We start from the raw sequence: 44,170 nt of genomic DNA, 5'->3' as shown, positions 1-44,170 counted from the left end.
GCTAGTTCGTCCTTTCATTAGTTCATGTCTTTCTAAATTCAGTTAAAAAGAGATGCAATAAGATTCATTTATATGGTCATTCAACAGAACGTTAAAAATATGCATTTTTCGATAAGAAATATAAAGTCATACACATAACTATACGCTGTGGATAACTGTTATTCAATACAGGTGTAAAAAATTGTCCACAGATTATCAACAGTTGTGGATAAAATATTTCCCGAGAAAGTATTCCACAAAGTAAAACACAGTTATCGTAACAAATAAATGCAGGCATTTCAATACTTAAACAATCTTATCCACATAAAAATAGATTATCAACGTTCGAGTTGTCCACAGGTATAGAATTTGTGAAAAAGTTGTAGATAAGGGGTGTGGATAAAAAAAGTAGATTAAAAAATTACTCACAACTTACAAGGGCCTTTTTTGTGGATTTGTGGATAACTCAGGAAGAGGAGAAACTAGCTTAAATATCTTCGAACTGAGTAGCTATTTAACTTATTTCAGCGGAAGTCCCTTACTTCTATAAGGGGGAGTCTGAGTGACTAACATCCCTAGTAGGCGAGTTCAAAAAAGTCCGGAAGCAATTACGTCGGGGTGTAAATGATGAGGAGTTTTAAACAAAATAATGTTCAAGCTAGATTTGAAGTGTTTTGAAGAAAGTACAATGATAGAGTGTTTGATCAATCCATCTTTAATTAACTAATTTTCAGTTGTGTATGTATGAATATAAATAAGTAGCCCAAAATGAAGAGGGGATTTTTGCAGGCATTAAAGAGGTGGATTAAATAAATTAGGACCAATCCAGGTGATAATGACTAACTAAATTGCATAGTGCATGTTATAATGTTTGAAGTAGTCCATGAACAAAATACGAAAAAAACGAATAGGCATTGACAAACAGTCAAAATTATTTATATAATGTCATGGTCTGTATGTAGAAATAGATATAGGAACATCGAATGCAGGAGGTGTATACAAATGAAACGTACGTACCAACCTAAGAAACGTAAGCACTCTAAAGTTCACGGTTTCCGCGCTCGCATGAGCACAAAAAACGGCCGTAATATTTTAGCTGCTCGTCGTCGTAAAGGAAGAAAAGTATTATCAGCATAAGTCCACTGAGCCACATCAGTGGTCTTTTTTTCTTTTATTTTCGATTGAAGCAAAAAAAGAACCAATGATTAGATGGGACAGGTGAATGGATCAATGAATAAACGCCAACGTATTAAGAAAAATGAAGACTTTCAAAAGGTGTTTAGAAAAGGTAAGTCATTCGCGAATCGCCAATTTGTTGTTTATTGCTTAAAAGGTGAACAACAAGAGGCGTTTCGCATCGGCTTATCAGTAAGTAAAAAAGTTGGGAACGCGGTTACACGTGTTCAAGTTAAACGCTATATTCGCCAAGCTTTTCTTGAGTTAAAAGATGAAGTAAGAAAAGATATGGATTATGTTATTATCGCCAGAACGCAGGCGGCCACATTAAATTTTCATGAAACAAAAAGTAGTTTAGAACATGTATTAAAGGTTGCACGTGTTCTAAAAAAATAATATTAATAAATTATTGGAACAATTAGTAGTATGAAGACGTATTCACATGGTAAAATATCGACATAAAATTGAATAGGTTTGCTTTAGGAGGAAGAAGATTGAAGAAAAATCTTTGGGTAATGCTGTCACTTGTATCAGTAGTTTTACTTCTTTCAGGTTGTACAGAATTTGACCAGCCAATTTCATCTAAAAGTGAAGGCTTTTGGAATGAATTTATCGTTTGGCCACTCGTATCATTTATTAAACTTTTTGCTGACATGTTTTCAAGCTACGCATTGGGGATTATTGTTGTAACAATTATTATCCGATTAGTTATTTTACCGTTAACAATTAAGCAAATTAAAAGCTCTAAAAAAATGCAAGAAATTCAGCCGAAGTTAAAAGAGTTACAAGCAAAATATAGCTCTAAAGATGCGGCGACACAACAAAAATATCAGCAAGAAATGATGCAATTAATGTCGACTTCTGGGGTAAACCCACTTGCTGGATGTTTACCAATCTTTATTCAAATGCCGATTTTAATTGGTTTCTATCATGCGATTAGCCGTATGAATGCGACACCAGCATTTGAATTAGGTACATTTTTAACGCTGCCATTAGCAGAACCAAGTATATTATTAGCAATTATTGCGGGTCTTATCCAATACGTTGTATTAATGACAGGTCCAGCTGTGGACAATCCACAAATGAAAATTATGATGTATATCATGCCATTAATGATCATCGGTTTTGGTATTATTTTACCAGCTGCTTTATCATTATATTGGGTAGTCGGAAATATTGTTTCTGTATTACAAAACCTTGCAATTTACAAACCTTGGAATAAAAATAAACCGGAAGCTGCCGACACAGGAGGAGCGAAATAGTGAAACAAACTACGCAAATAGGCGCAACAGTAGAAAAAGCGATCTCATTAGCGTTACAAAAGCTTGGCCATTCACGTGAACAAGTTGATGTGGAAGTTTTACAAGAAGGTAAAAAAGGATTTTTAGGTTTTGGGGCGCGTCCTGCTGAAGTACGCGTCACTGTAAAAGAAGTTGTTCAATTAAAAGTGAATGAGGAAATTGCCGAACAGCCAGTTATTGTTGAAAAACAACAACAAACGGCTATGGAAATTTCTGAGGAAGAGCCAACTCATGTAAATGAGATACAATCAATTCACCAAGAACTACAAGTTGAGGTAGACCCGATTGAAGAAGCAAAAAAGTATTTAACAAGTATTGCAGAACCAATGGGCATTACAGATTTATCAATCGAACATACATCGGATGGTAAAAATGTTTCGTTTAAATTATCAAGTGAGAAAGCAGCTTTATTAATTGGTAAGCGTGGCTATACATTAAATGCGTTGCAGCAAGTAACACAGCTGATGTTAAACAAAACAGCAAAATCGTTCATGATTTTACAAATGGATGTAGAGGATTATCGAGAACGTCGTCAAGTAGCACTGGAACAATTAGCAGAGCGTATGGCAGATAAAGCAACGCATACACGTAAGCCTGTAGCATTTGAACCAATGGCATCATATGAACGGAAGATTATCCACAATGCATTAGCAAATCGCCTAGATATCGAAACATATTCCGAAGGCGTTGAACCAAATCGCTATTTAGTTATTGAACCGATTCAATAACAAGAGAGCAAATCACTTTTATTTATACAGACAATAAAAACGGCCTATTCCATTGGATAGGCCGTTTTTATATTGTTATTAATCATATTCCGAATTTGGATACAAAATGCTATGCAAAATTGATTAAAATAGAGTTAAACGACATTACTTTAGATTTTACTTAAAATATGCTAATCTAAATTGTTAGAGAGTACAGTTCGGTAACGACTTATCCACATGTGGATAATGCTGAATTAGGAGGATACAAATGGAATTCGATACGATTGCTGCAATATCCACACCTATGGGAGAAGGAGCTATTGCGATTGTTCGTTTAAGTGGCGATGAAGCAGTAGAAATTGCAGATAAACTATTTAAATCACCAAACGGGAAACATTTAACAGAAGTACCGTCACATACAATTCATTATGGACATTTAATTGATCCAAAAACGAATGAAGTAGTAGAAGAAGTAATGCTATCATTAATGCGCGGCCCAAAAACTTTTACGCGTGAGGATGTTGTTGAAATAAACTGTCACGGCGGAATTGTTTCAGTAAATCGTGTATTACAATTAGTATTACGTTCAGGTGCTCGCTTAGCAGAACCAGGAGAGTTTACAAAACGTGCCTTTTTAAATGGGCGAATTGATTTATCTCAAGCTGAGGCGGTAATGGACTTAATTCGTGCAAAAACAGATCGTGCAATGAATGTGGCACTTGGTCAAATGGATGGAAAATTATCAAGATTGATTACTTCTTTACGCCAAGCGTTACTTGAGACATTGGCACAAGTAGAGGTTAATATAGATTATCCAGAGTATGATGATGTAGAAGAAATGACGATTCCAGTGTTGCTAGAAAAATGTAGCTGGGTACGTGAAGAAATCATTCAATTATTACAAACATCATCTCAGGGAAAAATTTTACGTGAAGGACTTTCTACTGTTATTTTGGGACGACCAAATGTAGGGAAATCCTCGCTTTTAAATAGTTTAGTACAGGAAAATAAAGCGATTGTGACAGACATTGCAGGGACAACGCGTGATATTATAGAAGAATACGTCAATGTGCGTGGTGTACCATTACGTTTAGTAGATACAGCAGGAATTCGAGAGACAGAGGATATTGTAGAAAGAATTGGTGTGGAGCGTTCGCGTGAGGCGTTAAAGGATGCTGATTTAATATTACTCGTTCTTAATTACGGGGAAGAATTATCCATTGAAGATGAGCGTTTATTCGAAACAATTCAAGCGATGGATTATATCGTTGTGGTAAATAAAACGGATATTGAGCGTAAAATTGATTTAAATCGTGTGCATGAATTAGCTGGTAAGCATCGTGTTGTAACGACTTCATTATTAAAAGAAGAAGGCGTAATCGAGCTTGAAGAAGCCATTTCTTCCTTATTCTTTGAAGGTCAAATTGAGGCAAATGATTTAACATATGTTTCAAATGCGCGTCATATTGCATTACTTCACCAAGCACAAGCGACAATTGAAGATGCATTAATGGCAGCAGAATCAGGTGTTCCAGTAGATATGATTCAAATTGATGTAACACGTACATGGGAAATTCTTGGTGAAATTATTGGAGATACAGTGCAAGAAAGTTTGATTAATCAACTATTCTCACAATTCTGTTTAGGGAAGTAAACTCTATTTAAGTAAAGAAAGGAAGAACAGCATGCCAACAAAATATGAGGCAGGCACATTTGATGTGATAGTTGTCGGAGCAGGACATGCCGGCGCCGAAGCAGCTTATGCAGCAGCGAAAATGGGTGCAAAAACACTCATGTTAACAATAAATTTAGATATGATTGCATTTATGCCATGTAATCCTTCAATCGGCGGACCAGCAAAGGGAATCGTCGTGCGTGAAATTGATGCATTAGGCGGTTTAATGGGGAAAATTATAGATAAAACCCATATCCAAATGCGTATGTTAAATACAGGTAAGGGACCTGCTGTACGTGCTTTACGTGCACAAGCAGATAAATTCCAATACCAAAATGAAATGAAACGCGTATTAGAAGAAGAACCAAACTTACAAATTCATCAAGCAATGGTCGATGAATTAATTATTGAAGAAGGCGAAGTTAAAGGGATTATCACACAGATTGGTGCGATTTATCGAGCGGCAGCTGTTATTATTACAACAGGTACGTTTTTACGTGGCGAGATTATTATTGGTAATTTAAAATATTCATCAGGACCAAATAATCAGCAACCATCCATTAAGTTGGCAGATAACTTAAAAGACCTTGGCTTTGATTTAATTCGCTTTAAAACAGGTACGCCACCTCGTGTGAATAACCGAACAATTGATTATTCAAAAACGGAGATTCAACCGGGTGATGATGTACCCCGAGCATTTAGCCATGAAACGACGGAATTTATTATGGATCAGCTTCCTTGCTGGTTAACTTATACAAGTGAGCAAACACATAAAATCATTGAAGATAATTTACATTTGTCTCCGATGTTCTCAGGCATGATTAAAGGGACAGGTCCGCGTTATTGCCCATCTATTGAGGATAAAGTAACACGCTTTAGCGATAAACCGCGCCATCAAATTTTCTTAGAGCCAGAGGGACGTAATACACGTGAAGTTTATGTACAAGGGCTTTCAACAAGCTTACCAGAACATGTGCAAAAGAAATTAATTGCTAGTGTCCCAGGTTTAGAAAATGCAGAAATGATGCGTGCTGGATATGCAATTGAGTATGATTCAGTCATTCCAACGCAACTATGGCCAACACTCGAAACGAAAAAAATTATCGGTTTATATACAGCAGGTCAAATTAACGGTACGTCAGGTTATGAAGAAGCCGCTGCCCAAGGATTATTAGCAGGAATGAACGCAGCAGCGAAAATTTTAGGTCGCGAAGAAATCATTTTAAGCCGCTCAGATGCATATATGGGTGTACTTATTGATGATTTAGTAACAAAAGGAACAAATGAACCGTATCGATTATTAACATCACGCGCGGAATACCGTTTACTTTTACGTCATGATAACGCTGACTTACGTTTAACAGAGACAGGCTATAAAGCTGGTTTAATTTCAGAAGAACGCCATGCACAATTCCAGTTGAAAAAGCAACGAATTGAAGGAGAAATTACACGCCTTCGTGAAGTGATTATTAAACCAAATGAAACGACACAAGCTGTTATTCGTTCTGTTGGTGGAACTGAATTAAAAGACGGAATTCGTGGAGCGGATTTATTAAAACGTACAGAAATGCATTATGAGCATATCGCGTCATTAATCCCGCCAGAAGTAGCATTGTCTGAAGATGAGCAAGAGCAAATTGAAATTCAATTAAAGTATGAAGGCTATATTCAAAAGGCGATGCAGCAAGTAGAAAAAATGAAAAAGTTAGAGAATAAAAAAATTCCGGAAAATATCGATTATGATGCGATTTCAGGAATTGCAACAGAGGCACGGATTAAATTAAAAGATGTACGTCCATTATCCATTGCACAGGCATCTCGTATTGCAGGTGTAAATCCAGCAGATATTTCAATTTTACTTGTGTACATTGAGCAAGGGAAGATTGCTCGGATCAATATGAACTAATTATAAGAGTGCCCTTTAAGAGCAAAGACTGATTTGCTAAAAAGAGACGTAGTGAAAAGCTTGCTACGTCTTCTAAAGGTGCTTTTTCATAAAGGAGAATGGCCATGAACGAGCAACAATTTATCGAGGCGTTAAGAAGCAAAGGTATTGAATTAACACAACAACAAATAGCACAATTTAAAACATATTTCGAACTGCTTGTTGAGTGGAATGAAAAAATGAATTTAACGGCGATTACAGACTTAGAAGGTGTTTATTTAAAGCATTTTTATGATTCCATTAGCGCATCTTTCTATTTTGATTTTACAAAAGTAACAACTGTATGTGATGTAGGAGCAGGTGCAGGCTTCCCAAGTATTCCAATTAAAATTTGTTTCCCCCATTTGGAAATTACCATTGTTGATTCATTAAATAAGCGCATTACATTTTTAAACCATCTAACTGATCAATTACAATTACAAAACATGACATTTGTGCATGCACGTGCAGAGGAATTTGGTCAAAACAGTCAGTATCGTGAGCAATTTGATGTTGTAACAGCACGCGCAGTAGCACGTCTATCCGTTTTGTCGGAGTTATGTATTCCACTAGCAAAAGAGAGCGGCTATTTTGTTGCATTAAAAGCTGCTGCAGGCGCAGAAGAAATGAAAGATGCAGCAAAGGCCATTTCTACTTTAGGCGCAAAAGCAAAAGAAGAGTTTGCTTTCCATTTACCAGTTGAAGAAAGTGAGCGCTCACTATATATTTTTGATAAAGTAAAAGCAACGCCTAAAAAATATCCACGCAAACCAGGTGTACCAAATAAGAGCCCTATTAAATAAAGAGAAGTCTTAGTAAATTAGAGGATTTTTAATCTTTTGACGGTTAACATCTATCACATTAATTATGAAATATTTCCGTCTTTAGATGCATACAAATTAATAATTATGTGGATAAACTAAAATTACCGTTCATTGGACACTGTACTTTTGCGAATGAATCATAAATAATATTGAATATGAGCTAGATAGTTACTTAAAGGTGGTGCCACACGGATGAAGAGTACTTTTTCACGTTTTTTCGGAGGCGGAATGAAGCAAGAACAAGAGCCAGAAGTAAAAAGTGAAGTAGAAGAAATAGAAAATATATCTATGGCTTCAGAAGAAGTAGTTAAAATTCCAATAGAAAAAATCATTCCAAATCGTTATCAACCTCGTACCGTTTTTGATGATGAGAGGATTGAAGAATTAGCAAGAACCATTCATACACATGGCGTAATTCAACCGATTGTAATTCGTCCAATAAGCGATCAACCAGGAAACTATGAGATTATTGCAGGTGAACGCCGTTACCGCGCGATGAAATCTCTACAATGGACAGACGTACCTGCTATTGTACGAGATTTAAATGATAGGGAGACCGCTTCTATTGCACTTATAGAAAACCTTCAACGTGAAGAATTAACTGCAATTGAAGAAGCACTTGCTTATCAACAATTGTTGGAGATGCATTCACTTACACAAGAGGCACTTGCACAACGTTTAGGGAAGGGACAGTCCACCGTAGCAAATAAACTACGTTTGTTAAAGCTTCCACAATTTGTCCAAGATGCGATTTTAAATCGAGAAATTTCCGAACGACATGCGCGAGCGTTAATTGCGATAAAGGATGAACAATTACAGTTACAACTAATTGCTGCAACAAAGGAATTTGACTGGAATGTAAGGCAGTTAGAGGATCAAATCCAAAAACTATTGCACCCAGAAGAGCCAGAAGTAAAAAAACAGAAGCCAAAGCGAAAAGCAATTAGTAAAGATGTTCGAATCGCTTTAAATACGATTAAACAATCCTTGTCTATGGTAAGTAAAAGTGGTATCACTGTAAAGACAGAAGAAGAAGATACAGAGGATTATTATCAAATCACCGTGAAAATACCAAAAAAGAAATAAGCAAAAGTCTCCTATGTAATTTATATAGGGGATTTTTTAGGATTCAAATGAATAACTTACTCAAAATAGACTAAATTTCAGAATAAACAAAATTCATGCGACGTTTGAGATGATTTTTTGTTAGAATTAAAGTAAATTAGAATTAATTCCAAAAAATATCAAAAGTAATGATAAATCTCGTAGTTTTAAATTGTTTTAGCATTCATCCATTACATATATAAGTGATGGATGAATGCTTCAACCTAAAACGAAGTGATGAAAGCAGGTGCGCATTTGGGACGTATAATTGCAATTGCCAATCAAAAGGGTGGTGTCGGTAAAACGACGACATCTGTAAATTTAAGTGCATGTTTAGCTTTTTTAGGAAAGAAAGTATTATTAATTGATATCGATCCTCAAGGTAATGCCTCTAGTGGACTTGGAGTTAGAAAAGGTGACTTAGAAAGTTGTATTTATGATGTTTTGATTAATGATGAGGATATTAAGGAAGTTATTCAACAAACAAAGATTGATAATTTATATGTTGTACCTGCAACGATTTCTTTAGCTGGTGCCGAAATTGAATTAGTATCGACTATTTCACGTGAAGTTCGATTAAAAAAGGCGTTACAAGAAGTGAAGGAACATTTTGATTTTGTCGTTATTGATTGCCCACCATCATTAGGGTTATTAACAATTAACGCTTTGACAGCCGCAGATGCGCTAATTATTCCTGTACAATGTGAATATTATGCGTTAGAAGGGTTAAGTCAGTTACTATCAACCGTTCGTCTTGTACAAAAGCATTTAAATAAAAGTTTAATGATCGACGGTGTGCTTTTAACAATGTTAGATGCGCGTACGAATTTGGGCATTCAAGTAATTGATGAAGTGAAACGTTATTTTCAAGATAAGGTATATCATTCGATCATTCCACGTAATGTTCGACTAAGTGAAGCACCTAGTCACGGAAAACCGATTATTATTTATGATGCAAAATCGCGAGGGGCAGAATTATATTTAGAGTTTGCAAGGGAAGTGATTAAAAATGGTTAAAGGTTTGGGAAAAGGAATCGATGCATTATTCCGCGAAGAGGCTGTACATATGGAAGATCAAGTACAACAAATAGCCTTAATGAAAATTTTAGAAAATCCTTTCCAACCACGAAAAGTATTTGATGAAACAGCGATTACCGAGCTAACAGCATCAATTATTGAGCATGGAATTATTCAACCAATTATTGTGAGGAAAAAGGGTAAAAAATACGAAATCGTTGTTGGCGAACGCCGATTCAGAGCTGCTAAACAAGCTGGCTTAATGGAAATTCCAGCTATTGTGAAGGATTTTGATGAGCAGCAAATGATGGAAGTGGCAATTTTAGAAAACTTACAACGTGAAGACTTAACACCAATTGAAGAAGCGGATGCTTATAATAGTTTAATTAATCAGCTGAATTTTACACAGGAAGATTTGGCAAGGCGATTAGGGAAAAGTCGGCCTCACATTGCCAATTTAATTCGTTTATTACAACTACCTGAGGAAATACGTGAACTTGTAAATAGCGGTGACCTCTCAATGGGGCATGGCCGTGCTTTATTAGGGTTAAAAAACAAACGCCGTATACCTGAAATTGCACAAAAGGTTATAAAAGATCAATTAAACGTTCGACAACTTGAAAAGTTAATTCAATTATTAAATGACGACGTTCCACGTGAAACAGAGAAAGTAAAAAAGGATGTTCATGTCCAGGCCACTGAATCGCAACTAAGAGATTATTTTGGCACACAAGTACAAATTAAAAAGGTAAAAGATAAAGGTAAAATTGAAATTGAGTTTTATTCAGATGATGACTTACATCGCATACTAGAAATTTTAAAGTTAGAAGAGCAATAAAGATTTAGTTCTATAAGTAAGAAATGGCATTTTGATCCAAATTCAAAATGCCATTTTTGCACGTAAAAATGGGGGGCTATATACATTTTAAAACGTTAGAGTAATTAATTACGTCTCGGCGTAATTGCAGTCAATTTTTTTCGAACAAGTTCACTAGGGATGAATTCTGAAGCAAGTTAAATTAGTAATATTGAAGGTCTTCTATTGCAAATTATAAATAAGCTACACAGAAAGAGGAATAACCATGATGTTACTGGGATCATTATTAAATGCTTTATTTATTATTATAGGTGCATTACTTGGACGTATGTTTAAAAATATACCTGAATCAATGAAACAAACGGTTATGTCGATTATTGGTCTTGCAGTGGCAGTACTAGGTATTCAAATGGGGTTTGAAAGTAGTAATTTTATTATAGTGATCATCAGTTTAGTATTGGGTACAATGATTGGTGAATGGTTAAACTTTGATAAACAGTTTAATCGCTTTGGTCAAAAGGTTGAGTCTCTTTTTGGAAAGAGATCATCACAAGGATCTATTGCAGAGGGGTTTGTAACGGCAACTTTAATTTTCGTCATTGGTTCAATGGCTATAATAGGTGCGTTAGATAGTGGTTTGCGAAATGACCATAGTGTTTTAATTACAAAGGGTATTATTGACGGATTTACGTCCATTATTTTAGCGTCAACATTAGGAATCGGTGTATTGCTTGCTGCTGTTCCTGTTTTTGTTTACCAGGGGGCAATTACCTTATTTGCTGGTGTTATTAGTACATATGTCCCTCAAGAAGCACTTGATTTATTTATTAAAGAAATGACGGCAACCGGTGGGATTATGATTTTAGCTATTGGTTTGAATGTAGCAGGGTTAACGAAAATCCGCGTAGCCAATTTGCTTCCGAGTATTGGAATAGTTGCGATTTTGGTTGCCATTGTTTTTATCCTTCAGTAAATGACGTTGCCAAGCAAGCATGAGGGCTCGCACGACTTTATCGCCCATTGAGTACGTTAAATGTAACCGTGTGTTTTGTAATACGGTTGCTTCCATAAAGCCGCCAACGTTGACAATACCTTTCACTGAAATGTTCCCGATAGGAGGTAATTGTTTTTTTACAGCCTTTCCAGGATAAAGAGGCCCTTGATGAAGTAATATAGAACCAATAGCATCTGATTCACCTAGGCAAGCATCAATAGCAACAATGAATGGATTTTGAAATTCAATGTGCAATTGTTCGTGTTTTTCGATTAAATTTAAAGCATGTAATGGCTGTTCCAACGTTCCAACAATTCGGAATGGAAATGAAAAGGCACTATTTAATTGGCTACCAATAATCGGTCCAAGTGCATCGCCAGTAGAACGGTCCGTACCAATACAGCAAAAGACGAGCGCTTCATGATCAAATGGGATAAGCTTTAAGAAGGCGTCACTTAGGTCCCAAACGGCACTTGTTTGTTCATAATGAATGGAATAATTTTGTGGAATACAATCATAATTTTTCATAATGCATAAACTCACTTTCCTAATTTTATAGTGGCTGACCTGAGAAATCTTATAAGATACGATATATGTATGCAGTATATTCAATTTGAAAGATTGTTATACAAGAGATGGAAAATTTGGGGGAATATTTATCTCCAACAACAACTAATTTAAGAGAATGGCACGTCATACATTGGAACTTTTCAGTTAATAATTTATAACAATGATTGATATGCAAGTTGCATTAGAGGTAGGTATTGAAAAAGCCCCAAAAGTCATTCAAACTTATTTGATACTTTGCCATAGCAATATGGAGAGCTTGTAAGTATACCGTTATTTATTGCGGTGCCAAAATGATGTTCTATGAGAAAGTTCAAGGAGGGAAATAAGTAATGGAAGCAAAGCAATATTTATTAAATGACATTGTTGAGATGAAAAAACAACATCCTTGTGGCACAAATGAATGGAAAGTTATTCGCTTGGGCGCGGATATTCGCATTAAATGTGAAGGTTGTGGACATAGTGTCATGATTCCACGTCGGGAATTTGATAAGAAATTAAAAAAGGTACTTCGTTCAGAGAGTGCACAATAAATTGTAAAATAGACTTTTGTACGAGGAATCAATATAATAGACAAGGTTATAAAAAAGTAGAAATTTACGGACTAAATATAGAAAGGTTGTGTCTTTTATGGCATTAACAGCTGGTATTGTTGGTTTACCAAACGTAGGAAAATCAACATTATTCAATGCAATTACAAAAGCGGGGGCACTTGCTGCCAACTACCCATTCGCAACAATCGATCCAAACGTTGGAGTAGTAGAAGTTCCAGATTATCGTTTACAAAAGTTAACGGAACTCGTTACACCTAAGAAAACAGTTCCAACTTCTTTTGAGTTCACAGATATCGCGGGTATCGTAAAAGGAGCATCTCAAGGAGAAGGCTTAGGGAATAAGTTTTTATCACATATTCGTGATGTAGATGCGATTTGCCAAGTTGTTCGTTGTTTTGAAGACGAAAATATTACGCACGTATCAGGAACGGTTAATCCAATCGATGACATTGAAGTAATCAACTTAGAGTTAATATTGGCCGATTTAGAATCAGTAGACAAACGTTTACAAAAAGTTTCAAAAATGGCAAAGCAAAAAGATAAAGAGGCACTGATTGAAGAGCCGATTTTAGCAAAGATTAAAGAAACTTTAGAAAATGAACAACCTGCACGTGCAGTAGAACTTTCTGAAGATGAATTTAAAGTAATTAAAGGCTTACATTTGTTAACGATTAAGCCAATGCTTTACGTAGCCAATGTATCAGAAGATGAAGTTGCTGATGCGGATAACAATAAATACGTTCAAATGGTACGTGATTTTGCAGTAAAAGAAGGCGCTCACGTCATTACGATTTGTGCAAAAGTAGAAGAAGAAATTTCTGAGTTAGAAGATGAAGAAAAGGAAATGTTCCTAGAAGAGTTAGGCATTAAAGAATCAGGATTAGACCAATTAATCCGTTCTTCTTATGATTTACTTGGCTTAGCAACATATTTCACTGCAGGTGTACAAGAAGTACGTGCGTGGACGTTCCGTAAAGGCATGAAAGCACCACAATGTGCGGGTGTCATCCACTCTGACTTCGAGCGCGGCTTCATTCGTGCTGAAACAGTTGCTTTTGATGATTTAGTAGAAGCTGGTTCACAAGCAGTAGCAAAAGAATCTGGTAAAGTTCGTTCAGAAGGTAAAGAGTACATTGTCCAAGACGGCGATGTTCTATTATTCCGTTTCAACGTTTAACTTGATTCAGCAGAATCAAGTTAAGCCCCGGCGGATGTCACAGATTTTTAAGGGAAGCTTTTCGAGCGAGCTCGAAAAAATCTGGACGCAATTACGCCGGGGCGTAATTGATCTAAGAAAAAGAGTTGTCCAAAAAGAAATTTTGGGAACAACTCTTTTTTTGTAGAGAGAAAAGTATAAAATTCCAAGTAAGCGTACAGAAGGAGAGGAAGATAGAGATGCTTGATGTGGCAATAAAAAGAGATGAATTAGAAATTTCAAAGACAATATCTACAGAAATATTAGAAGCCCTTTATGACCGAAAGCTATTAAAGGTGTTTGTGCCGGATACATTAGGTGGACTCGGGAAAAACTTAATAGACGGTATAAAAATTTTCCGTCAGATGGGCCAATTAGATGGCAATATTGGATGGGCTGTGACGATTGGTTCTGGAGGAAATATGTTTCTTCCATTATTTCAAGCGCATGTAGGAGAAATGCATTTTGAACCTGAAAATGCAGTCATTTCAGGAAGCGGTAAGCCAGATGGTATAGCACGTAAAGTAGAAGGTGGCTATATTATTTCAGGAAGATGGCATTATTGCAGTGGCGCAGATTATGCTACTACTTTTACAATGAATACAATAAATGAAGAAAATGGGGAAATGGTGACATGTAGCGTCAAACGTGCAGATGTAACGATTGAACAGGATTGGCAAGCGATTGGGTTAAAAGCAACTGCAAGCCATACAATTCAACTTGAAGAGGTATTTGTTAAAGATACAGAAACATTTGAATTTGATCAAATTCAAAATAACTACAATCTTCCTGTACATACCTTCCCATTTTTAACGTTTTCAGAAAGTTCATTCTTTTCGTTAGTCATTGGGATGGCACATAATGTTTTATTGAAGCAGCAACAGGCACTTAACGAGAAGTTTAATGTGGAGCATAGCCGCTATCAACTCGTCTCAGAAAAGATCCAACGAGCACAAACAATTATTAACGAAATTGAAGTTGAGTTTGATGCACGAGTAGAAACACTATGGCAACAGCACACACAACTACAAATAGATGAGCAATTACTACGGGAGTTTTCTCAATTTTGTCAAACTGCATCCAATGAAATAACGAATGTGCTTCAATTACTTATGAGATATTTCGGTATGGAGGCAGTTTTGGAAACGAGTGAACTTAGTTATTCATGGCGCAATTTCTGTACAGCAAGTCAGCATGTTTTTTTAACGCCTTAAAATGAAGTCATAAAAATGATTGAAAATAAAAATAATAGTAGGGGAAAAAAAGATATTACTTGAATGTCAATATGTATTATGCTAAAATTCATTGATGTGAGTAATAGAATTTACTTACTCCTTGCTCCCTATTTTTAGGAGAGCCCAAGTCCATAAGGAGGTGCAAATACAAATGAGAAAGTACGAATTAATGTACATTATCCGCCCAAACATTGAAGAAGATGCGAAGAAAGCTTTAGTAGAGCGTTTCAACGAAATTTTAACTTCAAATGGTGCTGAAATCGTTGAAGCAAAAGATTGGGGCAAACGCCGCTTAGCTTATGAAATCAACGACTTACGCGAAGGTTTCTACCAAATCGTGAAAGTAAACGCTGATTCAGTTGCAATCAACGAATATATTCGTTTAGCTAACATTAGCGAAGACATTATCCGTCATATCGCTGTTCGTGAAGACGCAAAATAATTTTAACTTATCTGCTGAAAAAGGAGGTTGAACTGATGATTAACCGTGTAGTATTAGTCGGAAGGCTAACAAAAGATCCTGAGCTTCGATATACACCAAGTGGCATTCCAATGGCACGTTTTACTATTGCTGTAAATCGTACATTTTCAAGTCAATCTGGTGAAAAAGAAGCGGACTTTATTGGTTGCATTGCTTGGAGAAAACAAGCGGAGAACTTAGCAAACTTCATGAGAAAAGGAAGTTTGATTGGTGTTGAAGGGCGTATCCAAACAGGTAGCTTTGAAGGACAAGATGGTAAACGTGTTTATACGACGGATGTCGTAGCAGATTCTGTGCAGTTCTTAGAGCCGCGCGGAGGAGCAAACGCATCTCAAGGTATGCCAAATCAGCAATATGGTGGGCAACAAAATTATGGAGGCGGCCAGCCGTCTTATAATAGCCAACCAAATGCTCAATATGGCGGCGCGCAACCACAGCAGGATTCTTATGGTTCGTATCAACAACAGCCACAGCCACCTCAAAATCAGCAAAATTATACACGTGTAGATGAAGATCCATTTGCGAATAGCAAAGGACCGATTGAAGTATCAGAGGACGACTTACCGTTCTAAGAGTTCAAACATCTATAAATTAAAAATTAAAGGAGGACACCCATAATGGCACCACGTCGCGGAGGCCGCAAACGCCGTAAAGTTTGCTACTTCACTTCGAATAACATTACGCACATCGACTACAAAGATGTAGATCTTTTAAAGAAATTCATCTCTGAGCGCGGTAAAATTTTACCACGTCGCGTAACAGGTACTTCAGCTAAATACCAACGTAAACTTACATCTGCAATTAAAGTTTCTCGTATTATGGCTTTATTACCATTCGTTGCAGAAGAAAAATAAGAATTGCTTTGGCGTTACAAATGCTAAAACATTCAAAACCGTTCGACTTTCTTGAAAAAGAAAGTTGAACGGTTTTTTTTATTTGGTCAAATAAATAGGAAGCGATGAAAGAAATATAGCCATATAAGCAAATTCTTTGGCATTCCAGTAACGCATATTTGTTTGCACATCCAAAAATGGTACAATGGAATGGTGAGAAAAGTTTTTTAACTTGATTCAGCAAAAGTCCTTCACTTCTATAAAGTACGGGATAAATTCCAGATATACCCTTAATTTAATGAGGGTTCAAATCCAGGTTGAATCAAGTAATTGTCCCGGGTGGAATGTCACAGATCTTTAAAGGAGTTTTAAAGAGGAAGTCAGCCTTAAAGCGTCACATCGTGTGACAACGGCTGATTAACCCATGTCCTGTGGCCCTCAAGCTCGGAAAAAATCTGGACAAAAGCTAGCCGAGGCGTAATTGATTTAGATAAAGGAAGGTTCTCCATGCAAAATAATCAGTCAAGGAAGCTAGCACAAGGAGCTATGATGATTGCACTATTTACCGTGTTAATGGCTATTATCTTTTATGTGCCTTTAGCGGGTTTTATTGCGATGCTTATTGCCCCTTTACCGATCATTTGGTATAGCGCGACATATGATAGGAAATCATCAATATTAGTTACGTTCATAGCCGTCATTATTACGTTTTTTATTGGTGGCTTAATTATTTTACCAGCTTCTTTAATCTTTGCTGCTGCCGGGATGGCGATAGGTGATGCCATTTATAATAAAAGAAGCAAAGTCTTTATGTTTATTTCTACAAGTATTGTGTTATTAATTACATTTGCTATTCAATATTTGATTTCCCTACGTTTATTTGAGTTTGACTTTATTAATGATTCACTTGTATTAATGCGGAAAAGTTATGAAGAGTCACTTGACTTAGTTGAAAAAATGACAGGTCAGGCACCGATTTCAAAAGAAACTTTGGCGGAAATGTTTAGCGTGGTGGAAATGACAATCCCCGCTTCGATTACATTAGCAGTATTTGTATTTGCATTCATTTTCATTTCAATCAATTTACCGATTGTTAAACGCTTTAAAGTGGATGTTCCAAAATTCTCGAGCTTCAGTCATTTACGATTACCAAGAGCTGTTTTATGGTATTACTTAATTACATTGACAATTAATTTATTTGTTCAACCAGAGCTTGGCACATCCTTGTATGTAGTTATGATCAATGTATCGCTCATTTTATGGGTATTACTTACGTTACAAGGGATTTCTGTTATCCATTTTACAATCGATACATTTGGTTTACCGAGAATGTTAAAAGTTCTCAGCACAATTGTAGCTATACCACTGTATTCATTTGTCATCTTGCTTGGGATTATTGATCTAGGGTTTAATATTCGTGAGTATATTCAGGCAAAGAAACAAAAATGAGGAGCTGATTTAAATGGGGACTATTCGTCAAAGACCAATTCGATACCCACTTATAGCACTATCCGCACTCGGTATAGTTACAGCTATCCTTATGGTAAGTTGGAGTTTATGGATTGGTATTGCCTATACTTTAATTTTTACTGTATTCATTGTATATGCTTGGAAAGTGGAAGCGATTACGTATATGGAAACAGAAAAGCATATTGAATCGCTTTCTTTTCGAATGAAGAAGGTTGGCGAAGAGGCCTTTTTAGAAATGCCGATTGGGATTTTACTAATTAATGACCAATTTGCTATTGAATGGGCGAATCCATTTATGTTGAAAATGCTTGATACGGATACGTTAATCGGTCATGATTTGTTTGCTTTATCAGAAAGTTTATATACGTTAATCAATCAAGAACAGAAGAGTGAAATGACGATTACTATCCGCGATCGAAAATATCGTGTGTTTTATAAGAAGGAAGAAAAGCTGCTTTACTTCTTTGATGTGACAGAGCAAGTAGAAATGGAAACGCAATATTTTGCAGACCAAACGGTGTTAGCTATTTTATTCATTGATAATTATGATGAAATTACATCGGGTATGGATGATCAATCACGCAGCTTAACGAATACGATGGTTACTTCTATTATTAATGAATGGTCCGCGCATTACGGTATTTATGCAAAACGAATTGCATCCGATCGATTCATCGCCGTTTTAAATGAATCAATCTTAAGCGAATTAGAGCAAAAGCGCTTCTCAATTTTAGATGTTATGCGTGAAAAGACGTTGCAGAAAAACCTTTCATTAACATTAAGTGTTGGGGTTGGTAATGGTTCAGCTTCTTTAGTAGAGTTAGGGCAACTTGCACAATCCAGTCTCGATTTAGTTTTGGGGCGTGGTGGCGACCAAGTAGCGATTAAACAGCCAAATGGAAAGTTACGTTTCTATGGAGGGAAAACAAACCCTGTAGAAAAGCGCACAAGAGTACGTGCACGTGTCATTTCACACGCTTTACGTGATTTAATTCAGGATAGTGATAGGATCTTTGTTATGGGACATAAACATCCGGATATGGATTCTATCGGCGCCTGTGTAGGTGTACGCAAAATGGCAGTAATGAATGAAATTGATGGTTATGTTGTCGTTAACTTTGATGAAGTGCGAGGCAGTGTAGGGCGTCTGATGGATGAAATCAAAGAAAAGACGGATTTCTATGACTGTTTCATTACACCAGAAGAAGCACTATCTAAAATTACGTCGAAATCGCTAGTCATTGTTGTTGATACCCATAAACCGAGTATGGCAGTGGATCAGCGATTACTTAGTAAAACGGACAAAGTAGTCGTGATTGACCATCATCGTCGCGGTGAAGAATTCATTGAAAATCCGACGCTTGTCTATATGGAGCCATATGCATCGTCCACTGCGGAGCTCGTAACGGAATTATTGGAATACCAACCACAACTAGAAAAATTAGCAATGCTCGAAGCAACGGCATTATTGTCAGGGATTATTGTCGATACGAAAAGCTTCACATTACGAACGGGCGCCCGCACATTTGAAGCTGCTTCCTATTTACGGACACGTGGAGCAGATACAATCTTAATTCAACGTCTTTTAAAGGAAGATGTAGATACGTATGTTGCCCGTTCAAAAATTATTCAAACGGTACAATTCCCTCATAAAGGAATTGCCATTGCGAATGGAGAAGATAATAAAGCATATGATTCAGTATTAATCGCACAAACTGCAGATATTTTACTGACGATGAAGGATGTTTCGGCATCATTTGTTATTGCCCATCGTAGTGATGGCCTCATTGGGATAAGTGCCCGTTCGCTTGGAGAAGTCAATGTCCAGCTCATTATGGAGAAGCTCGGTGGTGGAGGACATTTAACGAACGCGGCAACACAAATGGAAGCAAACTCAATTGGTGAAGTGAAAAATTACTTAATTGAAGCAATTAATGAAATAGTCGAAGGGAGTAATGAACAATGAAAGTCGTATTCTTAAAAGATGTAAAAGGTAGAGGTAAAAAAGGTGAAGTTAAAGATGTAGCAGAAGGGTATGCACGCAACTTTTTAATTAAAAACGGTCATGCGAAAGAAGCAAACAACCAAGCAATGAGTGAATTACAAGGACAAAAACGTTTAGAAGAAAAAAATGCAGCGGCTGAATTACAAGCAGCAAAAGATTTAAAAGAACAATTAGAAGCAATTACAGTAGAGATTAAAGCTAAGTCTGGAGAAGGCGGCCGTTTATTTGGTTCTGTATCAACAAAACAAGTAGCGGATGCACTATTAAAGAAACATGGCTTTAAAGTCGATAAACGTAAAATGGAGTGCAATGACGGTATTCGTTCATTAGGCTTTGCGAACATTCCAGTAAAATTACACTTAGATGTAAAGGCTACGTTAAAAGTACATGTAATTGAAGAATAAGGAGCGACAACTATGAACGAATCCATGATGGACCGCGTTCCGCCACATAATCATGAAGCCGAGCAATCGGTAATTGGCGCGATATTCCTTGAACCACAAGCACTTATCACAGCATCCGAAATCGTTATGGCAGATGATTTTTATCATATCGCACATCAAAAGATTTTCCAGACGATGCTGACGTTAAGCGATAAGGGAAAAGCGATAGACGTTGTTACTGTAACAGAAGAGCTTTCAGCAAAAAAGGAACTTGAAGATGTAGGCGGACTTAGCTATTTAACAGAGCTTGCAAGTGCAGTTCCAACAGCCGCGAATATTGCACATTATGCAAAAATCGTTGAGGAGAAGGCATTATTACGTCGTTTAATTCGCGTTGCAACGAAAATTGCAGAAGATGGCTATACGCGGGAAGACGAGGTAGAAATCCTATTAGCTGAAGCGGAAAAGAAAATGCTTGAAGTATCTAATCGTAAAAACGCTGGAGACTTTAAGCATGTAAAAGATGTTTTAGTTCAAACTTTTGATAATATTGAACAGCTCCAATCACGTGAAGGAGATGTAACGGGGATTCCAACAGGCTTCCGTGATTTAGACCATATGACTGCTGGTTTCCAACGCAATGATTTAATTATTGTTGCGGCACGTCCATCAGTTGGTAAAACAGCCTTTGCACTAAACGTAGCACAAAGCGTTGCTGTAAAAGCACGTGAAAATGTAGCGATATTCTCACTGGAGATGGGTGCAGATCAACTTGTTATGCGTATGTTATGTGCGGAGGGAAATATTGATGCACAACGCTTACGTACAGGAGCTCTAGAACCTGAAGATTGGCGTAAGTTAACAATGGCGATGGGAAGTCTTTCGAACTCGGGTATTTTTATTGATGATAGTCCTGGTGTACGGATGACGGATATTCGAGCAAAATGCAGACGTCTAGCGAAGGAAAATGGGCTAGGCATGATTTTAATCGATTACTTACAACTTATTTTAGGTAGTGGGAAACCAGGAGAAAACCGTCAACAGGAAGTATCAGAAATTTCACGTTCCCTAAAAGGATTAGCGCGTGAGTTGCAAGTTCCAGTTATTGCACTATCTCAGCTTTCCCGTGGTGTAGAGCAACGTCAAGATAAACGACCGATGATGAGTGACCTTCGTGAATCGGGTTCAATTGAGCAAGATGCCGATATTGTCGCCTTTTTATATCGTGATGATTATTATGACAAAGAAACTGAGAGTAAAGATATTATCGAAATTATTATAGCCAAGCAGCGTAACGGTCCAACCGGTACGGTAAGCCTTGCATTCCGTAAAGAATATAATAAATTCTTAAATCTTGAATTTACACCACCACAAAGGGAAGAATAACTAAATAAAATACAGGAAACCATCACTTTGACATTTAAAGTGGTGGTTTTTTTTGTGTAATATCCTTTAAAATCCATAATATACATGAGTAAATACCTACGAACGGGTAATCCAGATTAATATGATTATGGGAAAATATTAAATAAATTCTATGTTATTTTGAATATAAAAATAGAAAGAAGTCTATTACTTGATGTATAACAAAAAACAAGGGAATAATACAATTTCATTACAAAAAGTACAAAGTAGTTCATTTGAATTAAGAAATATGGTACATTAACGAGGTGTGATTTTACCCTGTTTTAATAGAAGTCCCGTATTTTTATAAGCGGGAGATAAATACCTAAATAGATTACTCTATTCAGTGGAGATACAAATTTCGGCTGAGGTAGTGGAACTTAGGTTAAGAAGACTACGTCGTAACTGATTATAAAAGTAATTCTATACAATAAATGAAATGTTATTTTGGAAGGGGCTTTACCATGATTTCGAAAAAGAGAAAGTTAGACTTCAAAACATCAAGTCTAAGTCTTGTGAAACGTCATAGTGTAAAATTTAAAACAGCCACGATCTTTGCACTATTAATATCAACGGTGACGCTTAATTTAGGTTTCGCCAACGAGACGAGTAAAGATGAATTTGATAAAATTTTCCACGTATATGTAGGAAATTCATATATTGGTGCAGTTGCAGATGAAGCAGCAGTCCAACAAATTATTGAACAAAAAGAAAAAGAAGCGAGCAATCAATTTAAAGAATTGACGGTTGATGCGGGTTCAAATATTAAAATAATACCTGAACAAGTATTTAGCGTAGACACAGATGAACAAGCAACATTAAAGAAATTACAAGATAGCATTAAAGTTCATGCGCAAGCCTATTCAATACAAGTAGATGGCAATGATGTGGCTTTTTTAAAGAATGAAAACGAATTTGAGGCAGCAATTAATGGATTGAAGCTTCAATATGTTTCGCCAACACAATTAAGTGAATTAGATGCAAGACCAGCTACAGCTTCTTTACCCCCATTAAAGGATTCTGAAACACGAATTGTTGATGTAAAATTATCAACGGAGGTAAAGGGTGAACAAGTTGAAGTAACACCAGCAGAAATTGTAACAGTTAATGAAGCGATTCAATTATTACAAACAGGTTCAATAGAAAAGGAATTATACGCTGTTCAAGCAGGTGATGTGTTAGGCTCGATTGCTAAGGCGCATAACTTAACAACAGCAGAATTAATTCAATTAAATCCATCAATCACGGCAGAATCTGTATTACAAATCGGTCAGCAATTAAATGTCACAGTAGAAAAACCATACGTGTCAGTAAAAGCGATTTATGAAAAGAAGCAAGTAGAGGCTGTTGATTTCACAAAGGTTGTGAAAGAAGACGCTACAATGTTAAAAGGTAAAAGTGTAGTAAAACAAGAGGGTGCTATCGGTAAAAAAGAAGTATCCTATGTCATTTCAGAAGAAAATGGCGTTCGTACAGAACGTGTACAAACGGATGAAAAAATGTTAGTTGAACCAGAAGACCGTATTGTTGTCATTGGTACAAAAGTAGTTCCTTCTATTGGGACAGGCACATTTGCATGGCCTGCAAATGGAGGACGTATTTCAAGCCAAATGGGTACTCGTTGGGGACGATATCACTATGGAATTGATATTGCCCGCCCATCTAATTACACAATTAAAGCATCGGATAACGGTACTGTAAAAACGGCAGGTCGCCATGCAACTTACGGAAACTATATTGTGATTAATCATAATAATGGATATGAAACATTATATGCACACCTGTCAAAAATTGGTGTAAAAGTTGGACAAGTTGTTGAGAAAGGTTCTTCAATCGGTGTGATGGGATCAACAGGTCGCTCTACCGGAACACACTTACATTTTGAAGTTCATAAAAACGGTTCAGAAGAAAATCCATTAGCATATTTAAATTAACTAATGAGGAACAGTCCATTTTGGTGGACCGTTCTTTTTTTGATATATAGGTTCAACTTATGAAACTACCATTTCTCTAGAATGCAATTCTAAATCAGGATACGTCGCCTCCCACGGCAGCAACGCACTCAATTGAGGAAGCTTTTATTAGAACGGAAAAATTTAATTTAGGGCTGGCCTGCTACATGCGCGCACAGATGAGTCGTATAGATTTGCGCTAACATTGTCTGTGCGACTCATCTGTGCTTAGCCAGCCCAACCTAGCGCATACTTTATTAGAATTCTTACAATGAAAAGATAGAAACTTTTGTTGAACTTATATAGGTTATATGAAAAAGATTTACATAAAAATGACCAATAGTCTCCCATACATATCATATGAAAATACAAATTATATCTTAATAATATTTCATCTATTATTTCCCGGAAAATACATATTGGAAACATCTCTATAATGCAACGAAATGAAAAGCATGTTAGAGTAAAGTAAGTGAAATAAAAAAAAACTGTTGATTATATAGAATTTTAAATTAGTAGGAAATGGGGCAAGCTGTGTGAATAAAACAATTTTAGTTGTAGATGATGAAAAGCCAATTGCGGATATTTTGCAATTCAACTTAATTAAAGAAGGCTATCGTGTCATTTGTGCTTATGATGGAGACGAAGCATTACAAAAGGTAGAAGAAGAACAACCGGATTTAATGTTATTAGATATTATGCTTCCAAAACGTGATGGAATGGAAGTATGTCGTGAAATACGAAAAAAATATGATTTTCCGATTATTATGTTAACGGCAAAAGGTTCCGAGATTGATAAAGTACTTGGCTTAGAAATGGGGGCGGATGATTATGTGACAAAGCCCTTTAGTACGCGCGAATTAATCGCACGTGTAAAGGCTAATATGCGTCGTTTAAACGCTCCTGTACAAGTAGAGGAAGCCCAAGAAGAAACGAATGATATTGTTGTAGGCTCTTTAATAATTCAACCGGATGCTTACTTAGTGTTAAAGCGAGAAGATACTATTGAACTAACACATCGTGAGTTTGAATTATTACATTATTTAGCGAGACATATCGGTCAGGTCATGACGCGTGAGCATTTATTGCAAACGGTATGGGGCTATGATTATTTTGGAGATGTTCGTACGGTAGATGTAACGATTCGCCGTTTACGAGAAAAGATTGAAGATAACCCAAGCCATCCATTGTGGATTGTAACAAGACGAGGAGTGGGCTATTACTTACGAAATCCTGAACAGGAGTAGACTACTATATGCAAAAGGTAAGCTTCTTTAAATCTATACATGTCAAGCTGGTGCTGATCTACGTATTGCTAATCGTTATCGCTCTTCAAATTATTGGTATTTATTTTTCCAAAGAGCTTGAGGATAGTTTAAAAAATAACTTCCAAGATTCTATTTTGCAAAGAATGGAGCTCGTTCAATATAGTATACGAGAAGAGATGATAAAGGAACGTAATGAAACAGCATCTACATCTATGCCTCCAACTGAATCGGGCATAGATGCCATTTTGCGTGAATTTTCAACCGATGATATAAATGAAATCCGCGTAATTGATAGCCGAAATCGTATTATAGCAACTTCTGAGGATGAGAATCATTCTATGGTTGGGCAGCGTGCAAATGATGATGTTGTCCGTAAAGCAATGTCAGCTGAAACAATACAAGATAATATTTCGCTCGATAAACAAACGATGCAACGCGTTTGGGTTTTAGCAGCACCAATTACCGAAACAGTTGCCCCAAATGGTGAAGTATTAGGTGCGATTTATATTGAATCTGATATTGAAAAAGTATTTGAGCAAATGAGTGAAATTAATCGGATTTTTGCAGCCGGTATTGCAGTGTCTCTTGTCATTACGATTATATTAGGAATATTAGTAGCGCGTACCATTACACGACCAATTTCTGATATGCGTAAACAAGCACAAGCAATGTCAAAAGGAAACTTCTCTCGGAAAGTACGTGTTTATGGTACCGATGAAATTGGTCAATTAGCGATTGCTTTTAACCATTTAACAAATCGTTTACAAGAATCTCAATCTACAACGGAAGCAGAACGCCGGAAGCTTGCAAGTGTACTGAGTAATATGACAGATGGTGTAATTGCGACTGATCGTAAAGGGAAGATTATTTTAATAAACGATCCAGCTCTTAGCTTATTGCATGATACGCGTGAATCCACTTTGAATCGTCCTATTGCGTCCGTTTTAGGTTTAGATCAGGAATATAGCTTTGAAGATTTAATTCATATGAAGGAAGCCATTAGTTTAGATTTTAGTACAAGTGATGCACCGTATATTTTGCGTGCTAACTTTTCCGTTATTCAAAAAGAAACAGGTTTTGTAAATGGTCTCATTACCGTTCTTCATGATATTACAGAACAGGAAAAGATTGATATGGAACGCAGGGAATTTGTAGCGAACGTTTCCCATGAGTTACGTACACCACTTACGACAATGCGTAGTTATTTAGAGGCTCTTGCGGACGGTGCTTGGCAAGATAAAGATATCGCACCTACTTTTTTAAATGTGACACAAACAGAAACAGAAAGAATGATCCGCTTAGTAAATGATTTGTTACAATTATCGAAAATGGATAGCCAAGAATATGAATTAAACTTTGAATTTGTGGAGTTTAATAAATTCTTTACACATATTATTGATCGATTTGAAATGTCTAAATCTAAAAACGTAGAATTTCTGCGCCTTTTACCAGAATCTAGTTACTTCGTTGATATTGATACGGATAAATTAACGCAAGTAATGGATAATATCATTTCAAATTCGTTGAAGTATTCTCCGGACGGCGGAAATATTCGATTCGGTGTTACTGTACATGAGAATATGTTGCGCGTCATGATTTCAGATGATGGGATGGGCATACCGAAAGAAAATGTTGGCCGGATATTTGATCGCTTTTACCGAGTGGATCGTGCACGGGCACGATCGATGGGCGGCACTGGACTAGGATTGGCTATTGCTAGGGAAATGATTGAAGCACATGGTGGAAGGATTTGGGCGGAAAGTGAGGAAGGAGTAGGGACAACTATTTTCTTCACATTACCTTTTGAACTGGATGGAGCGGGGGATTGGGAATGAAATATATTGAACAAATTAAATCCTACCTATTAACCCTTCTTGTTTTGCTCAGCATTATTTTGACCTTAATGATTTGGAATTATAAGCCTGAGTACACAGTTATTGAGGAAGCACAAGTAGATGAAATAATGATTAGCGATACGAAGCTATTACAAGATGTATTGAAACCGTATCGTTTATTATATCGCCAAGATGATCATTTTCATGGCACCGTTTCAAATGATGTTATTCAAGATATATACGATCAATTATCAACTTGGGATGCTCATGAAGTAGATCTGATAAATAGTAACTTATCGGAAGAGCAAATGAACGAAATGTTGCGTATGAATAATCGACTCACGCTATTCTTTAATGGAGAAGTCCCCTTACAGGTATTTAATGGAATTTTAACTTTTAATGAAAAAGAATTACCTGATGCGAGTTTTACACGGTTGATTTTAGATTGGACTGAAGTTTTATCCAATAATCAATTGCAGCTGTTATTTTTAAATACAGAACGGCGAGTTTCACTTCGCTCAACGATAGAAATTTCCAATTCAATGCAGTTTATGGAGGAAGTAGTGGAACCAATAAAAGAGTACCAATCTTATATTGAGGTGGAACGTGATTCAATGCTTTCATTGTATGTCGCACAAAAAGCAATGGAATCTATCCAATACACTTATTTTATGGATAAAACTTCACCAGATATTTATAAAAACATACTCTTTGGTGACTTAAGTATTGTGACGCGTAATACCGTTAATACACGGGAAGAAAAATATAATGATGGGACATCTTTAATGACTGTCGATACACAAAACTATATTTTGAATTATGTGTACCCGCAAGCTGAGAGTATTGCACCGATTCCATCTGCTCGCTTGTTGTTGGATAGCTTTGATTTTATAAATGATCACGGAGGGTTTACGGCCGATTTTCGATTTTCTTCAATGAACGTAGGTAAGCATGTGACGGAATATCAGTTATTTGTACAAGGCTACCCTATTCATAGTTCCATTACGCCAGCCCGTATTACTACGATATGGGGTGAAAACCGAATTTATCGTTATCGCAGACCGTATTATTCGATTGATAATGATATTCGAAGTTTCCGAACGACAAGGGACCTTCCATCTGGAGAGGAAGTTATTGAATATATTAAAAATATGGACGATCAGCCATTTGATGAAATTGATGAAGTAATTGTAGGCTATCATTTAAAGCAGGATACAGAGAAAGGGTTATTTTTACTTGATCCAAGCTGGTTTATTATTTCAAATAATGAATGGACACGCATTTCACCCGAGCAATTAGGGGGTACTAACGATGGATTGGAATAGATCAAAGACTATTTTTATCGGTGTGTTTTTAATACTCAATATCTTTTTGTATTCGCAATACCTAGATAATTATAATGGGGGACAGCAGCTGGAAGTATTGGGGAAAACGACGGAAATTGAGTCACGTTTAAAAGAAGATAACATTACGTACGTTAGCCTACCGACAAATATAGAAGTAACATCCTATTTTTTAGGGACGATTAAAAACTTTAAATCGTCTGAAGTGCCCTATTTTGCAAATCAACGTACAGAAATTGTCGATGATAATAAACTCGTTGTAACAATGGAGAAACCTGTTAAGCTACGGGAAACAACTACGAAGGATAGCTATACAGAATTTTTACATAGCTATGTCCATGAAGGTGCTTCCTATGTTTTATGGAAAGTGGATGAGGAAAAGCGACAAGCAATGTTTTTCCAAAAGATAAATAATCGTACACTATATTATAATGTACGAGGTTATGTCCAAATTTATTGGGATGAAGAGGGGCGTGTGTTTGCATATGAGCAAACGATCCTTGAAAACCATGAAAAGTTTGAAAATAAAAAATCAATTTTACCACCAATCCAAGTACTTCAAATATTATATGGAAAAAATTTATTACCACCAGATTCCCAAGTAACTCGTATGAATCTAGGCTACTCGACGCTTGTTCAAGTTACGGAAACACAAGTATTCGCCCCAACATGGGAAGTGCGTGTGTTAACATCCGATAAAACGGAGGTAATTCATTTCGTAAATGCCGTTGATGGGAAAGTCGTGGATATTCAAAATGATTTAACAGAGAGTGCTACAGTTGAGGATACAGAAGAGTAAGGAGTTTTATGAATGCGTTTTAGTGTTTTAGCAAGTGGGAGTTCAGGTAATGCTATCTATGTCGAAAATGACGAACATTCCTTTTTAGTAGACGTAGGTTTAAGTGGAAAGAAAATGGAGCAGCTATTTGCCAAAATTGATCGGGATATGAAAGATTTATCTGGTATTTTAGTAACGCATGAGCATAGTGATCATATTAAAGGACTGGGTGTCGTTGCTCGAAAGCATAAGATTCCTATCTTTGCGAATGCACAAACATGGAATGCAATGGATGGGCTGATTGGGAATATTCCAACTGAGTTACGTTTCCATTTCGATATGGAAACGGTGAAGACATTTGGTGGCCTGGATATTCAATCGTTTGCCGTTTCACATGATGCTGTAGATCCTATGTTTTATACATTTAATCAAGATGGACGAAAGCTTGTTGTCATTACAGATACAGGTTATGTTAGCGACCGCATGAAAGGTCATATTGCAGCGGCAGATTCTTATGTATTTGAAAGCAATCATGATGTTAGTATGCTACAAATGGGGAAATACCCGTGGAGCATTAAGCGTCGTATTTTATCTGACGTAGGACATGTGTCGAATGAAGATGCAGCTGTAGCAATGAGTGAAGTGATTGCAGAAAAACCAACTCAAATATATTTAGCTCATTTAAGTAAAGATAACAATATGAAAGATTTAGCACGTATGAGCGTTACGCAAACATTAGAGTCATGTGGTGTTATTGCTGGGGAATATGTACATCTGCACGATACGGATGCAGAGGAACCTACGATGCTTATTACCGTGTAAAAACGGGAAAAGAACTTTGTGAAATTATGCAAAGTTCTTTTTTTGTTGGGCAAGCTATATTATTCTAAGGGAAATACTATAGAAGATGAAAAATTTAGTCACTTTTTAAGTAGGATTTAAGTAATTTTCATCTAATTTTAATGTTTTATGTGTATTCTAACAGTAAGCAAAATAGTGAAAGGATGATTGAGATGAATCATTTTCCAGAGGACGAACAAAAATCCACAATTAATGATAGAACAACTGAATTAGAAGAACGTTTAAAACGTGAAGAAGTAGAAAGACAACAGCGATTACAAAAGAAAAGTAATAGAAGCGGCAGTAAAGTCGGCTATTTTATTTCGGGATTGAGCGGTATTGTCGTAGGGGCATTGTTGTTATGGTTACTCTTGCCATCACTTGCAGGTCAATTACCTGGTACAAATCAAGCTTTAATAAATTCAACGGATAAAAATAATACGACAATTGACCAAACAGCAACAGAAGTAAAGTCGGATGTTGTAACAGCGGTCGAAAAGGCCTCGAGTGCTGTTGTTGGCATTACGAATATTCAAGAGGTTATGCCAAACTTCTGGAATAAAAGTGCGAATACAACACAAGAAGCCGGCAGTGGATCGGGTGTAATTTATAAAGTGGAAGGCGATCAAGCGTTTATCGTAACGAATCATCACGTAGTAGCAGGTGCCAAACAATTAGAAGTCACTTTAGAGGATGGTTCAAAAGTGCCGGCGCAAAATGTAGGAAGTGATATTTGGACAGATTTAGCGGTCATTTCAATTCCAAGTGAAGGCATTCAAACAGTGGCAACATTCGGTGATTCAGATGTATTAAAACAAGGTGAAACAGTTATCGCGATTGGAAATCCACTCGGTTTAGATTTTTACGGTTCTGTAACAACAGGTGTTATTTCTGGTAAAGACCGTTCAGTCCCAGTGGATTTAAATGAAGATGGCATTGAAGATTGGTCAACAGATGTGCTGCAAACAGACGCAGCAATCAATTCAGGAAACTCTGGTGGTGCATTAATTAATATTGCAGGTCAATTAGTAGGGATTAACTCCATGAAAATTGCCGCTTCTTCAGTAGAAGGTTTAGGATTTGCGATTCCAATTAACTCGGCAATTCCAGTTATTGAAGAGCTAGAAAAAACAGGCGAAGTAAAACGCCCAGCAATCGGAATTTCTTTAATTGATTTAACAGAGGTACCAGCCTATTACCAACAACAAACATTACAGTTACCAGCTGAAGTGACAAATGGCGTTGTCATTACACAAGTTGTACCAGGTTCGGCGGCAGATAAAGCAGGCTTACAACAATATGATGTCATCGTTGAGATGGATGGACAAAAAATTGATGGGTCAATCGCACTTCGAAAACATTTGTATAATGAAAAAGAAATGGGCGATACATTAAACGTTAAAGTATATCGTCAAGGGAAAATAGTCGAAGCAAAATTAGTATTAACAGATAGTGCACAATTATAAGTTGTGGATAACTAAAATAGAATAAAGTTTGTGAATAACGGGTAGTAAGGAAAATAGCTTTCCTTTGCTACTCGTTTTTTCTTTGTTACAATAGATTGTGGATAACATTGTGTGAATTGTGCATAAGTTTGTGGAAATTTCAGAATAGAAAGAAGGAATGAAAATTGCAAAAATATAGCTGTGAAACCCATATAGATCACGCTTTAGATATGCACGTTGCAGAAACGGGAGAGTTCCCAATGATGAATTTACTCGGCGAGGGGGAAAAGTTATCCACAGTTTGTTCTTACTGTAAAGAGCAGGCAACATATATTGTATCAAGTAAATAACTTTACACAATATATAGAAACGACCTGTGGATATGTGTATAACTTTTGTGTATAACTTGTTTGTAAACGGAAAGTAAAGGTGGATAAGTTGTGAATATTACGGTTGTTTCAGTTGGAAAGCTAAAAGAAAAGTATTTAAAAATGGGTATTGATGAATATGTAAAGCGCTTAGGCAGCTATGCAAAGATGGAACTTGTCGAAGTTGCAGATGAAAAAGCACCGGAACAATTAAGTGAAGCCGAAATGGAACTCGTGAAAAAGAAGGAAAGCGAGCGCATCTTAGCTAAAATAAGCGATGGCACTTACGTAATCGCACTTGCATTAGATGGCAAAATGAAAACAAGTGAGCAAATGGCAGCAGATTTAGATTCTCTCATGACATACGGCAAAAGTAAAGTTGCGTTTGTCATTGGCGGATCACTAGGTCTACATGATGATGTATTAAAGCGCGCGGATGAGAAACTATGCTTCGGCAAAATGACATTGCCTCACCAGCTAATGAAGTTGGTTTTGATCGAGCAGATTTATCGGAGTTTTAGGATTATTAAGGGAGAACCGTACCATAAGTAAGTGCGGTTTTTATTTAAATATATTCACGTTAAGGAATTAGATGTTATGTGAAATACACATGTTATTTTAAAAAATAGAGAAGAATATGAAAACGGCTTAGAGTAAAATTCTAAGCTGTTTTTTTTAGCAATCCGATAATATCCGTATTAAAAATATCGAGTGAAAAATCACTTAAAATAATATGATATAGCAGTGAAGGAGGGAAATGAAATGTTACAAGAATTCAACCAATTAATGGATTATATTGAAAAGAATCTAACAAAAGAAGTCTCTGGAAAAGAAATATCAACAATTGTCGGGGTATCTGATTATCATTTTAAAAGAATGTTTTCGTATATGGCTGGAATGTCATTGAATGAGTATATCAAAAACAGAAGATTATCAGTAGCCAATGTTGAATTAATAAACGGTGCAAAGGTGACAGATGTTGCCTATAAATATGGCTATCAATCAATCGAAGGATTTTCAAGAGCCTTTCGAGAATGGTGTGGCTTCTTACCTTCCGAAGTAACGAAAAATAAAATACAAAAATCATTTCCCAAATTTACATTTATTATAGATATAAGAGGTGGGATATCAATGGAATTTAAAATTGAAAAGAAAGAGAAATTTAATATAGTAGGTGTATCAAAAAAGGTGCAAATGCAGTTTGAAGGGGTCAATAATGCAATTTTAGAACTTGCCCAGTCCATTACCGAACAACAAAGAAATGAAATGCATCAATTAGCAAATTTGTATCCTCATCAGGTCTTAAATGTTTCTTATGATTTTGAAGATGGTCGCTTGGGAGAAAAAGGGTATTTAACTCATATGATTGGTTTCGCAACGACAATAGAGAATCCATTTGATGATTTAGAACAACTTTGTGTTGAAGAAAGTTTATGGGCAATTTTCCCTAACCAAGGACCATTCCCTGCTACCCTTCAAGAAACGACCGCGAAAATTTATTCGGAATGGTTACCAACTTCGGGTTATGAACTAGCCAATCTACCAGACATCTCTTTTACAAAGCATGATGGTACTTATGAAAATCTGTATAGCGAAATTTGGGTGCCAATAAAAGAAAGAAAGTAAGCGATAGTAAATGTATAAAATTTGTTTTCAAGGAGATAGACCGGTGTTCATATTTTTTCACGAAGAATAAAGTGTCATATGTATAAAACCTCATTTAGAAAGGTCACGGTGAACCGTATCATAAGTAATTGAGGTTATAAAAAGACGAATGAATCTTTTTTAGATTTTTCGTCTTTTAGTTTTTTTAGATGTTTTTGTAAGAACCTTTTCCAGTGATGTTAACCATGTTTAGACTTTTATTTATTGTACTATTTTAGTTGGGCTAACCTCGTACAAAAAATTTAAACAAATATATAAATCGGCATTTTTTGAGGGAGCTGTGTTCTATCGTAATTAAATGTGATGTACTTCGTAAAATGAGGGGGGGCATATGTTAGAACAATAAACAGTATGATCTATTCGAATTTCTTAAATAGCTAATTAATATTTACCTATTTGCAAGTTCCACGTTAGTGTATAATTTAATCAATTATTGATTTAATAAGGTTAGGAATGTTGAATAATGACTAAAGGGATTAATGCTAAGGATGTAGCTAAACTTGCAGGCGTATCACAATCTTCAGTTTCAAGGGTATTTTTTGAAGGTGCCTCTGTTTCAGAGAAAACGCGTAAAAAAGTGCTGGCAGCAGCTGAAGAATTAGGTTATGTTCCTAATGAGTTTGCTCGCAGTTTAATAACGAATAAAACTAAATTAATAGGCCTTGTAATGAAAGGTGTTCATAACCCTTTTTACCCACAAGTTTTAAAAGAATTCACTGCACATTTTAAAGAGTTAGGTTATAGTATTTTGTTTGTCCATACAAACCACGATGAAATTAAACAAGAGGATATCGAGCGACTACTACATTACAATGTTGCCGGTGTTATTATTACTGATGCGACACTGTCATTAAAAGTGATCGAAAAGTTTAAAAATAACAAAATACCCGTTGTTTTATTTAACCGAAAAGTAGAAGGGCAAAATTTCTTCTCCGTTAGTACAAACAGTTTAATAGCGAGTCGTCAAATCGCGGAATACTTGCTAAAAAAGGGATGCCAGGATATGGCTTATATTTCTGGTGGAAGAGATACTTCTACAAGTATGGAACGAGAGAGGGGCTTTTCAGAAATTTTATTAAAGCATAATGTTCCGTTCCAAGTATATCATTCAGATTATTCTTATGATGGGGGATATAAAACAGCTAAGGAAATTGTTTTAAATGGAGATATTCCTTCAGCTATTTTCGTAGCGAACGATATTATGGCACTAGGTGTATTAGATGCGCTTCGTGAGCAAGGAATTTCAGTGCCTTCAGATACGAAGATTATTGGTTTTGATAACATTGATATGGCAGCTTGGCCAACTTATAATTTAACAACTTGGGAGCAGCCAATATCTGAAATGGTGATAGAAACAGTGAATTATATCATTTCAGAAATTGAGGAGTACACAGACAGAATAGGTAATATAGAGATAAATGGAGAACTAATTGAGAGAAAAACAACATAAAAGTATTGACAATTTAGTGTTATCCGAATATTCTAGTTTTATAAAGTTTTTGCATACGTATTCAAGATTTGAATACGTATTTTTTATAACATTTTGCATACGTATGCAAAATGAATCGGTTTAGTTCATTGTTCGTGGACATATTGTTGAAAACATGTGAAAGCGTATTCACTAATTAAAAGGAGGAAATGATTATGGTAAAGGTTATTAAGGCTGGTAAATCGAAAGAAGAGGTTTCAATGAATGATTTGGAGGTAACAAAAATCGTAGCAAATGCCATCCAAGATATTGAATTACGTGGGGACGTAGCTGTACGTGAATACTCGGAAAGATTCGATAAATGGACTCCTAAATCATTCCGTTTATCTAAAGAACAAATTCATGAAATTGTGGCGATGGTTCCGAATGAGACAATTGAAGATATTAAATTTGCACAAAAGAATATTCGCGAATTTGCTGAAGCACAACTTGCATCACTAAATGATGTAGAAGTTGAAAATATTCCGGGTGTGATTTTAGGGCATAAAAATATACCTGTAAGCAGTGTAGGATGTTATATTCCTGGTGGTCGCTATCCAATGGTTGCTTCGGCACATATGAGTGTTCTAACAGCGAAAGTTGCTGGTGTTAAACGTGTTATTGCTTGTACACCTCCGATTAATGGAGAAATACCAAATGCAACGATTGCAGCAATGTATTTAGCAGGAGCCGATGAAATTTATTTACTAGGTGGAATTCAAGCGATGGCAGCTATGGCTATCGGTACAGAAACAATTGAATCTGTTGATATGATTGTAGGACCAGGTAATGCGTTTGTTGCCGAATCAAAACGTCAATTATTTGGGCGAGTAGGGATTGATTTATTTGCAGGTCCAACTGAAACATTAGTCGTTGCAGATGATACAGCAGATGCAGAAATGATTGCAACAGATATTCTTGGACAAGGGGAGCATGGTCCAACTTCGCCAGGAGCATTAATTACGACATCTGAAAAATTAGCATATGAAACAATTAAGGAAATCGAGAGACAGCTTCAGGTATTACCGACAGCCGATGTGGCACGTGTTTCTTGGGAAGACTATGGTCAAATTTTGTTAGTGGATAGCTTAGAGGAAGCGGTAGTTGAGGCAGATAAACTAGCATTTGAACATGTGGAGATTTTAACGGAAAATCCTGATTATTTCTTAGAAAATATGAAGAATTATGGTTGTTTATTTTTAGGTCCAGAAACGAATGTTGCATATGGCGATAAAGTAATTGGAACAAACCATACACTTCCAACAAAGGGGGCAGCACGTTATACTGGCGGCCTTTGGGTTGGAAAATTTATTAAAACTGTAACATATCAAAAAGTAACTAAAGAAGCTTCTGCTTATATTGGTGAGTATGCAGCACGTTTATGTCAGTTAGAAAACTTTGCAGGACATGCAGAGCAAGCATTATTACGAGTGCGCAGATATGGAAACAAAGAATAAGTATTAAGGGAACTAAGGGGTGAATTTATGGTATTAGGGTTTATTGGGTTATTTGGTGGGCTTGCATTATTAATTTTTTTAGCCATGAAGGGGATGAACTTATTAATTGCAGCTCCGATTTCAGCATTATTTGTAACTGTTTTAAATGGATTACCATTGTTTCCACAACTAGCTGAAGAAGGTGCAGCGAACTTTTTAACAAACTATATGACAGGGTTTTCTGGATTTATTGCCTCTTGGTATTTAATGTTCTTAACGGGTGCTATTTTCGGTAAAATGATGGAGGATAGTGGTGCTGCTGATAGTATATCAAAATGGATTGTTTCAAAAATTGGTATGAAAAGAGCGGCGTTAGCGGTTATTATTGCCTGTGCTGTACTTACGTATGGTGGGGTTAGCTTATTCGTAGTAGCGTTTTCAGTATATCCAATGGCACTTAGTTTATTTAAAGAGGCCAATTTACCAAGAAGATTTATTCCTGCGGCATTGGCCTTTGGTTCTACTACATTTACAATGACTTCTGCAGGGTCTCCTGAAATTCAAAACTGGATTCCAATTGAATATTTGGGGACGAATGCTTATGCAGGTTGGCAAGTTAGTTTAATTGTTGCTGTATTTATGATGATTTTTGGCTATTGGTGGTTAACAAAAGTTATTAAAAAAGCAGTTAATAACGGTGAAACTTTTATTGAAAGAGAAACGGATCATCATGAGGTAAAGGAAAACTTACCAAATCCATTACTTAGCTTGATTCCTTTGGTTGTAGTTTTGGGCGTTTCGTTCATCTTCCATGATTCTTTAAAGCAGTCAGCGTTAATCATTGCTTTGACGAGCGGAAGTATAGCCACATATTTAATTAATCGTAAATACTTTACGAATGTTGGAAAGGCGATTACTGATGGTACAATGGGTGCCATTATAGCAATTGCTAATACATCTGCAGTAGTTGGTTTTGGTGGAGTGGTAAAAGCTACATCAACATTTGAACAAGCAGTATCATTTATGACTGAAATTCCTGGTAGTCCCTTAATTGGAGGGGCACTAGCTGTAGCGGTAATCGCCGGCTTAACAGGCTCATCTTCAGGGGGGCAGGCAATTGCCTTACCTTTACTGGCACCACACTATCTAGATATGGGCGTTAACCCTGATGCTTTACACCGAGTTGTTGCAATATCTTCTGGTTCCCTTGATTCACTTCCATCAGGAGGTTATGTAGTTACAACTATTAGGTCTATTGCAGGAGAAACACACAAAGATGCATATCCAATGTTTGGTGCCTTAACGGTTGTCGTTCCAGCGATTGGTACAATACTAGCCGTTATCCTTTTCTCAATGGGCTTATAATAACAAGTTAAACAATCGGTATAATTAATGAGGGCACTGAAAAGGCCATTCAATGATAGGAAGAGCGTCTTGGAATGAACTTTCATTCCAAGACGTTCTTTTTCTTCGATGACGTTTATTTATAATGCCTACAATTTGGCCGTTAATCGAATGAATGCCTTTTTACAAATACAGAAAGGAGCTGCCTAATTTTTTAAAAACATAATTTTTCATACAGGAGAAGTCTAAGCACTTAAAAAAGATGATTTATAGAATTGATTCAAGAAAGGAAAAATAAGTTTTCGCAGAAGGTAACATTGAAAGTGCTATTATTTGCGTTTATGGAAAAGCGCTTTTGTTCATTCTTTTAACTTGATTCAGTCGGGTTCAAGCTCAGATTGAATAGGAGAACAAAGGCTAAACCCGTCACGTCCTGTGATAACGCCTTTGTGATCAACATCGTGTTGACTAAAGCCTCGGCGTAATTAATATGATAGTCCCCAGAAATTTCATGGAAACAAAAAAGGCAACATCTCACAAGGAGATGTTGCGGTAGAATTCTTTGTTCCTCAAGAACTCTAATGGGTTTGGCACCCAATAATGCTAATTTGTTCAATCTGAAATTACCATTATTCAGTGTCAATAATTATTGTTTATTACTTAATTAGTATAGCATAGCAACCTGTGAGATAATAATTAATTATGTATTCCGTGTATAGGTTACACAGAATACAAAAAGCTGGGGTCACATTCGATTTATATTTAAGCGTTGTATAAAAGTCGCACTTAAGCCTATTACGGAGAACCGTACCTTAAGTAAGTGCGATATTATTGGCATGTTCTTGAGCAAGCGCATATATTTTTTAATCATTAGCTAGACATATTCAGATAAAATGAATATGTCTATTTTCCTTTGCAAATTTTGTACCGCTTTAACATCTAGCTAGTTGTTTAGGTAAAGGGGGGAAACATGGACTTTGAGGAAATCTATCAAGCATACTTTCATGATGTCTGTTTTTATATGAGATCACTGGAGTCAGATGAAAATATTGCAGAAGAAATTACACAGGAAACATTTTTTTAGGCACTAAAGTCCATTTACCAATTAGGCGGCAAAAAAGATATACGAGCATGGCTGTTTACAATCGCAAAAAATACATATTTTACGCATAATTAATAAATTCATATAGGTATAGTTTTTTATACATAGCAACACTGTAATATTGAATAAATCTAAATACTTCTTCCATTAACTTTTCAACAAGCAAAGGCAAAAATTAAATATTGATACGAACAATTACCTAGTTAAAGCGCATAGTATATTGCATAACAATTACACGAAAGGCGGAATCCGTTGTATCATCCACAATTTCAATTTCAACCATTTAATGTTTCACGTGAAATGACCGTGATAGGGAATGGAGAAATAGTAGCGCAGCCTGAGTATGTTCAAATTCAGTTAGAAGTACGTACAGAAGGAAAGGATGTCAGTCTAGCTCAACAAGAAAATGCCATAATTATGAATCGCGTCATTGATTCACTCGTTGCGTTAAATATTCCAAGAGAGGCGATCCAAACAACTGTCTATACGATTTCTCCAAACTACGATTATATTGAGGGAAGACAGGAGCTCAGGGGCTTTGAGGTGCAAAATGCAATTTCTGTTAAAATAACGGATATTAGTCAAGCAGGTACGGTTATTGATACAGCTATACAAAATGGGGCAAATCATGTTTCAGCTATTCAGTTTAAAATTGAAGATTCAGATGCTTATTATCAACAAGCCCTTAATTTAGCACTGGTTAATGCAATAGGGAAAGCCAAATCCATGGCAGAAACGATGCATATTCCATTGCGACTAATACCAATTGAGATTATAGAAGAGAGCCATAATGTTACACCCATTTTTTATAAGGCGGTTCAAATGAGTAATCAAGAATTTATAACACCTATTGAACAGGGAAGAATCTCTATTAATGCCTCTGTTCGAATTAAATTTCAATTTTAAGGAGGCATATTCTAAACTAATCCCCCTTTGTCGGTAATTTGGTAGAGGGGGATACTGTTAATCATTATTTTGCGTAAAATGAATGGAGTTTTTATAATCCATAATTCTTAGTGAACCGAGTGTTATAGTATTAACTTATGTTATGGAAAACCATGCTGTAAGTAATGCATATACAAAGAGATAGGTAATGAACATTGTATGGGAATTAAATATATACTTGAAAAAGTTTATGCTTGATATTTTCGGTTATAATAAATACTATAAGTTGACCATAAATTTAATTAAAGGTAAGTCCCACTTAATAGAAAAAGCCTCTATTACAAAAGACATAGCTTAATAATATTATTAAGGAGAGAATCAAATGAAAAACAATGAAGTAAAAGAAACACCACATATTAAGCCAAATGGGGCCGAAATCGCAGAAACGATCCTTTTACCAGGGGATCCTCTTCGTGCAAAGTTTATCGCGGAAAACTTTTTAGAAAACCCTGTTCTTTTTAATGAAGTGAGAGGTATGCTAGGCTACACAGGCGAATATAAAGGAAAGAAAGTTTCTGTTATGGGTACTGGCATGGGATCACCGAGCATGGCGATTTATTCATGGGAACTAATTAATATTTTTGGCGTTAAAAATTTAATTCGTATCGGATCATGTGGAGCTATGCAAACCGATATTAAGTTATATGATATTATTCTTGCTATGGGTGCAGCGACAAATTCAAATTTTGCACACCAATACAATCTTCCAGGTCAATTTCCAATTACAGCATCATTTGATTTATTAGAAAAGGCTAAAAAAGTAGCGGATGAAAAGAATTATAAGGTGCATGTAGGGAATGTACTATGTAGTGATGTTTTCTATAATGCCGATGAAACGGCAACAAAAAAGTGGGCTGAGATGGGAATATTAGCGGAAGAAATGGAAACGACAAGTTTATATTTAAATGCTGCGAGTGCTGGAGCTAAAGCATTAACAATTTTAACAGTAAGTGACCATATGATTACACATGAACAAACAACACAAGAAGAAAGACAAACTTCATTTACAAAGATGATGGAAATAGCTTTAGATTTAGTATAAGTAAGGGCTATGAAAGATTAACTGTTTAAAATAACAAAAAGACGAGGGGTTTCTTCTCTCGTCTTTTTATTATTTAATAGTGCGGGGTACTTTATAAGATTATGCTCCGGTAGTTAGCATAATCAACATATAGATTGCAGATACAATCGTTAATAGTGCGATGCTTATTTTTAGCTGTTGAATAGGTACTTTATTGGCAAGGCGTGAACCTGTGATAATACCGATTGTTGTACCGACTAAACTAGCTACAATTAGCGTAGAGAGACTATTTACATCGGCATGGGCGAAATATCCGAATATGGATGGTATGGCGATTACTATGGAATTTAGAAGACTTACGCCCACTGCTACCCTAATATTGACTCCAAGGCTAACGAGTATCGGCACTAATAAAATGGGGCCGCCTGCTCCTGTTAGTGCACAAAAGGCTGCTGTGCTAAACCCAATTAGCATCACAACAAAGAGGCGATTTAATAACTTAGATTGATTTGCTTTATCCTGCTCCTTGTTTTTCTTAAGTAAAATAGATAAACCAGCAAATAAGATAAATAAATAGAGGAGTAGCTTTGCTAAAAATTCAGGAATTAACACATTGATTTGGACGCCTAAAAATGCACCTGGAATGCTACCAATGCTCAGGAAAAGAGCCAGTTTTAAATCCATGTTTTTTGATTTCCAATAAGAATAGGCACCAATAATACCTGAAACAGCAAAAGATAAGAAACTTAGTGCAAGGGCATCATATACAGGTATATCTAAAAATCCTACGTAAATTAAAGGTAGGAGGAACCCGGAAATTCCGGATATCCCCACGAGTATACCAATTATCAAATTGGAACATAAAACAATACTAAAAATTATTAAAGATGTAGACATGTATTAAACCTCAATTATTCTTTAAATTATCAGGATGAAAGGAGGATTATATATTTGCTCTAATAGCAAGATCCCTCATTGCAATGTTACTTTCAAATTTAATTTTTTCTTCATCCAATGTAAGAACTTCTCTGTTTTTCATTAAAAGTTTACCATTGACTATGCAATCGGTTACGTCATTGCTATTAACGGATTCAATTAAAGTGTTTAATAAGTTATGAGTTGGCTGAATATGAGGTTGATCAATGTTAATTAAGATCATATCCGCTTTTTTGCCAACTTCCAATGAACCTAATTGATGATCTCGCAACATTGCCTTAGCCCCACCTAAAGTTACCATTTCTAAGATGCTTTTTGAAGGCATTGCCACAGGGTCAAAAATAGGTACACCCCAAAAAGCGCGCATTAATGATTTAAACACTTTCATTTGATCAAATAAACTTAAACCAGAGTGACCGGCTCCATCCGTTCCAAAACCAACGCCAATTCCCTTTTGCAGCAGGCTAGGTGTTTTTGGGATGCCTTTTCCTGAATTACTAATTGGACAATGAACAACTTTACTATTATGCGCTTTGATAATATCAATTTCATTGTCAGACAGCAAAATACTATGCGCACCTAGGAAGTTTTTATCTAAGACACCAATAGATTCAAGATATTCAAACGGGCGCATTTTGAAGTTTTCCAAACAATAACCGATTTCATTTGTATATTCGTTCATATGAGATTGTACACCAGTGGAACAGCCCTTTGCCGTATCGAAAACTTTCTGGATTAAATCAGGTGTACAAGTGATGATTGATCTAAGAGAGAACCATACATCTAGTCTTCCATCACCAGCTCCGTGAAACCCGTTAAATAATTGTAGATTATTTTTAATATTATCTTCTATACTTGATTTCATTGTGACAGGAATATCTTTACCGCTGTCCATTGTGGAACAAGTAATCACTCCACGCAAGCCTGATTCTATAACAGATTCGGCTACTTTGTGCATATGTCTTCCACCTGCATCGATAAAAGAAGTTGTCCCAGATTTAATCATCTCTAGAAAGCTTAACTGAGAGCTGATACGTACATCATTTTCCTTAAGGTTACTTTCGAATGGAACCATGATGCGCGTCCAAATCATAGGGTATTCATCGGCTATTCTCCCGCGCAAAAGCTGTTGACATGTATGGGTATGTGCATCGATTAAACCGGGCATTGCTAATTTACCATATCCATCAATTGTTTCTTGCGCTTTATATTTAGTGTCAAGATCAGAAGTGTTGCCAATATCTATAATTGTACTATTTTTTATTACTAAGCATTGGTCATTTAGTATATTAAAATCAGGGGTTAATATAGAACAATTTTTAACAATTAAATCTACACTACAAGCTTTGTTTTCCACAGTATACCTCCAAAAATAATTTAATTAGAAATAAGGTTTGTAACGACATTATGTTATATCGCTGATTAGTTAAATGAGTCTAATGTATCGGTTAATCTCAAAAATATTTCAGCAAAAGTCGCTTGTACAAGAAAGGTACCTGTAAATACCAAAAGTGCTATAATAACCATCTTCCAACTTTGGTTGATGAAAGATTTAAAATCCAGACCAATCCCTGCTAAAGTACCAACGATTGTAATTGGAGCCATAAAGGAAATTTTCGCTGTATGCTCAATAACCGGTTGCGCTATAGGTGAGATAGGACTTGCAACAAGTAAACCCGTAAGTGCAACCCAAACAATTGGGGGAATTTTTAAAGGAACAATTTTCCCAAAAGCAATCCCTACAAAAGCAATCGTTGATAAAATGAGTACCCCAGGAATGGATTCTAAAATGGATACATTATTTCCGATAAGATTTGCTACAAGTATTGTTACAACAGATGTTAGCAATAAAGATATAGTCCAATTACGCATGTTCATTGCCATGTTAATTACCAACTTTCATTGAGTTATTGCTTTTTGGCGTTCGGGTATGTTTAGGGCTAATTTTTGGCTCGAGCCAGTTATATAATTTATTTGTAATTGGAAGTGAAATTAATAAAGTAAAGTAAATCCCTACAACCGCTGCCAGCATATCACTTGCACCTGCGAGCATTATAATCTGGTCGGCGTATTCTGGATAAATAGCTGCTAATGTACCGGATGCAGCTGCCATCATTACACCACTACCAATTCCGCAAGCCATCGCTAAGGCGAGAGGGTGGAAAAAATCAAAAGATGCTACGATACTTGCTAAAAAACCAATATAAATGGTTCCGATTAAAAATCCGATTATGTAAATAGAAAGAGCTCCTCTTGCTTCCGGTGAATTTGCTCCGTAAAGGTGGCAAATTAATCCGTAGTCCTTATCCCTACATGTGGAGCTAGTTGCACCGATAGCTTCTCTTTTAATGCCGAGCATTAATGCAATCGGTAGGGCAAATAGTATGGTTCCGATATGTCCAAGCTCCTGAAAAGCTAATGCTGGACCTACATCTACTAACTTTGGAAGGTTTGAACCAGCAAGCACACCTACCTTTGCCATAAATGGTGTAATGGCTACAAGAACAAGAGAAGACGCCTTTTTTGCCTCTTTCTCTTTAAAAAATCCAAGAATATCACGGCCAAGTAAAACACTTATTACAATTGCAAAAAGCATCGGATAAATAATAATTAAAGCGGAGCCTATTTGGAACTTTTTCATACCAATAAGTTCTGCAATAAGAACGATAACAAATGCAGCTAAGTATAAACGGTAATTTTCTTTAATATTTTCCCATATTGATTGATGTTGTTCTGTGTTTTCCATGTTCTTTTTCCTCTCCTATGAAGTGATTCCATT

41 protein-coding genes are annotated in these 44,170 nt (G+C 36.2%); 36 read left to right on the top strand and 5 right to left on the bottom strand.

Features of this window, described 5'->3' with window-relative positions:
- Nucleotides 1-981: 981 nt before the first annotated feature.
- From rpmH to MHI10_RS21200, 11 genes are all read left to right on the top strand, one after another.
- Complete coding sequence (gene rpmH, locus MHI10_RS21250) at nucleotides 982-1,116, top strand: 50S ribosomal protein L34 (protein ID WP_057986540.1); 135 nt, start codon at nucleotides 982-984, stop codon at nucleotides 1,114-1,116.
- A 93-nt stretch (nucleotides 1,117-1,209) separates the two neighbouring features.
- Nucleotides 1,210-1,551: a ribonuclease P protein component gene (rnpA, locus tag MHI10_RS21245; RefSeq protein ID WP_340789070.1), complete on the top strand. Its 342-nt coding sequence runs from the start codon at nucleotides 1,210-1,212 to the stop codon at nucleotides 1,549-1,551.
- 98 nt (nucleotides 1,552-1,649) lie between these two features.
- On the top strand, nucleotides 1,650-2,417 hold the full coding sequence (gene yidC / locus MHI10_RS21240) for a membrane protein insertase YidC (RefSeq protein ID WP_340789069.1): 768 nt from the start codon (nucleotides 1,650-1,652) through the stop codon (nucleotides 2,415-2,417).
- The gene (gene jag / locus MHI10_RS21235) at nucleotides 2,417-3,184 is read left to right on the top strand and encodes an RNA-binding cell elongation regulator Jag/EloR (protein ID WP_340789067.1); all 768 of its coding nucleotides are present in this window, start codon (nucleotides 2,417-2,419) and stop codon (nucleotides 3,182-3,184) included. Before yidC ends, jag begins: the two co-directional genes overlap by 1 nt.
- A 247-nt stretch (nucleotides 3,185-3,431) precedes the next feature.
- On the top strand, nucleotides 3,432-4,817 hold the full coding sequence (mnmE, locus tag MHI10_RS21230) for a tRNA uridine-5-carboxymethylaminomethyl(34) synthesis GTPase MnmE (RefSeq protein WP_340789062.1): 1,386 nt from the start codon (nucleotides 3,432-3,434) through the stop codon (nucleotides 4,815-4,817).
- Nucleotides 4,818-4,848: 31 nt separating this feature from the next.
- Entirely contained in the window at nucleotides 4,849-6,744 is a 1,896-nt protein-coding gene (mnmG, locus tag MHI10_RS21225; RefSeq protein WP_340789059.1) for a tRNA uridine-5-carboxymethylaminomethyl(34) synthesis enzyme MnmG, read from the top strand.
- 104 nt (nucleotides 6,745-6,848) lie between these two features.
- The gene (gene rsmG / locus MHI10_RS21220) at nucleotides 6,849-7,565 is read left to right on the top strand and encodes a 16S rRNA (guanine(527)-N(7))-methyltransferase RsmG (protein WP_340789056.1); all 717 of its coding nucleotides are present in this window, start codon (nucleotides 6,849-6,851) and stop codon (nucleotides 7,563-7,565) included.
- A 213-nt stretch (nucleotides 7,566-7,778) separates the two neighbouring features.
- Nucleotides 7,779-8,672, top strand: a complete 894-nt coding sequence (gene noc / locus MHI10_RS21215) for a nucleoid occlusion protein (protein WP_340789052.1) — start codon at nucleotides 7,779-7,781, stop codon at nucleotides 8,670-8,672.
- Nucleotides 8,673-8,945: 273 nt separating this feature from the next.
- Nucleotides 8,946-9,707, top strand: coding sequence for a ParA family protein (locus tag MHI10_RS21210; protein WP_340789050.1), 762 nt, complete (start codon nucleotides 8,946-8,948; stop codon nucleotides 9,705-9,707).
- Nucleotides 9,700-10,545, top strand: coding sequence for a ParB/RepB/Spo0J family partition protein (locus MHI10_RS21205; RefSeq protein WP_340789048.1), 846 nt, complete (start codon nucleotides 9,700-9,702; stop codon nucleotides 10,543-10,545). The genes MHI10_RS21210 and MHI10_RS21205 overlap by 8 nt, the downstream gene beginning before the upstream one ends.
- Before the next feature lie 244 nt (nucleotides 10,546-10,789).
- Nucleotides 10,790-11,497, top strand: a complete 708-nt coding sequence (locus tag MHI10_RS21200; RefSeq protein WP_340789044.1) for a DUF554 domain-containing protein — start codon at nucleotides 10,790-10,792, stop codon at nucleotides 11,495-11,497.
- Here the strand turns inward: MHI10_RS21200 and yyaC are convergent.
- Complete coding sequence (gene yyaC / locus MHI10_RS21195; protein ID WP_340789041.1) at nucleotides 11,414-12,046, bottom strand: spore protease YyaC; 633 nt, start codon at nucleotides 12,044-12,046, stop codon at nucleotides 11,414-11,416. The genes MHI10_RS21200 and yyaC overlap by 84 nt on opposite strands.
- A 371-nt stretch (nucleotides 12,047-12,417) precedes the next feature.
- Between yyaC and MHI10_RS21190 the strand changes: the two genes are divergently transcribed.
- The 25 genes from MHI10_RS21190 (at nucleotide 12,418) to deoD (ending at nucleotide 40,476) form a co-directional block, all read left to right on the top strand.
- Nucleotides 12,418-12,618 carry a DUF951 domain-containing protein gene (locus tag MHI10_RS21190; protein ID WP_340789038.1) on the top strand — a complete coding sequence of 67 codons (201 nt, stop codon included), beginning with the start codon at nucleotides 12,418-12,420 and terminating at the stop codon, nucleotides 12,616-12,618.
- Nucleotides 12,619-12,715: 97 nt separating this feature from the next.
- Nucleotides 12,716-13,816 carry a redox-regulated ATPase YchF gene (gene ychF / locus MHI10_RS21185; protein ID WP_340789035.1) on the top strand — a complete coding sequence of 367 codons (1,101 nt, stop codon included), beginning with the start codon at nucleotides 12,716-12,718 and terminating at the stop codon, nucleotides 13,814-13,816.
- Between the two features lie 218 nt (nucleotides 13,817-14,034).
- The gene (locus MHI10_RS21180) at nucleotides 14,035-15,048 is read left to right on the top strand and encodes an acyl-CoA dehydrogenase (protein WP_340789032.1); all 1,014 of its coding nucleotides are present in this window, start codon (nucleotides 14,035-14,037) and stop codon (nucleotides 15,046-15,048) included.
- Nucleotides 15,049-15,220: 172 nt separating this feature from the next.
- On the top strand, nucleotides 15,221-15,511 hold the full coding sequence (gene rpsF, locus MHI10_RS21175; protein WP_340789030.1) for a 30S ribosomal protein S6: 291 nt from the start codon (nucleotides 15,221-15,223) through the stop codon (nucleotides 15,509-15,511).
- Between the two features lie 35 nt (nucleotides 15,512-15,546).
- Nucleotides 15,547-16,122 (top strand): single-stranded DNA-binding protein, encoded by a 576-nt coding sequence (gene ssb, locus MHI10_RS21170; protein WP_340789027.1) that lies wholly within the window; start codon nucleotides 15,547-15,549, stop codon nucleotides 16,120-16,122.
- Between the two features lie 42 nt (nucleotides 16,123-16,164).
- Complete coding sequence (rpsR, locus tag MHI10_RS21165; protein WP_172954456.1) at nucleotides 16,165-16,404, top strand: 30S ribosomal protein S18; 240 nt, start codon at nucleotides 16,165-16,167, stop codon at nucleotides 16,402-16,404.
- Between the two features lie 486 nt (nucleotides 16,405-16,890).
- On the top strand, nucleotides 16,891-17,832 hold the full coding sequence (locus MHI10_RS21160; protein WP_340789025.1) for a YybS family protein: 942 nt from the start codon (nucleotides 16,891-16,893) through the stop codon (nucleotides 17,830-17,832).
- A gap of 13 nt (nucleotides 17,833-17,845) precedes the next feature.
- Nucleotides 17,846-19,819, top strand: a complete 1,974-nt coding sequence (locus tag MHI10_RS21155) for a DHH family phosphoesterase (RefSeq protein WP_340789023.1) — start codon at nucleotides 17,846-17,848, stop codon at nucleotides 19,817-19,819.
- Nucleotides 19,816-20,262: a 50S ribosomal protein L9 gene (gene rplI / locus MHI10_RS21150; protein ID WP_340789021.1), complete on the top strand. Its 447-nt coding sequence runs from the start codon at nucleotides 19,816-19,818 to the stop codon at nucleotides 20,260-20,262. Before MHI10_RS21155 ends, rplI begins: the two co-directional genes overlap by 4 nt.
- 12 nt (nucleotides 20,263-20,274) lie before the next feature.
- Nucleotides 20,275-21,627 (top strand): replicative DNA helicase, encoded by a 1,353-nt coding sequence (gene dnaB, locus MHI10_RS21145; RefSeq protein WP_340789018.1) that lies wholly within the window; start codon nucleotides 20,275-20,277, stop codon nucleotides 21,625-21,627.
- A 482-nt stretch (nucleotides 21,628-22,109) separates the two neighbouring features.
- Nucleotides 22,110-23,579, top strand: coding sequence for a M23 family metallopeptidase (locus MHI10_RS21140; RefSeq protein ID WP_340789016.1), 1,470 nt, complete (start codon nucleotides 22,110-22,112; stop codon nucleotides 23,577-23,579).
- 554 nt (nucleotides 23,580-24,133) lie between these two features.
- Nucleotides 24,134-24,844, top strand: coding sequence for a response regulator YycF (gene yycF, locus MHI10_RS21135; RefSeq protein ID WP_340789013.1), 711 nt, complete (start codon nucleotides 24,134-24,136; stop codon nucleotides 24,842-24,844).
- A gap of 8 nt (nucleotides 24,845-24,852) precedes the next feature.
- Nucleotides 24,853-26,700, top strand: a complete 1,848-nt coding sequence (gene walK / locus MHI10_RS21130; RefSeq protein ID WP_340789010.1) for a cell wall metabolism sensor histidine kinase WalK — start codon at nucleotides 24,853-24,855, stop codon at nucleotides 26,698-26,700.
- Nucleotides 26,697-28,025, top strand: a complete 1,329-nt coding sequence (locus tag MHI10_RS21125) for a YycH family regulatory protein (protein ID WP_340789007.1) — start codon at nucleotides 26,697-26,699, stop codon at nucleotides 28,023-28,025. The genes walK and MHI10_RS21125 overlap by 4 nt, the downstream gene beginning before the upstream one ends.
- Nucleotides 28,012-28,842 carry a two-component system regulatory protein YycI gene (locus MHI10_RS21120; protein ID WP_340789006.1) on the top strand — a complete coding sequence of 277 codons (831 nt, stop codon included), beginning with the start codon at nucleotides 28,012-28,014 and terminating at the stop codon, nucleotides 28,840-28,842. Before MHI10_RS21125 ends, MHI10_RS21120 begins: the two co-directional genes overlap by 14 nt.
- 12 nt (nucleotides 28,843-28,854) lie before the next feature.
- Complete coding sequence (locus MHI10_RS21115) at nucleotides 28,855-29,643, top strand: MBL fold metallo-hydrolase (protein ID WP_340789004.1); 789 nt, start codon at nucleotides 28,855-28,857, stop codon at nucleotides 29,641-29,643.
- Nucleotides 29,644-29,834: 191 nt separating this feature from the next.
- Nucleotides 29,835-31,127: a S1C family serine protease gene (locus MHI10_RS21110; RefSeq protein WP_340789003.1), complete on the top strand. Its 1,293-nt coding sequence runs from the start codon at nucleotides 29,835-29,837 to the stop codon at nucleotides 31,125-31,127.
- Nucleotides 31,128-31,291: 164 nt separating this feature from the next.
- The gene (locus MHI10_RS21105) at nucleotides 31,292-31,456 is read left to right on the top strand and encodes a CxxH/CxxC protein (protein WP_340789001.1); all 165 of its coding nucleotides are present in this window, start codon (nucleotides 31,292-31,294) and stop codon (nucleotides 31,454-31,456) included.
- 90 nt (nucleotides 31,457-31,546) lie between these two features.
- The gene (gene rlmH / locus MHI10_RS21100) at nucleotides 31,547-32,026 is read left to right on the top strand and encodes a 23S rRNA (pseudouridine(1915)-N(3))-methyltransferase RlmH (RefSeq protein WP_340788998.1); all 480 of its coding nucleotides are present in this window, start codon (nucleotides 31,547-31,549) and stop codon (nucleotides 32,024-32,026) included.
- Nucleotides 32,027-32,236: 210 nt separating this feature from the next.
- Nucleotides 32,237-33,100 carry an AraC family transcriptional regulator gene (locus MHI10_RS21095; RefSeq protein WP_340788996.1) on the top strand — a complete coding sequence of 288 codons (864 nt, stop codon included), beginning with the start codon at nucleotides 32,237-32,239 and terminating at the stop codon, nucleotides 33,098-33,100.
- Nucleotides 33,101-33,602: 502 nt separating this feature from the next.
- The gene (locus MHI10_RS21090; RefSeq protein ID WP_340788994.1) at nucleotides 33,603-34,589 is read left to right on the top strand and encodes a LacI family DNA-binding transcriptional regulator; all 987 of its coding nucleotides are present in this window, start codon (nucleotides 33,603-33,605) and stop codon (nucleotides 34,587-34,589) included.
- A gap of 194 nt (nucleotides 34,590-34,783) precedes the next feature.
- Complete coding sequence (gene hisD, locus MHI10_RS21085; protein WP_340788991.1) at nucleotides 34,784-36,064, top strand: histidinol dehydrogenase; 1,281 nt, start codon at nucleotides 34,784-34,786, stop codon at nucleotides 36,062-36,064.
- Nucleotides 36,065-36,091: 27 nt separating this feature from the next.
- The gene (locus tag MHI10_RS21080) at nucleotides 36,092-37,408 is read left to right on the top strand and encodes a GntP family permease (RefSeq protein WP_340788990.1); all 1,317 of its coding nucleotides are present in this window, start codon (nucleotides 36,092-36,094) and stop codon (nucleotides 37,406-37,408) included.
- Between the two features lie 1,333 nt (nucleotides 37,409-38,741).
- The gene (locus tag MHI10_RS21075) at nucleotides 38,742-39,395 is read left to right on the top strand and encodes an SIMPL domain-containing protein (protein WP_340788989.1); all 654 of its coding nucleotides are present in this window, start codon (nucleotides 38,742-38,744) and stop codon (nucleotides 39,393-39,395) included.
- A 361-nt stretch (nucleotides 39,396-39,756) separates the two neighbouring features.
- Complete coding sequence (gene deoD / locus MHI10_RS21070; RefSeq protein ID WP_340788987.1) at nucleotides 39,757-40,476, top strand: purine-nucleoside phosphorylase; 720 nt, start codon at nucleotides 39,757-39,759, stop codon at nucleotides 40,474-40,476.
- 99 nt (nucleotides 40,477-40,575) lie between these two features.
- Here deoD and MHI10_RS21065 read toward each other — a convergent pair whose 3' ends face one another.
- The 4 genes from MHI10_RS21065 to MHI10_RS21050 all read right to left on the bottom strand — a co-directional run bounded on the left by MHI10_RS21065 (nucleotide 40,576) and on the right by MHI10_RS21050 (nucleotide 44,137).
- Complete coding sequence (locus MHI10_RS21065; protein WP_340788986.1) at nucleotides 40,576-41,352, bottom strand: sulfite exporter TauE/SafE family protein; 777 nt, start codon at nucleotides 41,350-41,352, stop codon at nucleotides 40,576-40,578.
- Nucleotides 41,353-41,398: 46 nt separating this feature from the next.
- Nucleotides 41,399-42,748 carry an amidohydrolase family protein gene (locus MHI10_RS21060; protein WP_340788985.1) on the bottom strand — a complete coding sequence of 450 codons (1,350 nt, stop codon included), beginning with the start codon at nucleotides 42,746-42,748 and terminating at the stop codon, nucleotides 41,399-41,401.
- Between the two features lie 65 nt (nucleotides 42,749-42,813).
- Nucleotides 42,814-43,275, bottom strand: a complete 462-nt coding sequence (locus tag MHI10_RS21055; RefSeq protein ID WP_340788983.1) for a hypothetical protein — start codon at nucleotides 43,273-43,275, stop codon at nucleotides 42,814-42,816.
- A 1-nt stretch (nucleotide 43,276) separates the two neighbouring features.
- Nucleotides 43,277-44,137: a DUF3100 domain-containing protein gene (locus MHI10_RS21050; protein ID WP_340788979.1), complete on the bottom strand. Its 861-nt coding sequence runs from the start codon at nucleotides 44,135-44,137 to the stop codon at nucleotides 43,277-43,279.
- Nucleotides 44,138-44,170: the final 33 nt, after the last annotated feature.

It is taken from the genome of Solibacillus sp. FSL K6-1523, assembly GCF_038005225.1.
In the GTDB taxonomy this organism is placed as follows: Bacteria; Bacillota; Bacilli; order Bacillales_A; family Planococcaceae; genus Solibacillus.
Note: the sequence above shows the minus strand (reverse complement) of the source record. Positions and strands in the feature narration are given on the sequence as shown.

What these genes read in the sequence shown, in the direction of transcription:
- MHI10_RS21155 (WP_340789023.1), top strand. Translation starts at nt 17,846, where the DNA reads ATGGGGACTATTCGTCAAAGACCAATTCGATACCCACTTATAGCACTA.
- mnmE (WP_340789062.1), top strand. Translation starts at nt 3,432, where the DNA reads ATGGAATTCGATACGATTGCTGCAATATCCACACCTATGGGAGAAGGA.
- MHI10_RS21120 (WP_340789006.1), top strand. Translation starts at nt 28,012, where the DNA reads ATGGATTGGAATAGATCAAAGACTATTTTTATCGGTGTGTTTTTAATA.
- noc (WP_340789052.1), top strand. Translation starts at nt 7,779, where the DNA reads ATGAAGAGTACTTTTTCACGTTTTTTCGGAGGCGGAATGAAGCAAGAA.
- ychF (WP_340789035.1), top strand. Translation starts at nt 12,716, where the DNA reads ATGGCATTAACAGCTGGTATTGTTGGTTTACCAAACGTAGGAAAATCA.
- rplI (WP_340789021.1), top strand. Translation starts at nt 19,816, where the DNA reads ATGAAAGTCGTATTCTTAAAAGATGTAAAAGGTAGAGGTAAAAAAGGT.
- MHI10_RS21110 (WP_340789003.1), top strand. Translation starts at nt 29,835, where the DNA reads ATGAATCATTTTCCAGAGGACGAACAAAAATCCACAATTAATGATAGA.
- MHI10_RS21160 (WP_340789025.1), top strand. Translation starts at nt 16,891, where the DNA reads ATGCAAAATAATCAGTCAAGGAAGCTAGCACAAGGAGCTATGATGATT.
- hisD (WP_340788991.1), top strand. Translation starts at nt 34,784, where the DNA reads ATGGTAAAGGTTATTAAGGCTGGTAAATCGAAAGAAGAGGTTTCAATG.
- MHI10_RS21050 (WP_340788979.1), bottom strand. Translation starts at nt 44,137, where the DNA reads ATGGAAAACACAGAACAACATCAATCAATATGGGAAAATATTAAAGAA.
- rpsF (WP_340789030.1), top strand. Translation starts at nt 15,221, where the DNA reads ATGAGAAAGTACGAATTAATGTACATTATCCGCCCAAACATTGAAGAA.
- MHI10_RS21080 (WP_340788990.1), top strand. Translation starts at nt 36,092, where the DNA reads ATGGTATTAGGGTTTATTGGGTTATTTGGTGGGCTTGCATTATTAATT.
- yyaC (WP_340789041.1), bottom strand. Translation starts at nt 12,046, where the DNA reads ATGAAAAATTATGATTGTATTCCACAAAATTATTCCATTCATTATGAA.
- MHI10_RS21115 (WP_340789004.1), top strand. Translation starts at nt 28,855, where the DNA reads ATGCGTTTTAGTGTTTTAGCAAGTGGGAGTTCAGGTAATGCTATCTAT.
- MHI10_RS21205 (WP_340789048.1), top strand. Translation starts at nt 9,700, where the DNA reads ATGGTTAAAGGTTTGGGAAAAGGAATCGATGCATTATTCCGCGAAGAG.
- dnaB (WP_340789018.1), top strand. Translation starts at nt 20,275, where the DNA reads ATGAACGAATCCATGATGGACCGCGTTCCGCCACATAATCATGAAGCC.
- MHI10_RS21125 (WP_340789007.1), top strand. Translation starts at nt 26,697, where the DNA reads ATGAAATATATTGAACAAATTAAATCCTACCTATTAACCCTTCTTGTT.
- MHI10_RS21190 (WP_340789038.1), top strand. Translation starts at nt 12,418, where the DNA reads ATGGAAGCAAAGCAATATTTATTAAATGACATTGTTGAGATGAAAAAA.
- MHI10_RS21090 (WP_340788994.1), top strand. Translation starts at nt 33,603, where the DNA reads ATGACTAAAGGGATTAATGCTAAGGATGTAGCTAAACTTGCAGGCGTA.
- MHI10_RS21055 (WP_340788983.1), bottom strand. Translation starts at nt 43,275, where the DNA reads ATGGCAATGAACATGCGTAATTGGACTATATCTTTATTGCTAACATCT.
- MHI10_RS21200 (WP_340789044.1), top strand. Translation starts at nt 10,790, where the DNA reads ATGATGTTACTGGGATCATTATTAAATGCTTTATTTATTATTATAGGT.
- mnmG (WP_340789059.1), top strand. Translation starts at nt 4,849, where the DNA reads ATGCCAACAAAATATGAGGCAGGCACATTTGATGTGATAGTTGTCGGA.
- rsmG (WP_340789056.1), top strand. Translation starts at nt 6,849, where the DNA reads ATGAACGAGCAACAATTTATCGAGGCGTTAAGAAGCAAAGGTATTGAA.
- rnpA (WP_340789070.1), top strand. Translation starts at nt 1,210, where the DNA reads ATGAATAAACGCCAACGTATTAAGAAAAATGAAGACTTTCAAAAGGTG.
- MHI10_RS21065 (WP_340788986.1), bottom strand. Translation starts at nt 41,352, where the DNA reads ATGTCTACATCTTTAATAATTTTTAGTATTGTTTTATGTTCCAATTTG.
- ssb (WP_340789027.1), top strand. Translation starts at nt 15,547, where the DNA reads ATGATTAACCGTGTAGTATTAGTCGGAAGGCTAACAAAAGATCCTGAG.
- MHI10_RS21180 (WP_340789032.1), top strand. Translation starts at nt 14,035, where the DNA reads ATGCTTGATGTGGCAATAAAAAGAGATGAATTAGAAATTTCAAAGACA.
- deoD (WP_340788987.1), top strand. Translation starts at nt 39,757, where the DNA reads ATGAAAAACAATGAAGTAAAAGAAACACCACATATTAAGCCAAATGGG.
- MHI10_RS21095 (WP_340788996.1), top strand. Translation starts at nt 32,237, where the DNA reads ATGTTACAAGAATTCAACCAATTAATGGATTATATTGAAAAGAATCTA.
- MHI10_RS21140 (WP_340789016.1), top strand. Translation starts at nt 22,110, where the DNA reads ATGATTTCGAAAAAGAGAAAGTTAGACTTCAAAACATCAAGTCTAAGT.
- rpmH (WP_057986540.1), top strand. Translation starts at nt 982, where the DNA reads ATGAAACGTACGTACCAACCTAAGAAACGTAAGCACTCTAAAGTTCAC.
- walK (WP_340789010.1), top strand. Translation starts at nt 24,853, where the DNA reads ATGCAAAAGGTAAGCTTCTTTAAATCTATACATGTCAAGCTGGTGCTG.